This window comes from Novosphingobium sp. BL-S-34 (genome assembly GCF_056857015.1).
Genome location: NZ_CM166472.1, coordinates 512,530 through 569,016, shown reverse-complemented (window position 1 = coordinate 569,016; position 56,487 = coordinate 512,530). Strand labels below are relative to the sequence as shown.

Below are 56,487 nucleotides of genomic sequence, written 5' to 3'. Positions count from 1 at the left end.
CCGTCGCCTTCGGCATCGCCATGAGCGACGAACTGCTGGCGGACGGCTCGATTCCTTATGCGGAGGCCCCGCTGGCGCTCGCCATCGCGCCGACGCGCGAACTGGCCCAGCAGGTCAGCCGCGAGCTTGAGTGGCTCTATGCCTCGACCGGCGCCCGCATCGTTACGTGCGTCGGCGGCATGGACCCCGTGCGCGAACGCAAGCAGCTCGAACGCGGCGCCACCATCGTCGTCGGCACCCCGGGCCGTCTGCGCGATCACCTGGAACGCGGCAAGCTCGACCTCTCGGCTCTGCGCGTCGTCGTGCTCGACGAAGCGGACGAAATGCTCGACATGGGCTTCCGCGAAGACCTCGAGGAACTGCTCGACGCCGCGCCGGCCAGCCGCCGCACGCTGCTGTTCTCGGCCACCATGCCGCGTCCGATCGAAGCCCTGGCCCGCCGTTACCAGACCGACGCGCTGCGCATCTCCACCGTGACGGAGAACCGCGGCCATGGCGACATCGCCTATCAGGCCGTCACCGTTGCCCCGGCCGACGTCGAGAACGTGGTGGTCAACCTGCTGCGTCTTCACGATGCCGAAACCGCGATCCTGTTCTGCGCCACGCGCGACAACGTGAAGCACCTGCACTCGACCCTGACCGAGCGCGGCTTCTCGGCCGTGGCGCTTTCGGGCGAGCACTCGCAGAACGAGCGCAACAATGCGCTTCAGGCCCTGCGCGACAAGCGTGCCCGCGTCTGCGTCGCGACTGACGTTGCCGCGCGTGGTATCGATCTGCCCTCGCTGACGCTGGTGATCCACGTCGAGATTCCGCGCGACGCCGAAACGCTGCAGCACCGTTCGGGCCGTACCGGCCGTGCGGGCAAGAAGGGCACCGCAGTCATCGTCGTGCCGTTCCCGCGCCGCCGCCGCGTTGAAGGCATGCTGCGCGGTGCGCGCATCGAGGCGGAGTGGATTGCCGCGCCGACCCCCGAAGTCATCCGCGCTTCCGATCGCGGCCGTCTGATGGAAAAGCTGCTCGCCCCGGTCGAGGCTGACGAGGAAGATCGCGAGATCGCCCGCGAAGTCCTGGAGAAGGTGAGCGCCGAGGATCTGGCCGCCGCACTGGTTCGCGCGCACCGCGCCGCCATGCCGCAGCCCGAGGAACTCATCGGCAACAGCCCCGAAGCGCGCGAGGCGCGTCAGCGTCCGGGCTTCGACGACGTGGTGTGGTTCACCATGGACGTGGGCCGTCAGCAGAATGCCGATCCGCGCTGGATCCTGCCGCTGCTCTGCCGCCGTGGTCACGTTACCCGCAATGCCGTCGGCCAGATCCGCATCGGCGCGGACCAGACGCACTTCCAAATCCCGAAGGCGATGGCGGACCAGTTCATCCGTTCGGTCGAACGCACCTCGCATGACGAGAGCGGCGACGTGGAGAACACCATTCGCATCGAAGTGGCCACGGACACGCCGCGCGACGTCGCGCGCGACCGTCGCCGCGAAGGTCCGCAGGGACGCGCTCGCAAGCCCTATGCGCGTGACGAAGGACGCGGCGGTTTCGATGGTCCCCGGCACAAGCCCCGTCCGACCGGCGGCCCGCGCAACGATCGCGGTGGCCCGGGCGGCGGCGGCAAGCCGTTCCACAAGAAGCCGAAGAAGTCCTACTGAGGACGCCTTCAGCCTGCTGAACAACGAACACGGGGCCCGCAAAGGCCCCGTGTTTCGTTTCAGGTTCCGTGGTTCGTGCCGGCGCTGTCCTGCCGGTCCCGCGCCGCCGGGCGCGATAAGCGGGTCAGGCCATGAGTTCGAGAATCTCGATCGCTTCTTCCCGCCCGTTGAAGTCGACGAATTCTCCCGCCTCGGCACCCAGCAGGGCGCGGGCGAGCGGCGCCGTGAAAGCGAGGTCGCCCTTGGCGGGCTCGGCTTCGTCATGCCCGACGATGCGGACCTCGCGCGGCTTGCCGTTCAGCGCGAAGCGCACGCGATGGCCGAACATCGCCCTTTCTCCGCTGGGCGCAGGCTGGACTGCCGCTGTCGACAGCCGCTTCTTCCAATAGCGCAGATCGCGTTTCGCGGTGTTGAGGGCGGTTTCCTCCGCCAGCGTCGGGATCTGCGCCTCGAGCCCGGCGATCCGGGCATGGATCAGGTCCATGCCCTCACGCGTCACGAGATTGGGGCCGGGCGGGATCGGCACCTCGAACTTGGGCTCCAGGTGCTCCTCGTCGCCGTCGCGCCGGAAAGCGACGCTCACGCGTTGCCGCCCATGTATTCGTCCATGGCCTCGCTGGCTTCGAACCATCCGGCCTCCGCCACTTCCAGATCCTCTGCCGCCTGGGTGCGGCGCTTGCCGAGTTCGCCGATGTTGAACTTGGCCAGGTCGCCCTTGATCGAGGACGGATCGGCCAGGGCGGAGTCGAGCGCTTCAAGCTGCTGCTGGATGCGCTTCATGCGGGTTTCGGTCTCGGAGACCTTCTTGCGCAGCGCCTTCAGTTCCTCGCGGGCGATGGCCCCCGATTTGCGGGCGGGCTTGCCGTCGCCGCCATTCGACTTGGGCTGGTTACGGCCCAGCACGAAGTCGATGTAGTCCTCCATCGACCCGTCGTAGTTCTCCGCCGTGCCCTGGTCGACCAGCACCAGCCGGTCCGCCGCGAGTTCGACCATGTGACGGTCGTGGCTGACCAGGATGACCGCGCCTTCGAAGGCGTTCAGCGCCTGGACCAGCGCCTCGCGCGCGTCGACGTCGAGGTGGTTCGTCGGTTCGTCGAGGATGAGCATATGCGGCGCCTCGCGGGTGACCAGCGCCAGCGCGAGGCGGGCACGCTCGCCGCCCGACAGCGTGGCGATCTCGGCCGTCGCGCGGTTGCCCGAGAAGCCGAACCGGCCAAGCTGGCCGCGCACCGCTACCGGCGGCTTGTCCACCATGGCGCGGGTCATCAGTTCGAGCGGTGTCGAGCCGGAGGGCAGCTCTTCCACCTGATACTGCGTGAAATAGCCGATGCGGATCTTGGGCGAGAAACTGAGCGAGCCTTCCATCGGCTCCAGCTGACGGGCGAGCAGGCGCGCCAGCGTGGTCTTGCCGTTGCCGTTGCGGCCGAGCAGGGCGATGCGGTCCTCGGGATCGATGCGTAAGTTCAGGCGGCGCAAGATCGGCTTGTCCGCCTCGTAGCCTACGGATGCGAGATCGAGCGTCACCAGCGGCGGGCGCAGTTCGTCCGGGCTGGGGAAGTCGAAGCTGAGCGACGAATCCTCGGCCATGGCCGCGATCGGCTGCATGCGCGCCAGCATCTTGGCGCGGGACTGCGCCTGCTTCGCCGTGGAGGCGCGAGCGGAATTGCGCGCGACGTAATCGGCCAGCTTCTTGCGCTGGGCGTCCTGGTTGGCGCGGGCGGCGGCGGCCTGTGCGGCCCGCTCGGCGCGAATGCGCTCGAAGCTGTCGTACGTGCCCGGATAGAGCGTCAGCTTGCCCTGCTGCAGGTGCAGGATGTGATCGACCACGTTGTTGAGCAGGTCGCGCTCGTGGCTGATGACGATCAGGGTGCGCGGATAAGTCTGGAGGAAGTTCTCCAGCCAGAGCGTGGCTTCGAGGTCGAGGTGGTTGGACGGTTCGTCGAGCAGCAGCACGTCGGGCTGCGAGAACAGCAGCCCGGCAAGGGCGACGCGCATCTTCCAGCCGCCCGAGAAGCTGTCGAGCGGGCGGCCCTGCATTTCCTCGTCGAAGCCGAGGCCGACCAGGATGCGCGCGGCGCGGGCTTCCGCGGTATAGGCGTCGATCGCGATCAGGCGGTCGTGGAGGTCGCCAAGGCGGTTCGGGTCGGCGCAGGTTTCGGCTTCGGCCAGCAGGTCGGTACGCTCGACATCGGCGTCGAGCACGGCCTGAAGCGCGGTCCGGTTACCGGCAGGGGCTTCCTGGGCGATGTAGCCGAGGCGTGCCCGGCGCGGCATCTCCACGGCGCCGCCATCGGGCTCCAGTTCGCCGATGATGGCCTTTACCAGCGTGGACTTGCCCGCGCCGTTGCGGCCGATGAGGCCCACCTTGCCATCCTTGGGGATGGTGGCAGCGGCCTGGTCGAGGATGGTGCGCCCGCCAAGGCGGACGGTAATGTCGCGGATCGTCAGCATGGGGCAGCGCCTAGAGGATTTTGAGCGCGGTTGGAAACATCTTCCGGACTCGCGCTATTAGCTCGCGTTCGAAGCGCGTTTTCGAGGGGGCTGTGTTCACCCGTGAACGCGCCGAAAGCCTGTCCCAGAGTTATCAACACCAATATGCCCAGTATTGCGACAGCCGGCGATGAAGCGGCCTGTTCGAAAACCGGGCGAATCGGTTATCAATTTAACTTGCAACGCGGAATCACTTATGATTCTATCGCTTTTCATGAGGTCCAGCTCTCCCATCATGCGTCAGGACGCCAGCCTTGCCAAGGAACGCCTGGTCCAGGGCATTGCGCTTGCGCTGCTCCTGCTGATGGGGGCTTTCGTGATCGCGGGTCCCAGCGGCCTGATCGCCTGGACAGAGAATCAGCATCTGCTGGAAGAGCGCAACGCCAAGCTGGCCGATTTGCGCCTCACGCGCGATCACCTCAAGAACCGTGTGGGACTGCTCGACCAGAACCATGTCGACCCCGATCTTGCCGGTGAGTTGCTGCGCAGCAATCTGAACGTTGCCCGGCCCGACGAAATGGTCATGCTCATCAACAAGTGATTCCGTTCCGCGCCGGGCCAAGACCCGGTTCGCGGTGATGGAAAGCGGACGGAACCGTCCAATTGTGGCCGTTCTGTTGCGGATGGCCATAATTTTTGTGCCACTTACGGCAAATTTCCTTCATCGCGCTTTCGATTTCCGCAGGGGGTCCTATAAGCGGCCCGAAATCAATCGCACCAACGATGGGGAGCCCCGTTGCCCAAAGCCAAGACTGACGCCGGGTCCGGCGCCGAGCCAGCCGTAGTATCGGCACAGGACGAAGACTTCGCGCTGCACAGCCTCCAGGAGGCACTCGCGGCCGATCGGCGCTACACGCCGAACAAAGAAGAGCTTCTCAACCTCTACGAGCAGATGGTACTCATCCGCCGCTTCGAGGAACGCGCAGGCCAGCTTTACGGCCTGGGCCTCATCGGCGGTTTCTGTCACCTTTATATCGGCCAGGAAGCCGTAGCCGTGGGCCTTCAGTCCGCGCTCGATTCCAACCGCGACTCGGTCATCACCGGCTATCGCGATCATGGCCACATGCTTGCCTACGGTATCGACCCGAAGGTGATCATGGCCGAACTGACCGGCCGTGCTGCGGGCATTTCCCGCGGCAAGGGCGGCTCGATGCACATGTTCAGCGTGGAGCATAAGTTCTACGGCGGACACGGCATCGTCGGCGCCCAGGTCTCGCTGGGTGCAGGTCTCGCCTTCGCGCACAAGTACCGCGAAGACGGCGGCGTCGCGATGGCCTACTTCGGCGACGGCGCGGCCAACCAGGGCCAGGTCTACGAGAGCTTCAACATGGCGGCTCTCTGGAAACTGCCGATCATCTTCGTGATCGAGAACAACGGCTATGCCATGGGCACCGCCGTGAAGCGCGGCTCGGCCGAGACGCATTTCCACCGCCGCGGCACCGCGTTCCGGATTCCGGGCATGCAGGTGGACGGCATGGACGTTCTCGAAGTTCGCAAGGCTGCGGAAGTGGCGCTCGAATACGTGCGTGCCGGCAATGGTCCGGTGCTCATGGAGCTGAACACCTACCGCTATCGCGGCCACTCGATGTCCGACCCTGCCAAGTATCGTAGCCGCGAGGAAGTGCAGGACGTGCGCGAGAAGCGCGATCCGATCGAGCATGTGAAGCAGGATCTCACCGCGCTTGGCGTGGACGAAGCCGCGCTCAAGGAAATCGACAAGCGCGTCCGCGCGCAAGTCGCCGAGTCGGCGGACTTCGCGGAGAATTCTCCCGAGCCCGAACTCTCTGAACTCTATACTGACGTCCTGGTGGAGCGCTACTGATGGCGATCGAACTGAAGATGCCGGCGCTCTCTCCGACGATGGAAGAGGGCAAGCTTGCCCGCTGGCTGGTGAAGGAAGGCGACGAAGTCAAATCGGGTGACATCCTCGCCGAAATCGAGACCGACAAGGCGACGATGGAATTCGAAGCCGTCGACGAAGGTACCGTTGGCAAGATCCTCGTGGCCGAAGGCACCGAGGGCGTGAAGGTCGGCACGGTCATCGCCGTGCTGGCCGGTGAAGGCGAAGACGCATCGAGCGTCCAGGCTTCGGCTCCGCAAGCAGAAGCGGCTCCCGCCGCCGAAGCCGCTCCGGCTGCCGAATCCGGCGCGGCCAAGGCCGAGGCGCCGGCCCGTGCACCGGCCAAGCGGGATCCCGAGATCCCCCACGGCACCAACATGAAGACCTCGACCGTTCGCGAAGCGCTCCGCGACGCGATGGCTGAGGAAATGCGCCGCGATCCGCGCGTCTTCGTGATGGGCGAGGAAGTGGCCGAATACCAGGGCGCCTACAAGGTGACCCAGGGCCTGCTCGAGGAATTCGGTCCGCAGCGCGTGATCGACACCCCGATCACCGAATATGGTTTCGCCGGCATCGGTACGGGCGCCGCCATGGGCGGCCTGCGTCCGGTCATCGAGTTCATGACGTTCAACTTCGCCATGCAGGCGATCGACCACATCATCAACTCGGCCGCCAAGACCAACTACATGTCCGGTGGCCAGATGCGCTGCCCGATCGTGTTCCGTGGCCCGAACGGCGCCGCGGCCCGCGTCGGCGCGCAGCACTCGCAGAACTACGGTCCGTGGTACGCCAACGTGCCGGGTCTCGTCGTGATCGCGCCTTATGACGCCTACGACGCCAAGGGTCTGCTCAAGGCAGCGATCCGCAGCGACGATCCGGTGGTGTTCCTCGAAAACGAGCTGATCTACGGCCGCACTTTCGAGCTTCCCGAGCTTGACGAGCATGTCCTGCCGATCGGCAAGGCCCGCATCATGCGCGAAGGCAAGGACGTGACGATCGTGTCCTACTCGATCGGCGTCGGGCTCGCGCTCGAAGCTGCCGAGCAGCTGGCCGGCGAAGGCATCGATGCGGAAGTCATCGACTTGCGCACGCTGCGTCCGCTGGACAAGGAAACCGTGCTGGAAAGTCTCGCCAAGACGAACCGTATCGTCGTGGCCGAAGAAGGCTTCCCGGTCTGCTCGATCGCTTCGGAAATCTCCGCGATCTGCATGGAAGAAGGCTTCGATGACCTGGACGCCCCGGTGGTCCGCGTCTGCAACGAAGACGTTCCGCTGCCTTATGCGGCCAACCTCGAGAAGGCGGCGTTGATCGACACGCCGCGTATCGTCGAGGCGGTCCGCAAGGTCTGCTACCGCTGACAAAGATGAGGCGGCGGAGGAAACTCCGCCGCCTTTTTCCTGGATCGGTTCCTGGGCGAACCTCTTTACAAGAAATGCGCGCAGCACGCGCGCAGGCATGCAGGCTCTGCACGAAGCGGGACTTGCACCTGCCGACTGGCCGACTAGAGAGGCTCCGTGCCTGACAATTCCGCCTCACCGGCTTCCGCCAGCCAGGGTCCCGAAGACCTTCTTCTCCCCACCATCACGCAAAGCGCCCGGCTTGCGCTGTCCTACGCGACGGCGTCCTCGCGCTTGCCGACACTCGCGCTGTTCGCGCTCGACCAGCGACTGGCCGGCCTGCTGCGCCATTCGCGCGAGCCGATGCTGGCGCTCATTCGTCTGGCATGGTGGCGGGAGACCCTGGGTCGCGACGCTTCCGAGTGGCCGGAGGGCGAACCGCTGCTCAATGCCTTGAGGAGCTGGAACGGCGCGCACAAGCCGCTTGCAGCCCTTGTCGATGGCTGGGAGGCGCTGACCGGCCCGGCGCCCCTGCCGCCGGAATCGCTGCAAGCCATGGCCGAAGGGCGCGGCGCGGCGTTCGCGGCGCTGGCCGAAGCGCTCGGACGGCCCGAAGAGGCCGAGGCGGCCGGTCGGATCGGACGGCGCTGGGCGCTCGCCGATCTGGCATCGCACTTGCGCAATCCCGAAGAAAGCGTCGTGGCGCAGACCCTCGCGCGGGAAACCTCGCCCGGATCGCCGCGCCTGTCGCGCAGCCTGCGTCCGCTGCTGGTCCTGCAAGGACTGGCGCAGCATCGTCTGGCCACGGGCAGCGAGACATCGCCGGGCGCGGTCGTCAAGGCCATGCGTCTGGGCTTGTTGGGTTTCTAGGACCGCAGACCGGTCTGCTCAGGTGCCGGTGAAGATTATGTAATTTCGCGCGGCCCGGGTGCCGCGGCTAAGTGGCCGCCTCGCAAGGGGGCCGAGATGAACCGTTTTGTTCTGGGTGCTTTGGCGGCGCTGGTCATGGTGTCGGTGGGGCTGTTCTGGTGGCAGGGCCGTGCCGCCGTGGAAAGAGGCGCGCCATTGCCGCAGGCGCCTGTCAGTTCGATCGCTCCGCAGGAAATGCCGAGCGCGGACTTGTCCGAAATCGACGGGCCGGAATTGCCCGAGGCGACGGAGCAAACGCGCGAACAGCGCCGTTTCGGCCGTTACGACCGGAACCGCGACGGCAGGATCACCCGCAACGAGATGCTGTCGACACGGGTGGACGGGTTTCGCAAGCTCGACCAGGACGGCAACAACCTGCTGACGTTCGAGGAATGGGCCGTGGCGACGGTCACCAAGTTCGATGGCGCCGATGCGAATCAGGATCAGGCGCTGACACCGGAGGAATTCCGCAAGACGGCGCCGCCTCCGGCCAAGGCGAAGCCCGGGCCGAAGTGCAGCTGCAAGCCGAAATGACGCCGTAGAGAGGGATCTGCGACGAGTAGGCTGGACCCGCGAGGATCAGGCGGGGGCCAGCGCGTCCAGCCAGGGGGCGATTTCCAGCTTTGCGCGCTCGGTATAGGCTTCCTTGCGCTGCTTTTTCTTCACGTCGTGAAGCGGCGGGAACAGCCCGAAATTGACGTTCATCGGCTGATAGCTCTCCGCTTCGGCGTCGCCGGTGATGTGCGAGAGCAATGCACCCAGCGCGGTGGTGCGCGGCGGGGCCTGCCACTCGCGACCGGCGAGCTGCGTCGCCGTCATGAGGCCAGCCATCAGGCCAACGGCCGCACTTTCGACATAGCCCTCGCAACCGGTGATCTGCCCGGCAAAGCGGACATGCGGCGCGGTCTTGAGCCGAAGCTGGCGGTCAAGAAGGATCGGCGAATTGATGAAAGTGTTGCGGTGCAAGCCGCCCAGACGCGCGAACTCTGCGTTTTCGAGGCCGGGAATGGTGCGGAACAGGCGCACCTGCTCGGCGTGCTTGAGCTTGGTCTGGAAGCCGACCATGTTCCAGATCGTACCCAGCTTGTTGTCCTGGCGAAGCTGGACGACGGCATAGGGCCAGCGGCCGTTGGGGTACTCAGGCGTCGCCCAGTGCGGGTTGTCGAGACCGACCGGCTTCATCGGCCCGAAGCGCAGCGTCTCCACACCGCGTTCGGCCATGACCTCGATCGGCATGCAGCCGTCGAAATAGGGCGTGTCCGCTTCCCATTCCTTGAAAGCGGTCTTTTCGCCTTCGACCAGTCCCCGGTGGAAAGCCAGGTACTGGTCCTTGTCCATCGGGCAGTTGATGTAGTCCTTGGTCTCACCCTTGTCCCAGCGCGAGGCCATCCAGCACACGTCCATGTCGATGCTTTCGCGGTAGACGATGGGGGCGATGGCGTCGAAAAACGCGAGACTGTCGGCACCGGTCGCGCGGCCGATGCTGCCTGCGAGCGATTCGGCCGTCAACGGGCCGGTGGCGACGATGGTCGTGCCGGTATCGGGCAGGGTATCGACGCGCTCGCGGACGATCTCGACATTGGGCAGCGCCGCAAGACGCGCCTCCACTTCGGCCGAGAACAAGTCGCGGTCCACCGCGAGCGCGGTGCCGGCGGGAACTTGCGCCTTGGCCGCTGCCGACATGATCAGCGAATCGCAGCGGCGCATTTCGTGGTGCAGCAGGCCGACCGCGTTCTTTTCGTCGTCGTCCGAGCGGAAGGAGTTGGAGCAGACCAGTTCGGCAAGACCGTCGCCCTGGTGGGCCGGGCTGCGCTCGCCGGTGCCGCGCATTTCGGAAAGGCGCACGCGAAAACCGCGGCGCCCGAGCTGCCAGGCGGCTTCGCTTCCGGCGAGGCCGCCGCCGATGATGTGGACGTCTTGTGTCATGGCGCCAGCGCCTAGACCTTTGCGCGGCATCAGGGAAGGGCGCAAGGACAGGGTATGGCAATCAACCGGCGTGCCGGTGCAGCCCCGCTGGTTCAGCGGTGCCGAAAGCTCAGCCGCCCGGAAGGATCAGCTTGCCGGCGGCATCCCGTTCGGCGGGACCATGGGCGATCACGGCGGAAAGCGGCAGGTCGGCGTAGATGTGCGGGAACAGCGCGCCGCCGCGCGAAACTTCCCACTTCACCGCATCGCCCAAGACGGTGAGATCAACCGCGGCGATGCCGAGTCCGGACTGTCCGGCGAAGTGCTTGTCCAGCGTTTCTTGCGCCTGCTCGGCCGTGGACATGTGGATATAGCCGTCGGCAAGATCGATCGGGGCGCCGGTGAAGGTGCCGTCGGAGAGCAGCCGATCGAGCTGCTCTCCGGTCAGGATCTTGTAGGCGACCGTCTCCGTCACGCTTCCGTGTCCGGGGTGTCGGTATCGGGCAGGTCGCCTTCCGGCGATCCGGTTTCAGGCGCCTGGCCCGTGACGGGTGCATCACCCTCGATGGCCGCATCGACAGTGCTTTCGACGATGTCTTCCTCGGCCGGTTCGTCAAGGCGCACGGCGCTGACGACGTGCTCGTTGTTCGACACGTTGAACAGGCGCACGCCTGCCGAACCGCGGCCAATCACTCGCAGCGATTCGAGCGGCAGGCGGATCAGCTTGGCCTGGTCAGTGACGAGCATGAGCTGGTCGGCGCGGCTAGCCGGGAAGCTGGCGACGACCGGGCCGTTGCGCTCGATATTGTCGATATTGGTGATGCCCTGGCCGCCGCGGCCGGTGCGGCGATACTCGTAGGCCGAAGACATCTTGCCGTAACCGTTGGCGCAGACGGTCAGGATGAACTGCTCCTTTTCGACCAGATAGGCCAGGCGTTCGCCGTCGAGCGTGCTCTCACCGTCGCGCTCGCCCTTCCAGGGCGCGAAGCGGAGATAGGCCTCGCGCTCGTCCTGGTCCTGCACGCCGACGCGGTGCAGGATCGACAGCGAGATGACTTCGTCGCCTTCCTTCAGCGTCATGGCCTTGACGCCGGTGGAGGTGCGGCTCGCGAATTCGCGGACCAGATCGCCGGCGAAGCGGATGGCCTTGCCCTGGCGGCTCGCCAGCAGGACGTCGTCCGAATGGTTGAGCAGAGCCACGCCGATCAGGCGATCGTCGCTGTCGTCGTCGAACTTCATCGCGAACTTGCCGTTCGACGGGATGTTCGCGAAAGAGTCCATGGCGTTGCGGCGCACGTTGCCCTTGGCGGTCGCGAAGACCACCGAGAGCTTGCTCCACTCCTTCTCGTCCTCCGGCAGGGGGAGCACGGTCTGGATCGTCTCGTCCTTGTCCAGCGAGGGCAGGAGGTTGACGATGGGGCGGCCGCGCGTGGTCGGGCCGCCTTCCGGCAGCTTGTAGACCTTGAGGCGATAGACCTTGCCGGCGGTGGAGAAGAACAGCACCGGGTTGTGCGTGGACGTGACGAACATCGTGGTCACGACGTCCTCGTCCTTCGTCGCCATGCCGGCGCGGCCCTTGCCGCCGCGCGCCTGGGCGCGGAAGGTCGAGAGCGGGGTACGCTTGATGTAACCGTCCATGGTGACGGTCACGACCATTTCCTCGCGCTCGATCAGGTCCTCGTCCTCGATGCCGTCAGCGGCACCGGTGATCTGGGATACGCGCGGGGTGGCGTAAAGCTCGCGCACGGCGACCAGCTCTTCGCGCATGACGGCGTAGAGCTTGACCCGGTCGGCCAGGATCGAGAGATATTCCTCGATCGCGGCGGCCAGTTCCTTCAGTTCGTCGCCGATCTCGTCGCGGCCCAGCGCCGTCAGGCGGTGCAGGCGCAGATCGAGGATCGCTTTCACCTGAACCTCGGAGAGGCGATACGATCCGCCGTCCTGCTCGGCATTCGGCTCGATAGCCTCGACCAGACGGATATACGGCGCAATGTCCCCGATCGGCCATTCCTTGGCCATCAGGCGCGCGCGTGCCGTTGCCGGGTTCGGGGCGCTGCGGATCATGACCACGACTTCGTCGAGGTTGGACACCGCAACGACCAGGCCGAGCAAGATGTGCGCCCGGTCGCGCGCCTTGTTCAGTTCGAACTTGGTGCGGCGGGTGATGACTTCTTCGCGGAACTGGATGAAGGCCTGGAGGAAGCCGCGAAGGTTGAAGACTTCGGGGCGGCCGCCGTGGATCGCCAGCATGTTGGCGGCGAAGTTCGACTGGGCCGGGGTATTGCGCCAGATCTGGTTGAGCACGACCTCAGGCGTGGCATCGCGCTTCAAATCGACGACGACGCGCACGCCTTCGCGGTTGGATTCGTCGCGGATGTCCGAGATGCCCTCGATCCGCTTTTCCTTGGCGGCTTCGGCGATCTTCTCGACGAGGTTCGACTTGCCGACCTGGTAGGGGATCGAGGTGAGGACGATCGAACGGCGGTCGCCGCGGCCTTCCTCGATCTCGTGGCGGCAGCGCATGATGATCGAGCCGCGGCCCGTCAGATAGGCGTTGCGCGCGCCGCCCTGGCCAAGGATCAGCGGGCCGGTGGGGAAGTCGGGCGCCGGGATGATCTGGATCAGGTCCTCGACCGTGATCGCCGGATTTTCGATCATCGCCAGGCAGCCGTCGATCACTTCGCCCAGATTATGCGGCGGAATGTTCGTGGCCATGCCGACGGCGATACCGCCGGCGCCATTGACGAGGAGGTTCGGGAAGCGCGCCGGAAGCACGGTCGGCTCGCTTTCGGAGCCGTCATAGTTGTCGGCGAAATCGACGGTGTTCTTGTCGATGTCCGACAGAAGCTCGTTCGCCACTTTGTCCAGGCGCGCTTCGGTGTAACGCATGGCGGCCGGCGGATCGGGATCCATCGAGCCGAAGTTGCCCTGGCCGTCGATCAGCGGCAGGCGCATCGACCACGGCTGCGTCAGACGGGCCAGTGCATCGTAGATCGCGCTGTCGCCATGGGGGTGATACTTACCCATGACGTCGCCGACGATACGACTGGACTTGCGGTAGGGACGACCGGCAACGTAGCCCGCTTCCTGGCAGGCATAGAGAATACGGCGGTGAACCGGCTTCAGGCCGTCGCGCACGTCGGGCAGGGCGCGGCTCACGATCACGCTCATCGCGTAATCGAGATAGCTCGTCTTCATCTCATCGACGATGTCGATGCGGGTATATTCGCCTTCGGGACCGAGGTGTTCGGGGCCGTTGATGTCGGTGTCGTCGCTCACGCGCTGGATCGTTCGTTGCTGCGGGACAAAGGGTGATGGATCGCCCTAGGGCATGCGCTGGGCGAAAGCCACATGAACAGGAGGGGGCGTTCCATCCTCCGTGCTTTTTTCCACACTTATGGGCCGAAGGGAGTGGCGAGCCCGGACCGACGTCCGGCGGGAACCCCCGAGGCTGCGGCGAATTGCATTCAAACAGCGTTAAGTGGCGGCGTTCTAATTGCGCCTCTAGGTTGCCAAGCGGTCAATTCGCCGCCACACCGGCACCACCGATTTCAGGAGATTTCGCCGTCCGGCGTGTCTTCGATTTGTCTTGATGAGGAGTTGGCCTGAATGGCTCGCAAGTTCCTGATTTCCCGTATTGCCCTGGCCGTAGCCATGACCGGCGGAATGGCCATCGCGGCAGCACCGACAACGGTTGCCGCCAAGGAGAAGGAGAAGGCGCCCGCCAAGGCTACTTTCTCCAAGGAATATGCGGCGGTTGCCGCACCGGTCGACAAGGCGATCGCGGATTCCAAGGCGAATGCCGCGGTGACGGCCGCCTCGCAGAAGGCCCAGGCCGCCAAGACCGATGCTGAAAAGGCTGCGGCCCGCGCCGAAGTCGACGCCGCCATGGGCGGCGTTCTGGCCCAGCTCCAGACGGCCGAGGCACAGGCCACGCAGCCGTTCGACAAGCTGAAGCAGGGCGAAATGACCCGCAACGTCGGCGTTCTGATGAACGACCCGGCGATGCAGAACAAGGGCCTCGTCATGATGCTCGACAGCGGCCAGACCAGCCCTGAATCGCTGGGTCAGGTCCAGTATCTGGCCGGCGTCACCGCTTATCAGAGCGGTCAGTACGATGTGGCTGCACGTTATCTGCAGCAGTCGTTCGACGGCGGCTACCGCGATACGCAGAACATGATCCAGCCGCTGCTGGCGGACTCCTACAAGCGTTCGAACAACCCGCAGGCGGCGCTGGCGATGGTCCAGAAGGAGCTGGAAGCGGCCAAGGCGAACGGCACCAAGCCGAGCGAAACCTCGATCCGCAGCGCGCTTCAGGCCTCCTACGATGCCAAGCAGCTTGCACCGTCGACCGAATATGCGGCGATGCTGGCACAGTATTACCCGAGCCCGGCTTCGTGGAACATCGCGATTTCGATCGTGCGCCAGCTGGCCTCGCTCCAGAACGCCGAGAACCTCGATCTCATGCGCCTGATGAACGTCACCGGCGCGATGAAGGACAAGCGCGACTATCTGGAATATCTCCAGAATGTCGATCCGCGCGCCTTCCCGGGTGAAGCCGTCAAGATCATGGATCAGGGTCTGGCCAAGAGCCTGCTGACCCAGGCCGAAGTCGGCCAGGACCGCGCCAACAGCGCTGGCCGTGTCGCTGCGGACAAGGCCTCGCTGCCTGCCACCGAGCGTGACGCCATGAAGCCGGGCGCAACCGCAGCCCAAGTGACGGGCGCTGCCGACGTGTTCCTCAGCTATGACGAATACGCGAAGGCCGAGACGCTCTACAAGGCGGCCCTGGGCAAGTCCGGCGTCGATGCCAACAAGGCCAATCTGCGCCTTGGCATGGCGCAGGCCATGCAGGGCAAGGCGGCCGACGCGCAGGCTACCCTGGCCAAGGTCAGCGGCACGCGCGGCCCAGTGGCCAAGCTGTGGTCGGCCTACGCCGCTTCGAAGGGCACGCCGGCTTCGTAAGCCGCTGCCTCAGGCACAAAAAAGGAAAGGGCGGCGGGGAAACCCGTCGCCCTTTCCTTTTTGGCTTTGCGATTTCGCGTTTACGTGACCGGCGCGAAGTCTCCGCTCGCGTCGTCCATCATGTGCAGCTCTCCGTCCGAAATCGCGAAGAAAGCGCCGCGCAGCTTGAGTTCCCCGGCCTTCACCTTGTGGCGGACGCAAGGGAAGGTCATCAGGTTTTCGAGGCTGACCCGGACGGCCGCCTGCTCCATCTGACGCTCCGCGGGACGGCCGCTGGTGCCGAATTCGGCTGCGACCGGGCCGCGCGCCTCGTCCAGCATCGAGATCCAGTCGGCGATGAAGCCGCCCTGGCCGGGCTCGGTGCCGTGAAGTTCCTGAGTCAGCGCCGCCTTGCAGCCGCCGCACATGCCGTGGCCCATGACCACGATTTCCTTCACCTTCAGGACCTGTACCGCGAATTCCAGCGCGGCAGAAACGCCGTGGTGACCGGGCGTGGTCTCGAAGGGCGGAACGAGCGCGGCGACATTGCGGACGACGAAGATCTCGCCGGGATCGACGTCGAAGATCTGCGAGGGATCGACGCGGCTGTCCGAGCAGGCGACGATCATGACTTCGGGCTGTTGCCCTTCGCTCAGGCGTGCCCATCGCTCGCGATTGGGGCTCCACCCGCTACTGCGAAAGCGGTGGTACCCTTCTAGCAGGGTATCGAGGACGCGTTGTTGGTCGTTCGGGGCGCTGGAATCGGTCATGGGATGCCTCCATTGAAACGCACGCAATCCATAGAGCGGATATTCGCACTGGCAAGCTGGCAAGCTTGCGACTATCTGGACGGCATGAACGATCTTTCCTCCGTGCCAAGCCCTGAGCAGAAGCCCGAACGTCAACGCAAGCCCGACTGGATCCGCGTGAAAGCGCCGACCAGCAAGGGATATGGCGAGACGCGCCAGTTGATGCGGGATCTCAAGCTCAATACGGTCTGCGAGGAAGCGGCCTGCCCGAACATTGGCGAATGCTGGACCAAGAAGCACGCCACGGTGATGATTCTGGGCGACACCTGCACGCGCGCCTGTGCCTTCTGCAACGTGAAGACCGGCATGCCCGGCCGCGTCGATCCTTCCGAGCCCGAGCATGTCGCCGAACTGGCGCTGAAGACGGGCCTCGAACACATCGTCATCACCTCGGTTGACCGCGACGACCTGCCGGACGGCGGCGCGAACCAGTTCGTCAAGGTGATCCAGGCGCTGCGCGCTGCAACGCCTTCCACCACGATCGAGATCCTGACCCCGGACTTCCGCGGCAAGATGCGCCGCGCGATCGAGGCGATCGTCGCCGCCGGTCCCGACGTCTACAATCACAACCTCGAAACGGTGCCCCGGCTCTATCCGACGATCCGTCCCGGCGCGCGCTACTACGCTTCGCTGCGCCTGCTGGAGGAAGTGAAGGCCCACGATCCGAAGATCTTCACCAAGTCCGGCGTCATGCTCGGCCTGGGTGAGGAACGCCTGGAAGTGCACCAGGTCATGGACGACATGCGCTGCGCCGATATCGACTTCCTGACGATGGGCCAGTACCTGCGGCCGACGCCGAAGCATGCCGAAGTGAAGGAATTCGTCACGCCCAAGGCCTTCGACGCCTATGGCGCCATCGCCCGTGCGAAGGGCTTCCTGCAAGTGGCGTCCTCGCCGCTGACGCGATCGAGCTACCATGCCGGCAAGGACTTCGCCGAGATGCGTGCTACCCGCGAGGCGCAGCTTGCCAAGGCCGCGCTGGCAAAGACCCCGCGCTGAGCCGGAAGACGTAGCAGTGCCCGGAATTCACGAGACGCAGCGCCTTCCCTATAGCGCAGAGCAGATGTTCGACCTTGTGGCCGATGTCGGTCGCTATCAGGAGTTCCTTCCCTGGGTGGTCGCCACCCGGGTGAAGTCCGACGATGGCACGGAAATGGTCGCAGACATGCTCGTCGGCTTCAAGGCCCTGCGCGAGAAGTTCACCTCGCGCGTCGAGAAAGTCCATCCGCGCGAGATCAAGGTCCATTACGTCGACGGTCCGATGAAGGACCTTCACAACCACTGGATCTTCCATCCGGTGGATTCGCATAGCTGCGACATCGAATTCGACGTGCGCTTCAGCTTCCGCAACGCCCTGTTCGAAAAGCTGGCCGGCCAGTATTTCGACAAGGCCTTCCGCAAGATGGTGGCCGCCTTCGAAACCCGCGCGCACGAGCTATACGGCGAGCCGGTCTGACTTGAAAACGCCGTCCCGGATCCAGTCCGGGACGATGTGCCTGGCTCAGTCCGCGTAAGCCGGCAGCTCGGTACCCGGCAGCAGCAATTCCAGCGCGACTACCGCCGCGTGATGGCGGATTTCCGCGCGGTTGGCGCCTTCGATCAGCTTCTGCTCGGCATGAACTTCCTCTTCGCCGCGATGGGCGCGGGCGAAGACCACGGTGCCGACCGGCTTGAGTTCGCTGCCGCCATCCGGACCGGCAATGCCGCTGATCGCCACGGCCACATCGGCATGGCTATGCGTAATCGCGCCTTGCGCCATCGCCCATGCCGTCGCCGGCGATACGGCGCCGAGCGTATCGATGATGTCCGAGGGAACCCCCAGCATCTCCTGCTTCGATTCGTTCGAATATGTCACGAAGCCGCGATCGAGCACGGCCGAAGAGCCGGCCACTTCGGTCAGGGCGGCGCAAACGAGGCCGCCGGTGCAGCTCTCGGCCACGGACACCTTGCGTCCGATCGCCTTGTTTTCGGCAATGACGCGCTCCGCCAGGTCGTAAAGATCCTGCGGGAATAGGATGTTGCGAGACATGTCAGTCCTTGCAGAGAGTGAAGCCGCCGAGCTTCGCCTTCCCGGGCGCGACTTCATCGGCCTTGGAAGTGACTTCGATCAGCAGGGCGATCAGGCTGGCGGTATTCTCGGGCGGGAGAGGGGAAAGCAGGTCCAGCGCAAGGTCGACCTTGTCACAGGATTTCAGCGGAAGTTCCTGGGAAACAAGGCCTTCCACCGTGATGTCGACAAGCGGCCGCAGCGATTCGTCGGGCAGATTGCGCGCGAACTGGCCGACTTGCGCGTCCTTGCCTTCGCCCAGCTTGAGGAAGGCCGCCTTGGCTTCCGGCCAGTAGCGGGCCTTCTGCGCCGCGTAACGGGTGACGAGTTCGGCGCCGTGGCTGCGCAGGAAGGAATCGCTCGGAAGCACCTGGGCGCAACGCTTGCTGGTGCCGGAAATGACCTGGGGCAGGGCATAGCCGAACAGCGAGCGCGCCTCGGCCTTGGTCAGGCACGACTGCTGAGCGCTGGCCACACCGGGCGCGATCGCCAGCGCGGAGAGCAAGGCGAGCGTGCAGGTCTTGCGAAGAGTGGACATCGTCGGCTCCTTAAATCCGTACCAGGCTGACGACGGCCTGGCAGGCGATTCCTTCTGCCCTACCCGTAAAACCCAGCTTTTCGGTGGTTGTTGCCTTCACGCTGATCAACCCGGGGTGAACGACGAGAATTTCCGCGAGCCGCGCGCGCATGGCTTCGCGGTGAGGGCCTATCTTCGGCGCCTCGCAGATGATGGTGACGTCGGCATTGCCCAGCGCATAACCGGCTTCGGCGATGAGCTTTCCAGCGTGGGCAAGGAAGCGATCCGAAGCCGCGCCTTTCCACTGCGGATCGCTGGGCGGGAAGTGCTGGCCGATGTCGCCCTTGCCCACGGCGCCGAGCATGGCGTCGACCAGGGCATGGATGGCCACGTCGGCGTCGGAATGACCGGACAGGCCATGGGTATGAGCGATCTTCACGCCGCAGAGCCAGAGTTCCTCACCTTCCTCCAGGCGGTGAACGTCATAACCCGTGCCCACGCGGATAGGCGGGGCGGCTGCGGCGAAGTCCGAGGAATAAGTCAGCTTGTGCAAGGCTTCGTCTCCTTCGACGAGCGCGATTTCCATGCCGGAAGCCTGGGCGACCTGGGCATCGTCTCCGGCATTGGTAGGGCCGTCCCAGGCGCGGTGCGCACCGAGAATTCGGTCGAAACGGAAGGCCTGCGGGGTCTGGACCCGGCGCAAGTCTTCCCGCCGCGCCGGAGCGCCCATGACTTCGCCGTCTCCGGACGTTTCGGCATGGGCGAGGCTGTCGGCCACCGGCAGCACCGGAATAGCGCCCTCGTGATCGTCCAGGGCAGCCAGCAACCGGCCGATCACGGCGGCGGGAAGCAGGGGCCTTGCGGCATCATGTATGAGGACGAAATCGGGATCGCCGCCCACGAGCACTTCGAGCCCCAGCCTCACTGACTCCTGGCGTGTTTCGCCGCCGTTGGTGAACAGTATGCCCTCGATCCCCGAGAGCGCTTCCGCCGCCAGGGTTTCCGCGCCTTGCGGGATCACCACGAGAATCGGTTTCACGCCGGCGCTGGCGAGGGCTTCCACCGAATGACGGATCACCGGCTTGCCGCGCCAGGGCGCGAATTGCTTGGGGAGCGGCTGCCCGGCGCGCAGTCCCTGGCCCGCCGCCACGACGACGGCGGCAACGGTCGAGACAGGCACCGGCGTGGCGGTGCTGGGATGTTCGGCGGGACGCTGGGGCGTTTCTGACAGGTCTTGCGACATTGTCGTTGCCGGTAATCGCTTGCCGAGGCGAGGGCAATCCACTATGCGCTGCCTGTTTTTTAGGCACATCTCGTTTTTCAGGCAATTACCGGTTCACGCAATGAAGACTCTGCCCACTCCTCCGGCTGTCACGCCGATCCAGGTCGGTCCCGTCACGGTCGACTGCCCGGTCGTGCTCGCGCCGATGACCGGCGTGTCCGACCTGCCGTTCCGCAAGATGGTGCGCAAGTTCGGCTCGGGCCTGAACGTCACGGAGATGATCGCCAGCCCCGCCGCCATCCGCGAGACCCGCGTTTCGCTGCAGAAGGCGATGTGGGACCAGATCGAGGATCCGGTGTCCATGCAGCTCGTCGGCTGCGAACCGGAGCAGATGGCGGAGGCGGCCAAGCTGGTCGAGGATCGCGGCGCCGCGATCATCGACATCAACATGGGCTGTCCGGTCCGCAAGGTCGTCAACGGTGACGCCGGTTCGGCGCTGATGCGCGACGTTCCCTTGGCGACGCGCCTGATCGAAGCGACCGTCAAGGCCGTGAAGGTGCCCGTCACCGTGAAGATGCGCATGGGCTGGTGCCATGACAGTCTCAACGCGCCGGAACTCGCCCGAATCGCCGAGGACCTCGGCGCGAAGATGATCACCGTCCACGGCCGCACCCGGAACCAGATGTACAAGGGCTCGGCCGACTGGCGCTTCGTGCGCGGCGTGAAGGAGGCTGTCTCCATTCCCGTGATCGTCAACGGCGACATCTGCGGCATCGACGATGCCGCCGCTGCGCTGGAGCAGTCCGGTGCCGATGGCCTGATGATCGGCCGCGGCGCTTACGGAAAGCCCTGGATCCTCGCGCAGGTCATGCAGTGGTGGCGCGGCAACGGCCTGATGCAGGAACCCGATTTCGGCCAGCAGTACGAGATCATCCGCGAACACTATGAGGACATGCTCTCGCACTACGGCCGCGAAACCGGCGTGAAGATGGCGCGCAAGCATCTGGGCTGGTACGTCAAGGGCATCAAGGGTTCGGCCGAGTTCCGCAATCGCGTCAACTTCGTCGATGATCCTGACGAAGTCCTGCGTTCGCTCGCCGAGTTCTACGCGCCGTTCCGCGGGATGTCGGGCTGTGAAGCAGCCAGCCCTGATGGCGAGACCGGCACCGCATCGGCAGACCGTCAGGCTGCATGAACTTTACGCCGCACACGGCCCTGCATACGACTTTGCCCGCGGCGTCCCGGCTCGTTGCCAGCCTGCCGCAAGCGGTTGTCCTGCTGGAGCCGGGGCTGCGGATCGCGTCCCTCAATCCGGCTGCTGAGCAGTTCTTCGGCCAGTCCCTGCGGCTGCTGGTGGGTACGCCGCTGCAGGAAATGCTGACGTTTTCCGACCAGCTTCTGCTGGAGCGCCTGGACGATTACGAAACCCCGGTTTCGGCGCGCGAAGTGGTGGTCACGCTCAAGGGCAAGGGCGCGCGCCGCATCGACGTGAACGTCGCGCCGATCGCGGACACGCCGGGCTGGCAGGTGCTGACCATCCACGACAACACGGCAACCGAGGCGCTGGGAGACGATTCCGGCGGCCCCGACAATGCGGTGCTGCGCGGGCCGGAGATCATGGCCCACGAGATCAAGAACCCGCTGGCCGGCATTCGCGGCGCCGCGCAGCTTCTCGCCCGCAAGGTCGAGGACAAGGACCGCGCGCTGACCGATCTCATCACTCTTGAGGTCGACCGGATCGCCAACCTGATCGACCGGATGCAGAAGCTCAGCCGCCGCACCGCGCCGCCGGTAGAGCCGTGCAACCTGCACGAATCGGCGCGCCGCGCGCTCGACGTGCTGTCCGCGGCCAATGGTGCGGCGCCCGAGCGGGTCAAGCTGGTGGAAGAGTTCGATCCTTCGCTGCCCGCCGTGCTCGGCAGCCCGGACGCCCTGGTGCAGGTGATCATCAACTTGCTCGCCAATGCTTCGGAAGCCTGCGGGAACGAGGAAAACCCCCGCGTCACGATCCGCACCCGCTTCGCCAGCGGTCTCCAGCTCCATACCAGCGACTCTGGGGAGCCCGTGCGCCTTCCGGTGGAACTGCGTGTCACGGACAATGGCCCGGGTGTCGATCCGGCCATGCGCGATCATATTTTCGAGCCGTTCGTCACCACCAAGAAGTCCGGGCAGGGCCTTGGCCTGCCGCTCGTGCGCAAGCTGGTGCGCGACATGAACGGCCGCATCACGCACGAGCGCGACGAGGAGGGCGGCCTCACGCACTTCCGCGTGCATCTGCCGCTGGCGCGCGAAACTCGCAGCCGATCAAACAGAAGGAGACCGGCAGCGTGAGCGTGCTGCTCGTCGAGGACGACCTTTCGATCGCCATCGTCATCACCGCAGCGCTGGAGGCGGAAGGCTTCTGCGTGGTCCATTGCCAGTCGATCGCCGAGCGTGACCGGCTGCTGGAGGAGGGGCCTTATCAGGCGCTCGTCACGGACGTGATGCTGCCCGACGGCGACGGCATCGAGACGATCGACCGGGTTCGCGCCCTGCATCCGGCGCTGCCGATCGTCATCGTCTCGGCGCAGAACACCCTCGATACGGCCGTGCGCGCCACCGATACCGGGGCCTTCGAGTACTTCCCCAAGCCTTTCGACATCGACGAACTCGCCCGCACCGTCCGCCAGGCGGCGGGAGCGGGGCAGGGAACCGCGGTGGAAGGCGAGGAACCGCTGGGCGACGGCCTGCCGCTGGTGGGCCGCAGCACGGCGATGCAGACGGTCTTCCGCATGATTACGCGCGTGCTGCGCAACGATCTGACCGTGCTGATCCTCGGCGAATCCGGGACCGGCAAGGAGCTTGTCGCCGAAGCGGTGCACAACCTCGGGCATCGCCAGGCCGGCCCCTTCATTGCCGTGAACACAGCCGCGATTCCCGCCGAACTCATCGAGAGCGAACTGTTCGGCCACGAGAAGGGCGCCTTCACCGGCGCCGTCGCCCGGCACGTCGGCAAGTTCGAGCAGGCCGCCGGGGGCACGCTGTTCCTTGACGAAATCGGCGACATGCCGATGCAGGCCCAGACGCGGCTGTTGCGGGCGCTCCAGTCCGGCACGGTGCGCCGGGTGGGCGGACGGGAAGAAATCCGGCTCGATGTCCGCATTATCGCCGCGACCAACAAGGACCTCGAACCGGAGATCGCGGCAGGGCGATTCCGCGAGGATCTCTATTACCGCCTCAACGTGGTCCCCATCCTCATGCCGCCGCTGCGCGACCGCCGCGACGACATCGACGTTCTGGCTCGCCATTTCCTCCAGCATGCCGCGAACGAGGGACTGCCTCGCCGCCAGTTGACGAGCGAGGCGGCGGAATTGCTCAGCCGTCAGCCCTGGCGGGGCAACGTGCGTGAGCTGAAGAACTTCATCTACCGCCTGGCCCTGCTGGCGCGCGAGGATGCCATCGATCCGGAAAGCATCCAGTCCCTGCTGGCCGCGGAGACTCCGGCCGTGCCCGAGGAGGACAGCGGCGACATCGCGCAGGCCGTCACCCGCTGGCTGGCTCTGGAGAAACCCGCCAACGGCACGATCTACCAGGCCGCCGCCGCAGCCTTCGAAAGGCCTCTGTTTGCCGAAGTGCTCAAGGAAACCGGGGGAAACCAGCTGCGCGCGGCGCAGGCCCTCGGGATCAATCGCAACACTTTGCGTAAGCGCCTCAGTGAGTTGGCTCTCGATCCCGAGGAATTCGTTCGTCGCTCATGATACGACCTTGATGGATTTGCCCTTGCAAAGCAGCAACACCGGCGTTGTAACGGTGCAACGATGAACGAGACCCTGGTCCACAAACGCGCCTGGCCGCGCTGGTGGCGGCGCATGCAGGTTGCTGCCCGCCGCGCGAATTTCTTCGCGATCATGGAAGTGCTCTCGATCGCCTCCTTCCTGATCATGACCGCGACAACCTGGATCGCGCTCAATTTTCGGGACAAGGGGCAACTGCTGCCCTCCAACCTCACGGCCACTCTGCTGGTGGGGACGCTCGTCCCGGCCATGGCGATCCTCGTGCTGCTGGGGCGCCGCATTGCGCTGCGCCGCGCTGCCGAGAGCATCGGCGGAACCGGGCAGATGCACGTCCGCCTGGTGTTCATCTTCTCGCTGATCGCCGCCGTACCCACGCTGCTGGTCGTGATCTTCGCCTCCTGGCAGTTCCAGTCCGGCGTCGAGTTCTGGTTTTCCGATTCCTCGCGCGGCTTGCTGGAGAACGCCAACAAGCTGGCGCGCGGCTATTACGAGCAGACCCAGCGCGACGTCGGGAACGAGACGGCGGCGATGGCCTACGATTCCCGGAAGGTCCTGAGCGAATACCCGGTCGTCAGCGACTTTTTCCAGCGCTTCTTCGCTGGTCAGGTTTACAAGCGCAATCTCTCGGTTGCCGCGATCATCCAGGTTGCCGAAGACGGCAGCCAGCGCACCCCGATCATCGTCGATCCCGAAGGAAAGACCGAGGACAAACGGATCACGCCGGAAACGCAGGAACGGTTGAGCCGCGGCGAGCAACTCGTCGTCGCCTCGAACAACGACCGCGTCGTGGCGGTGGTGCCGATCGACAGGGAAGCGGGGGTCTATCTCTACGCGGCGCGAAGCTCGGAACTGCTGGCGCTCAGCCAGGGGCAGCGGGCCGAGAATGCCGAGAACATCGTGCGCGCCTACGAAGTTCTGACCAACCGTGCGCGGGTGCTGCAGCTGCGCTTCAACGTCGCCCTTTTCGTGGTGTCACTGGCGCTTGTCGGCCTGGCGGTCTGGTTCGCGCTGCGTTTCGCGGATCGGCAGGTCAAGCCGCTCTACGAGCTGGTCGATGCGGCGAGACGGGTGGGCAGCGGCAACTTCGCGCTCCGCATCGAGGGACGCACCGGCGCCGATGAGATCGGCCTGCTCAACCGCGCCTTCAATCGGATGACGGCGCAGATCGAAAAGCAGACCCAGGCGCTGCTTGGCGCCAACCGCCAGCTTCACGAGCGCCGCGTCTTCATCGAGGCCGTGCTGGAATCGGTGACCTCCGGCATCATCTCGCTCGATCCCGATGGACGGATCCTGCTGATGAACAGCACGGCCCAGAAGCTGCTGACCGCAAGGGCGGAACTGCCCGAGGACATGCCGCTGGCCGAACTGGCGCCGCAGATAGCAGCCCTGATCGAGCAGGGCAGCTCCGGCGGGATCGTCCAGTACAACCGCAACGGCGACCTACTGACGTTCGCCGTGAAGGTCAGTCGCGACGCCACCGGCTATGTCATCACGTTCGAGGACATTACCCGCCAGCTCTTGGACCAGCGCACGGCGGCCTGGTCCGACGTCGCCCGTCGCATCGCGCACGAGATCAAGAACCCGCTCACTCCGATCCAGCTCGCCACCGAACGCCTGAGCCGTCGCTATCGCAAGCAGATCGTCGACAATCCGGAACTGTTCGAGGACCTGACCCGCACGATCATTCGCCAGGTCGGCGAACTGCGCAAGATGGTGGACGAGTTCTCCTCCTTCGCGCGGCTGCCCAAGCCCGTGTTCCGCTCGGAAGATCCGGTGGCACTGACCCGGCAGGCCCTGTTCCTTCAGGAAGTGGCCCGGCCGGACATCGATTTCAGCTTCACCAGCGATCCCGGCGTCGGGGCCATCGATTGCGACCGGCACCAGTTCGGCCAGGCCATGACCAATGTCTTGAAGAACGCGGTCGAGGCGATCGAGGCCAAGGCCAAGGAGGCTGACGGCGACTACCGCGGTGCGATCGGCGTGGCCGTGGAAGCCCTGCCGGAGGCCATCATGGTGCGCATTGCCGACAACGGCATCGGCCTTTCGCAGGACCGCGAACGCATCATCGAACCTTACGTGACCACGCGCGAGAAGGGCACTGGCCTCGGCCTCGCCATCGTCAACAAGATCATCGAGGAACACGGCGGCGAAATGCTGTTCCTGCCCACACCGGGCGGCGGCACCACCGTCACCATGCGCTTCGCCGTCGATCCTATCGCCACAGATCCGCTCCCGGGGCACCGCAAGCAGGAGGCCGCCGAATGATGCCGGCCTGTCGCAACCTGCTTTCCCCCATCATCCCCCTCACCAAGAAGACAATGCCATGGCTCTCGAAATCCTGATCGTCGACGACGAACGCGACATCCGTGAACTGGTCGCAGGCGTCCTGAGCGACGAAGGCTACGAATGCCGCACTGCTGGAGACAGCGAGGCGGCGCTTGCCGCCATCGATGCGCGGCGCCCTTCGCTGGTGCTGCTTGACGTGTGGCTCCACGGCAGTCCGATGGACGGTCTGGAAGTGCTGGACGCCATCAAGGCGCGCGAGCCGGAACTGCCGGTGATCATCTTCTCCGGCCATGGCAATATCGATACCGCGGTTGCCGCGATCAGCCGCGGCGCGGTGGACTTCATCGAAAAGCCCTTCGAAGCGGAGAAGCTGCTCCATCTGGTCGGCCGCGCGACGGAAACCGAGCGTCTGCGCCGCGAGAATGCCCAGCTTCGCCACGACTTTTCGATCGGAGAGGAATTCACCGGTTCCAGCGGCGCGATCAATCAGGTCCGCGCGACGCTCAAGCGTGTTGCCAACACCGGAAGCCGCCTGCTCATCACCGGCGCCGCCGGATCGGGCAAGGAAGTCGCAGCGCGGCTTCTCCACGCCTGGAGCCCGCGCGCCGGCAATGCCTTCGTCAGCGTCAATTCCGCCAGGATCACCCCCGAACGCTTCGAGCAGGAACTGTTCGGCGAGGAAGCCGACGGCGCCCTGATCCGTCCGGGCCTGCTGGAGACGGCCGACAGCGGCACGCTCTATTTCGACGAAGTGGCCGATATGCCGCTTTCGACCCAGGCCCGGATCCTGCGCGTCTTGACCGACCAGGCTTTCGTGCGCGTCGGCGGAACCCGGCAGATCCGCGTCGATGTGCGCGTGGTTTCCTCCACGTCGCGCGATCTCGAAAAGGAAATTGCCGAGCGGCGTTTCCGGGAAGACCTGTTCTACCGGCTCAACGTCGTCCCGGTGTCGATTCCGGCCCTGCGCGAACGGCGGGACGATATCCCGGCGCTGGTGGACCATTTCTTCGCACGCTACGCCAACGAGCAGGGCGTCTCGCCGCCCCAGGTCAGTGCCGAGGCCATGACCGCGCTCCAGGCCTACGAGTGGCCGGGCAATGTGCGCCAGCTTCGCAACGTCGTGGAGCGCACGGTGATCATGGCACCGCGTGAGAAGCTCGCCCGGATCGAGGCGGATATGCTGCCGCCGGAAATCTTCAACAGCCGCGGAAATGGCGATGCCGGCGTCTCGGTGATGATGAGCGCGCCCTTGCGCGAAGCGCGCGAGAGCTTCGAGCGGGAGTATCTGCGCGTCCAGATCCGCCGTTTCTCGGGCAACATCTCCAAGACGGCCTCCTTCATCGGCATGGAGCGCTCGGCCCTTCACCGAAAGCTCAAGCTGCTGGGCATGGCGGACCGGCGCGAAGGCGAGCATGATGGCGACGAGCTTTAGGAACGGCGGTTATCCGGGGTTTTCGCGAGGATAGCCTCGGGATTTTCCCGGATGCCTCAAGCCCTTTTTGCGAACCTGTCACAAGAGTGCTACATTTTCGGCGTTTACTGCACTGCAGCAACTGAGTAGATTCCGATTCGAGAACGGCTTCGGGAGTTCCGAAGCCAGATCGCGGACCGCAAAGCGGCCGCCAAAAAAAAGGAGAAATGATATGGCCGGCCGTACGCTGACCGCTCGTCCGCGACCCACGCCGCCCCCCGCGGCCGAAACCGAAGCCGACCCCGCCACGGAAACCGTGGCACCGCCTCCCGTTTCCGCTGGGACTTCGGCAGGGAAGGGGCAGAACCTTCAGGACCAGTTCCTCAACCTCCTGCGCAAGAACAAGACCCCCGTGACCATGTTCCTGGTCAAGGGCGTGAAGCTGCAGGGCATTGTTACCTGGTTCGACAATTTCTCCATTCTTCTGCGCCGCGACGGCCAGTCGCAGCTCGTCTACAAGCACGCGATCTCGACGATCATGCCGTCGACCCCGGTCGATGCGCGCCAGTTCTCCAGCGGCGCGGACAATGGCAAGAAGACGCGTGTCCTTCAGGACGTGTTTCTTTCCAGCATCCGCAACGCCGGCGTTCAGGTCACGATGTTCCTGATCAACGGCGTCATGCTGCAGGGCCGCGTGGCTGCCTATGACCTGTTCTGCATGCTGCTGGAGCGTGAAGGTTACGTCCAGCTTGCGTACAAGCATGCCGTTTCGACGATTCAGCCCGTGACTCCGGTCGACCTTCAGGCGCATGAAGAAGCCGAAGACTGACAACACCGGAAGCTGAACTGATTTGAACGACGAACTCAAGGGCGAGGTCACGCGCGGCGCGCGTGCCCTCGTCGTTTATCCGCAGATGCGTGGACGAGGGGATCTCGATCCCGAAGCGCGTCTCGAAGAGGCCAGGGGCCTTGCTGCAGCGATCGGCCTTGTCGTGGCGGAAGCCATGGCCATCCCGATCCGCGAACCGCGCGCCGGAACGCTTTTCGGCGAAGGGCAGATCCAGAACATCTCCGTCGCCTGCGAGCTGAACGAGGCTGAGCTGATCATCGTCGACGGTTCGCTGTCGGCCATCCAGCAGCGCAATCTCGAAGAAAAGCTCAAGCGCAAGGTCATCGACCGCACCGGCCTGATCCTCGAAATCTTCGGCGAGCGCGCGGCAACGGCTGAGGGACGGCTTCAGGTCGAGCTCGCGCACCTGGACTACCAGGCCGGCCGCCTCGTACGCAGCTGGACTCACCTGGAACGCCAGCGCGGTGGCTTCGGCTTCCTCGGCGGTCCCGGCGAAACGCAGATCGAGGCGGATCGCCGCATGATCCGCGATCGCATGGCCAAGATCCGGCGTGAGCTGGAGCAGGTTCGCCGCACCCGAGGGTTGCACCGCGATCGCCGCGAAAAGGCCCCTTGGCCCATCGTCGCGCTCGTGGGTTATACCAATGCCGGGAAGTCTACGCTTTTCAACTACCTGACCGGCGCCGACGTGATGGCCGAAGACCTCCTCTTCGCCACGCTCGATCCCACCATGCGGGCCATCCGTTTACCGGCCGTGGAAAAGGCGATCCTGTCCGACACGGTGGGCTTCATCTCCGACCTTCCGACGCAGCTGGTCGCGGCTTTTCGCGCGACACTTGAGGAAGTGAACGCCGCAGACATCATTCTGCACGTCCGCGATATCGCCAACCCCGATACGGATTCGCAGAAAAGGCAGGTCCTCGAAGTTCTCGCCGATCTCGGCGTGATCGGCGGGGAAGGGGAGCCCGATGACGAGGAGGCCCTTGCCAGTTCCATCCCGATCATCGAGGTCTGGAACAAGTGGGACCTGCTCACCGCGACGCAGGCAGGCGAAATGCGCGAAGCCATGGCGCAGCGGCCGGAAGAGATCATCGTTCCGACTTCCGCGCGCACTGGAATGGGCTGCGACTTCCTGCTGGAAACCGTCGGTGCGGCGCTGACGGCTGACGCGAAAGTCTATTCTTTCGTCATTCCGGCGGCCGATGGCCAGCGTCTGGCTTTCCTTCACGCACGCGGCGAAGTGTTGGCGGAAGAGGATGCGGGCGAGGGGCCGGATGGTCCCCAGCTTCGCCTGCAAGTCCGCCTTGCGGAACGCGAACTAGGTCGTTTCAGCGCGCTCTGAGGCTTTCACGGCCTGCCAATAGGCCTCCTGCTCATCGAGCGGGAGGCCTTCGAAGGCCTGGCCGTCGCGCTGGGCGAAGGCTTCCATGGCGCGGAAGCGGCGCTCGAACTTGGCATTGGCAGCGCGCAGTGCGTCCTCGGGAGCGATCCCGTGGAGGCGAACCAGGTTGACGGCGGCGAACAGCAGATCGCCGGCTTCTTCCAGTTTCTCGGCGTCGCTGGCTTGCTCCAGCTCTTCCATCTCCTCATGGACCTTCGCGGCTGCGCCGCTGGGATCGGGCCAGTCGAAGCCCACGCGTGCGGCACGCTTTTGGAGCTTCTCGGCGCGCATCAGCGCTGGCAGGGAAATCGCGACGCCGTCGACGGCGCTGGTTTCACCTTTGGCGCTGCGCTCACTGGCTTTGACCTTTTCCCATCGCTCGGTCTGGGCGTCTCCGGTGCGATCGTCACCGAAGATGTGGGGGTGCCGGGCTTCCAGTTTGTTCGATATGGCGTCCGCCACGTCGCCGAAGACGAAATGTCCGTCTTCTTCGGCCATGCGCGCGTGGAATACGACCTGGAGCAGAAGGTCACCGAGTTCGTCGCGCAAAGCGGGAATATCCTGGCGCTCGATGGCATCGGCAACTTCGTAGGCTTCCTCGATCGTATAAGGCGCGATTGTAGCGAAGGTCTGCGCGAGATCCCATTCGCAACCGGAAACGGGATCGCGGAGACGCGCCATGATCGAAAGAAGACGGTCAAGCTGCTGGTGACGCTGCGGCGTCATCGAGGGGGTCATCGAAGCGTCGGTCATAGAGATCGATAATACATCTTATGTTAAATCATGGGACAAGGCAGGACGGATCATTGCCGGATCTGGAACCCGCTGACCTGGATGATTGCCACCAGACCGATGATGATCGCGGCCCAGATCAGAGCCATCTTGAGCATGGTTCCCATCGGCATTGCACGAAACCGGGAATTGCTGGTGACGAGAATGAGCGCACCGATCACGGAGATGACGGCTACGATCAATCCGGTCTGGCTCATGGTTCGATCACCATTCCATCAAATGCGACCCGGACGTTCTCGGGCACTTCGCCGCTGAGTGTCGCATAATCCATGCTCTTGTCGAGGTGTGTCAGCACGGCCTGGCCAACGCGGCAGACTTCGGTGATTTCCAGCGCCATGCCCAGATGCGCATGGGTCGGATGCGGTTCGCGGCGAAGGCAGTCCACCACGAGCAGATCGGCGCCGTAGCACAAGTCGACCATCCCGCGCGTGATCTCACTGAAGTCAGTTAGGTAACATACTGATTTTCCGTCACAATCGAATCGGAATCCGGTGGATTCCGTCGGACCATGCGGCATCTGGGTGTGATCCACCCGGTATCCTTCGCAAAGTCGCACCGTATCGAGATTATCCAACGAAATCAGTGTGGGATAACCATACTGGCCGGCGAAGACATAACCGAAGCGCTGGCGCAGTCGGCGGACGGTTTCCGAGTGAGCGAAACCGGGGATCGGTCCCGCGCGGCCGTAGCGCAAGGGGCGCAAGTCGTCGATGCCGTGGCAATGATCGGCGTGATCATGGGTCCAGAAAACGGCGTCGATCCGGTGAACTTCGTTAGCGAGTAGCTGTGCCCGCAAGTCGGTGGGCGTATCGACCAGGATGCGACTTCCGGCGTCGCTCTCCAGGATGATCGATACTCGCGTGCGCCGGTTCTTCGGCTCCTCCGGATCGCAGAGGCCCCAGTCTGCTCCGAATTCGCCGCCAAGGCGGGGAACCCCGGTGGAGGTGCCGCAGCCAAGGATCGTCACTTTCACGCAGCAGCTTTCTTGAACAGATTGAAGAAGTTGCGGGTCGTTGCTGAGCCTAGTTCTTCTATCGAAATACCGCGAAGGTCGGCAACGAACCGCGCCGTGTCGGCCGTATAGGCCGGCTCGCAGCGCTTCCCGCGATGGGGGACGGGCGCAAGAAACGGAGAATCCGTTTCGACCAGAAGCCGATCTTCCGGAATGGTCGCGACGACGCCCTGCAAGTCCTGCGCGTTCTTGAACGTGACGATCCCGGATATCGAGATCGAGAGGCCGAGGTCGAGCACTTTGCTTCCGAAATCGGCGCTTGCGGTGAAGCAGTGGATCAGGGCGGGAAAGGCGCCCTTCCCCATCTCGTCTTCGAGTATCCGGAAAGTATCGTCCTCAGCGTCGCGGGTGTGAATGATCAGCGGCAGGCCGGTCTTGCGCGAAACGGTGATGTGCGTGCGAAACAGGGCCTGCTGAACCTCGCGATCCGACTTGTCGTAATAGTAATCGAGACCGGTTTCCCCGATACCGACGACCTTGGCGTGCTGCGTCGCTTCGAGCAAGGCTGCCTCGCCGAGGTCGGCATGCTGGTCCGCCTCATGCGGGTGGATGCCCACCGATGCCCAGACATCCGGATAGCGCGCTGCGGTGCCGACCACCCTCTCCCACTCGCTGCAGCGCGTGGAAATGTTCAGGAATCCGCGAATGCCGGCCGATCGAGCCCGGTCGAGCACACCGTCCTGGTCTTCGACGAGGCCTTCGTATTCGAGGTGGCAGTGCGAATCGATCAGCATCACGCCTCCGCATCCTCCGGAAGTTCCAGACGCGGGAAGACGCCCACCGGCTTCTCGACCTTGAAGCCGCTGGCGGCCAAGGTCTCGAACCATTGCTGATCGGTCAGCGCCGCGAAATCTCGTGCGCCGGCGTTCTGGCCCATCTGGTCGAGCAGCTTGTCGATGGAGCCCGGAACGACCGGGCGAACGGCAATGGCGAGGTCACGGACGACGCGGAAGAGCATCATCAGCACCGCTTCCATACGCTCGGGGTCGGATTTGCGCAGAGCCCAGGGCGCCTGATCGTCGACATACTGGTTGCAGGCGAATACCGCCCGCATCCAGGCTTCGAGGCCTTCGCTGAACGAGAGTTCGTCGAAGCTCTTGCGCAGGCCCGCCACGCCTTCCGCGACGGCTGCGAGCAGTTGCGCATCGGCATCGGTTTGCGAATGTCCAGTCTTAAGTTCGCCATCCATGTTCTTGAATATCATGGAAAGACTGCGCTGTGCCAGGTTGCCGAAGCTGTTGGCCAGTTCGGCATTGGTACGCGTGACGATGGCTTCCGGAGACCAGGAACCGTCCTGTCCGAATGCCACTTCGCGCATCAGGAAGTAGCGGACCATGTCCACGCCGAAGGTTTCGGCCAGACCGATCGGATCGGTCACATTGCCGAGGGACTTCGATTCCTTCTGCCCGCGGTTGAGCAAAAAGCCATGGCCGAACACCTGTTTGGGCAGTTCGAGGCCGGCGCTCATCAGGAAGGCGGGCCAGTAGACCGTGTGGAAGCGGACGATGTCCTTGCCGATCAGGTGCAGGTCGGCGGGCCAGAACTTCGCGAACTCCGCGGTCTCGTCCGGGAAACCGAGGCCGGTGATGTAGTTCGTGAGGGCATCGACCCAGACGTACATCACGTGCTGCGCGCCGTCCGAACCCTCGGCGGTGGGCACCTTGATGCCCCAGTCGAAGCTGGTGCGGGAGACCGAAAGGTCCCGCAGACCGCCTTCCACGAAGCGCAGGATTTCGTTCTTGCGCGTTTCGGGGCGGATGAAATCGGTCGAATTATAAAGCTCGATCAGCTTGTCCTGATAGCGGGACAGGCGGAAGAACCACGATTCCTCGACCGTCCACTCTACAGGCGTGCCTTGCGGAGAAAGCTTCTCACCGCCCTCGCCCGCGATCAGTTCGCCTTCGTCATAATAGGCTTCGTCGCGGATCGAGTACCAGCCCTCGTAGCGGTCGAGATAGAGATCGCCATTGGCTTCCATCCGGCGCCACAATTCCTGCGTCGCGGCGTGATGGCGCGGTTCGGTGGTGCGGATGAAGACATCGTAATCGATATCAAGACCGTCACACATCTCCTTGAAGTAAGAAGACATTTCCGTCGCAAGCTCTGCCGGCGTCGTGCCAAGGTCGCGGGCTTTCTGGGCCATTTTCAGGCCGTGCTCGTCGGTTCCGGTCTGGAACCGGACATCGAAGCCCTCCGCCTTCTTGAAGCGCGCGATGACGTCGGCGGCGATCGCTTCGTAGGCGTGGCCGATGTGCGGCTTGCCGTTGGGATAGCTGATCGCGGTGGTGATGTAATAGGGCTCGCCCATGCGGCGTCGGGCTTTCTTTTGCAGGAGTTTCTTAGCGAGCCGTCTCTCTAGGCATCGCCGTCGATGCCAGCAACCCGCCAATTTCCATTATCAGGAGACCGGCATCGAAATTGTAGGTCGGGGCCTGGTTCGACAGGACGGTCAAGACACTGTGGGCTTCGATCAGGCGGCGCTGCCTGGCCGTAGAGGCTTGCGGCAACTCGTGAGCGAGCACCGTGCGGGCAAGCTCCAGCGTGGCCAGTTGCCGGTCGCGCGCGGGCCTGCCGCCCATTTCCTCGGCCAGACTGCCGCGCAGATCGTATTCGGCGTCGCCTTCGCGCAGGATCTGCATCATCAGACGGTGAATGCTTCCAAGATCGTGCTCGACGAAGCTCAGGGCGATCCCCGGCGAACCCTGTGCGGCATCGATGGCGGCGCGGCGTGTGTCCGCATCCGCTTCAGGGATGTCGCGCCGGATCACTGCATCGAGTTCGTGCTCGTCCAGGGCCGCAAAGCGCAGGATGCGGCAGCGTGAACGAATGGTTGGAAGCAAGCGCCCAGGCTGGTGGGCCAGGAGCAGGAAATACGTACCGGCGGGCGGCTCTTCCAGGGCCTTGAGCAGCGCATTGACCGCGCCCTTTTCCATGTCATCCGCCGGATCGATGATGATCGCGCGGCGGTCGCCCATGGTCGGCTTGGTGGCGAGACGACGGATCATCTCGCGCACCTGATCGACGGAGATGTTGCGCTTGGTCTGGTAGGGCTTGCCCTCGGCCTTCTTCTTGGCCTCGTCATCGTTGGCGGGAAGATGCTCGAGGATGTAGATGTCCGGGTGCATCCTCGGGTCTGGCCGAGGCTCGCCGGGAGCACGCACGAGTTCTGCTGCCGCGGTGCGCGCGAAGGCGGCTTTGCCGAGCCCCTTCCCGCCGGCCAGCAGCCAGGCGTGATGCATCCGCTCGGACCCGATTGCGGCGAGCCACTCCTCCCATGCCGCCTTCTGCCCGATGAACGGCAGGTCTTCGTTCATCGCAGGTCGCCGAGTGCGGCAATTATGGCGGCGCAGGTCTGCTCGGGCGTGCCGTCGCCGTCGATGCGGACGAAACGCTTCGGCTCGGCATCGGCGAAGCTGGCAAAGGCCTGGGCGACACGGGCATGGTAAGCCGCGTCGCGGCCGCCGATGCGGTCCGTGCCGTCAATGTCGCGCAAGGCCAGTCGCCCTGCGGCGACTTCGGGCGAGACTTCGATCAGCACGGTGACGTCCGGCAGCATGTCCTCGCTGCCAATGGCGTGGAGCGTACGCAAGTCGTTATCGGACAAGCCGCCACCGCCGCCTTGATAGGCCCGGCTCGAGTCCAGGAAACGGTCGCAGATCACCCAGGCGCCGCGCTCCAATGCCGGGCGGATCAGCTTCTCGACATGGTCCGATCGTGCGGCCGCGAACAGCAGGGCTTCGGCGCGGGGACCCCAGCCACCTGCGTCACTGCCATTCTCGTCTCCGACGCCATGGAGCAGGAGCGCGCGGATCGCTTCGGCCCCGACCGTGCCGCCAGGCTCGCGGGTGGTCACGACGTCAATGCCGCGGCTGCGCAGGTCTTCTGCCAGAAGGCGCGACTGGGTGGACTTTCCTGCCCCCTCGCCGCCTTCCAGCGCAATGAATCGTCCTCGGGTCATGAGAAGAAGCTGATAAGCCCGTTCATCAGTCTGTCCAGCGGTCCAGCGACGCCAACGTCTTTACCCGCGTAAAGCGGGACGTGCCCCGGGGCGAGACCTTCGACCCTGATTTCCAGTTCTCCCACCTGATCGCCCTTGCGGATCGGCGCGACCAGCGGTCCCTTGTAATGGACCGCGAGCGAAACCTTCTCGTGCCCGCCCTTGGGCAGCGTGGCATGAACTTCCCGATTGGCCACCAGCGGAACCGAGCGGGCGTCTCCGCCCTGCACCCGGGCCTGACTTACGGGCTGACCCTGGTCAAAGAGATGCCGTGCATCCCAGGCGGAGAAGCCCCATTCCAGCAGGGCCTTGGCAGCGTCATCGCGGACCTTGGGCTTGGGCGATGCCGCAAGCATCATCACGAGCCGGCGCCCGCCGCGTTCGGCCGTGCCGAGGAAGTTATAGCCCGCCTCGCGGGTGTAGCCGGTCTTGATGCCGTCGGCGCCGGGGACCACGCCCACCGTCGGATCGTGGCTGTGCATGGCGACATCGCGCCACATGTAATGCTTCACGCCCGAGAACTCGTGGTAGAGCTGCGGGTGGCGGGTGATCATGGCGTCGGCCAGCTTCACCATGTCGCTGGCGGTGATGTAGGTATGGCCGTCGTCCATCCAGCCGTTGGGCGTGTTGTAATGGCTGCCGGTCATGCCGATGCGGCGCGCTGCTGCGTTCATCATCGCCGCCCAGGCGGGAACGCTGCCGGCGTAGCCCTGTGCAAGCACGATGGCGCCGTCGTTCGACGATGCCGTCATGACGCCATGAAGCAAGTCGCGAACGGTGGGATGATCCTTTTCCGTCAGGTACATGGACGTACCTTTGGCGAACCATTCCTTGGCCGTTTCGGGGCGCACCGACATCTGCCGGTCCAGGCTGAGACGGCCGGCATCGATCTCTTCGAAGGCGACGAAGGCGGTCATGACCTTGGTGACCGATGCCGGCAGGAACGGCACGTCCGGACGGCGCTGGACGAGCACCTGGCCCGAACCGATATCGACCAGGATGCTGACCGGGATCGGCGCCAGCTCGGCCGGCGGCGTGGGGATCGCGGCATTCGCTGCCGTAGCGACGGGACCGGAAACAAGGCTCGCCGAAGTGGCAAGCAGGAGGGCAGACTTCAGGAAGGATTTCAAGGCGCGACTTCTCCCCGCGCGCCCAGGACGGGCGCGGTGGCGTGCGCGAAACGACCCTTTATCAATCCGCGCGCTGGATTCGTGCGTCGCTATACCCTGCTGCCTTGGCCTTCTCCAGCGCTGCGGCAGCTTGTGCACGGTTTGCGAAGGGCCCCATCTGGACGCGCCAGAACTTGCCGCCCTTGGTCACGCTGGCGCCAAGTTGGCTGGCGGACTTGCGGGCATTCGCCTCGACGGAGAAAGCCCCCACCTGGACCACTTCGCTGCCCTTTCGAGCCGGCTTGTCGGTTGTGGTCACGGCTTTTGCAGGAGGTGCGGAAACGGCAGGTGTTGGGCGCGAAGCTGGTGCGCTTGGCCGGGGCTTCGGGGCAGGCACGGGGGCCACGAAAGGCGCAGGAAACGCCGGAGCGGCTTTGCGCGGCGGCAGCTTCGATTCCGCGCCAGCCACCTGCGGGGCGGCGGGAGCAGCCTGCTCCGCTGGGGTCAGCGCTTTTGGATTTGGTGCTTTCGGCATCGTCGGCGGCGATGAAGGCGGCGGCAGCAGCGGCGATTGCTCCGCCAGCTTGCGGCGGAGAACCTTGAGCAGGCCTTCCGGGGTCTCCATGCGTGCGGGAACCGGGGTACCGCTACGCAGGGCGGCCCGCTCGACTTCCGGCGGATTGACCCTGCGGACGCGGACGGCAGAACGCGCGCCGGACGCCAGCCCGAGTTGCGCGGCCGCCTCGGGCGCCAGTTCCAGCAGCGCGTCGTTGGTCATGGGACCGCGGCGTTCGAGCCGGACGAGGATGGTCCGGCCGCTGCCCAGCGCGGTCACTTCCACATAGCTGGGCAGAGGCAGCGTCTTGTGCGCCGCGGTAACCCCCGTGCCGTCGCCGGCTTGTGCATAGCCTACCGCGTCGTAATTCAGCTGGTCGACGGGCGTCCAGGTGACGGCGCCGATGGTGAACGGCTCGCCCACGACGACGGGGTAATCCGCAGCGGGTCCGGTTATCCCCGCCGGTGCGCTGCCACTGCCCTGCGCCGGTGCGGCCAGGGAAGCGGTCAGAAACAGCGCGGCGAGCGGCAGGGCATGGTTAACGGGCAATCTCATCTGCAAGCAACCCCACGGACAGTGCGTAGTAGTTCGAGCAGTTGTACTGGAGGATCACCCGATAATTACCGGTTAACAGATAGGCCGGCGTACCGGGACCGTCGGGCTGGAACAGCGAGGTCAGCACCGAATCTCCGATCGGTCGCTGCGCAGTTACGCCCAGGGCGCGCCATTCGGAAACGGTCTTCCATTGGCCGTGACGGGCATGGACCCGGTCGCACGTCGGCGCGGCGAGCTTGCTGGCGTAGGCGTTGGCGTTGAAGCCCGAAGGCAGGGAGGCCGGAACGCCCCAAGGCTGCCCGGGACGCCAGCCGGAATCGCGGAAATAGTTGGCAATCGAGGCGATCGTATCGGCCGGGCTGGTGAAGATGTCGCGCGTGCCGTTGCCGTCACCGTCCACGGCCAGGCGCAAGTAGACGCTTGGGAGGAACTGGGGATAGCCGAAGGCCCCTGCCCAGCTTCCCTTGAGGCGATACGGGGGCACGCCCTGGTCCACCATCTTCAGCAGCGCGACCAGTTCGCCTTCGAACAGCCCGCGGCGGCGGCCTTCCCAGGCAAGTGTCGCCAGCGATCTTGCCAGGTCGAAGTCACCGACATAGCTGCCGTAATTGGTTTCATGCCCCCAGATCGCGAAGAGCACCGGTGCCGGTACGCCGTAACGCCGCTCTATGCTGGGGAGGATGCCGGAAAGCTCCGCATAGCGGGAACGCCCGCGGGCAATGATGCTGGAGCCGACATGTTGCGCGATATAGGGCGCGACAGGAGGCGGCGTGGTGGAGCGGCTCGGCTGCGCCGAATCGAGTTCGATAACCCGTTGATTCGGAACCAGTCCGGTAAGAACCCTCGAAATCGTCGCATCGCTGACACCCTCGCGGCGAGCCCGCGCGCCAACCGTTTGCAGGTAGGCCTGGAAGGTCTGGCCCGCCACGGTCTGCGGCGCGGCGCTTTGATAGGCGCTTTGGCCGATGTCCTGCACGACGGGCTGCGCATCCACCGAAGCGGTCGGCAACATGGCCAGAGCGACGACAAGAAGAGGATGGCGCAAGGGACGTAGCTTCAGGGAGACAGTCATCCCCGCAAATCTTGCACAATGCGGCGGCGTTGCAAATGGCTGGCGTGCATCCCCCGTGGACAGTCACCGCAAGCGAGCAGCCTTCCGTCTTGATCGCGTGCCTTGTCGCACCGGAAACGGATTGGCCGGACCGCTGCAGTCGACACTTGCAAGCCGCTCCGATTGCTCTATGCGCTCTCGCGGTAAGGACAGGTGGCCGAGTGGTTTAAGGCAGCGGTCTTGAAAACCGCCGTGGGTGCAAGCTCACCGTGGGTTCGAATCCCACCCTGTCCGCCATCACCCCCCAAGACTGCCGCCCACCAGGCGCCGCGCCAGCGTGACGCGGGTATCCCTCGTTCCCGAACGACGCTGATACCGCTCGGGCGTTGAAGACCCTCCTCGAACCTGGCGCGATCTCCCTTATGAGGAAGGCAAAGGCGCAATGCAGTGTTCCGCGCCGGCAGCTTGGGAGAACGCCAATGCCTTCGCTTGGACGGATCGGCGTATGGTCCATGGAATTGCGGTTCGGCGACGCTGGCCAGGCCGCCCACGCGGCGGCGGAACTCGACGAAATGAGCTATGGAACCTTGTGGATCCCGGGCGGCATCGGCGGGGATGTCACGGGCGATATCGAACGGCTGCTCGATGCCACGCGGCATGCGACGATAGCCACCGGCATTCTCAATATCTGGAAGCACGATCCCGAGGAGATCGCTGCCTGGTGGAACGGGCTGGCGGATGGGCGGAAAGAGCGGGTGTTTCTCGGGCTCGGCGTAAGCCATTCGCATATCGTGGGCGAGGCCTACGCACGGCCGCTGACGGTGATGTCCTCCTATCTAGACCGTCTGGATGACGCGGGCCTGCCTGAAGAAGTGCGCTGTCTGGCAGCGCTGGGTCCGAAGATGCAGGCCCTGGCACGCGATCGATCCGCGGGCAGCCACCCTTACCTCGTCTCGCCAGAGCATACCCGTTCGGCCCGGGAAGCGCTCGGTCCGGGGCGCATTCTGGCGCCTGAACAAGGTGTGGTTCTGGACGAGGATCCGGCAAGCGCCCGCGAAAAGGCGCGTGGCGCGCTTTCGCAATATGTGCAGTACCCCAATTATCGCAACAGCTGGCAGAGGCTCGGGTTCAGCGTGGCGGAGATCGATGCGCTGGACGATCGTCTGGTGGACAGTCTGTTCGCATGGGGCGACGTGGCCACGATCAAGGCGCGGCTCGATGACCATTGGGCCGCGGGTGCGGACCATGTCTGCATTCAGGCCGTGACTGGAAAAGGTCTCGATATCGAAGCGTCGATGGAAGTCTGGAGGGCTGTCGCAGCCGGGTGACGTGCCATCTTTCCTGATGCGCCCCGCGGCCAGTCATAATATCATGGCAGCCTTCCTCGCGGATCAGGAGAGACGCGGTGCCATCCAGACTTGCGATAGTATTGAGCGGCGGCGGCGCGAAGGGAGCGTTTCAGGTCGGCGTTCTCGATGCCTTGATGACGAAGCATGGCGTTAAACCTGCCATCGTGGTGGGCACCTCCACCGGCGCAATTCAGGCCCTTGCCGCTGCGCAGGACGATATTCCGGGGCTGCTCGACGTATGGCTCGGGCTGCGCGGCGATCAGGATATCTTCAGGAAGCGCGGCGGCGTGGCGGGCGCGGTCCTGTTCGGAGAGAAGGCAATCTACGACGCGGCGCCTCTCCGGCGCCTTCTCAAGCAGTTCGCCGATCCTGCGAAGCTTGCCGCGTCCGGTGTCGACCTGCGGCTCGGGGTGGTGAACCTTCAGAGCGGGGAGTTCAGGACGATCGACAAGACCGTCCCGAACATCGAAAACTGGGTCTATGCCAGTTGCGCGATGCCGGTGTTTTTCGATCCGCTCCAGACCAGCGACAAACAACAATGGGTCGACGGGGGCGTAAGAGACGTCACCCCGCTGGGAGCGGCGCTCGAACTCAACCCCACGGGCGTCATCGTCATTCGGGCCTCGCCTGCCAGCGGCTCCCCTTCGACAAGGAAATACGGCGGCCTGATCGACATCGGGCTGCGCGCCGTGAACCTCTTGCAGTCCGAGGTCTCCCGGAACGACCTCATGAACACGTCGCTGATCAACGATATCCTCGCGGCGCGTGACCAGATGTTCACCGCGCTGGAGGCCAGCGGAACGCCTGCCAACGAAGCGGCCCGGTTGCTGCTTCCGTTGGACAACCAGATATCCCGATACCGCTTCGCACAAGTGCGGGTGATCGAGCCCCGCGAAGAGTTCTCCGACACGCTGGAGTTCGATCCCGCCAAGATCCGCCGCGCGATCGAGGCGGGCCGTGCCGCCGTCGAGGAGCAATGGCCGGCCATTCAGGCTCTGGTCAGTTGAAGTTGCCCTGTTTCAAGCCGGCGGAAGGTACTGTCCGATCAAAATTTCACATTCGATCGAAAGTGCCGGAACCCGGGGGATTTTAGAGGTTTGATCCTTCTCGCAGTCACGAAGGCTGCCTGAGAACCGGAAACACGAAGATGAAGAAAATAATCATTGCCATTATCGCGGGAAGCGTCGTGATGTCTGTGGCTGCCTGCAATACCGTCAAAGGCGCTGGCCGCGATGTGCAGTCCGTGGGTCAGGCTGGTGAAGACGCTATCAAGTAAAAATTGGGATGAAATAAGGATGGGCATGACAATGCGCCGATGTCCTGATTTCATCTCGAATTACAAGTCTGATTCATGCGTCGTGAACGATCAGGGGCAACAACGCTCCTGATCGTTAACCGCGGAATAGACTGGCCTCTTGAAGTAAAGACCGTGCCGCGTTGTTTCCAGGAACGTTCAGCCTGTAGACTGGTCCGAGGCCTGCGCTGCGTATCTCCGGCCACCGGTTTCGCGCGCGCGTTCGCCCGGTTATCCGAGAAGGATGGCAGGAAACTGGCGCAAGTGTCATGCAACCGTCATTTCCTTGGCCAACTAGCCCCGTGAGAGCCGGCGTCGTCGGCAAACAGCCTCATGAGCGGACCGTGATCCTCTGGAGATGGGCCGAGGTCGGCCCTGCTGCCGCCCTGCCCCATGCCTGACGTCACACGGCCGGGCCGCTGCGCCGCTATTTCCGGAGCCATCGAACCATGCCATCCATGCCCCGCCCCTGCCTTGCTACCGCACTGGCGCTTTGTATCGCACAGCCCGTCATGGGCCAATCTCCGGCGGTACAGTCTGGATCTCCATCCGCGCAGCAGGCGGTTCCGCGCTCGGCAGGCACGCCCTATGCCTCGCGCAATCTGCCCGATCGGATCATGTTGACCCCCGCAGCCGACCCCAGCACCGGCATGGCCGTGGCCTGGCGCACTGACGTCGCGCAGACCGCCAGCGAGGCGCAGATCGCTATCGCCGTGGACGGGCCGACGCTGGGAGAGAAAGCGGTTCTTGTGATCGGCACGCCGGGTGTGGCCAAGGACAGCGCTAATGGTCCGGCGCTCTACCACCAACTCCGCTTCGAGAAACTGACGCCCGACACCGTCTATGCCTACCGCCTCAAAGGCAGCGCCGGCTGGACGGAATGGATGCAGTTCCGCACCGCCTCCGCAGAGGCGAAGCCGTTCCGGTTCCTCTATCTCGGCGATATCCAGAACGGCATCCTGACGTACGCCAGCCGGGTGATCCGCCAGGCGTTCCATGCCAATGGCGGGATCGAACTGGTGCTCCACGCAGGAGACCTCGCCGCCCAACGCGACGATCTCGATCATGACGATGAGTGGGGCGAATTCAATCAGGCCGGCGGCTACAACTGGAGCATCGTTCCCCAGTTGCCCGCCACCGGCAACCACGAATATGTCGACGTGGCACTGCCCAACGGGGCGGAGAGCCGCAAGCTCGGCCCTTATTGGCCGCTGCAGTTCGCGCTGCCTGCGAATGGCGCGCCTGGCGTGAAGGCCACGACCTACTTCGTCGATTATCAGGGTGTGCGCTTCATCGTGCTGGACGGCACGTCCGCGATCGATCTGGGCACCATGGCGCAGCAGACCCGCTGGCTGGACGAGACCCTCGCCTCCAGCAAGGCGAAGTGGAATGTCGTACTGTTTCACCAGCCGGTCTTCACTTGCGCTCGCCCGCAGGACACCTCGGAGATCAAGCAGGCCTGGAAGCCGGTATTCGACAGCCGCAAGGTCGACCTCGTCCTGCAGGGCCACGACCATTGCTACAGCCGCCTGACCTCAGCAGCAGGGCGAGAGGCGTCCGCAGCCATGCGCAAGGACGGCAAAGTCCAGGGGCCGGTCTATCTGGTGTCGGTAACGGGCGCCAAGATGTACGGCCTGAACGATCGCGCCCGCACGCAGCCCGACAAGACGGCCGAAGCGACCGAACTCTATCAGGTCGTGGATGTTTCAGGCGACACCTTGAAGTTCCGCACCTTCACGGCTTCGGGCAAGCTCTATGACGGATTCGACCTTCAACGCCGGACGGACGGCAATCACCTGATCGACATCGCAGAGCCCACGATCGCCGTGCGGACTTGCCTGGGCAACGTCGGCCCCGACGGCGGCAAGTGCGTGGCACGCGGCAAGTAAGTGCCAGTGAAGCCGGGACATCGGTTCACTTCGATGTTCCGGCTGACCGAGCCACCCTCTCGACGCACAGGCATCCCGCAAGAGCGGCGCAATATGGCCTGATCTCCATAACGCGGCCAGATCGCGATGTAGCGGCCGATTGCCGTCGGCGCCGCGCCGCAACAGACTTCCCGGCAAGAGAAGTGGCGCAAAACGCCATGGTCCGGTCGATGCGACTATCCGGCGACCGGTGCCCGAAGCAATGGGAGAGCTTGGATGACACTGGCCGAAACGATCGTCTCCGGCGCGCGCGAGCGCTCGGGGAACACCACTTGGGACGACGCCGAAATCCGCGAGGCGCTGCGGATCCTGACCGAAGCGATCGAGGGCGAGGCGAACCTGACGGACATGGGCCTTGCCGTGTTCACCCGCAATGCCACCGAATACCTCGCCAATCGCATGCGGGTGGAGGACTGGCTGGCCCGCCATCCCGAGATCCTGGACGCCCCGGTTGAAAAGCCCACGTTCGTATTCGGCCTGCCCCGCACCGGGACGACCCTGACGATCAACCTGCTCAACGAAGACTCGGCGCGCCGCTGTTTCCTGCGGTGGGAGGCCTTCGCCTCGACCCCGCCGCCAAGGCCGGAGGAGTTCCACGCTGGGCCGCGCTATGAGGCGGCGCAGGCGCAGATCGACCATTCGCTGAAAGTCATGCCGCACATTTCGGCGATTCATCACGAGGATGGCGACAGTCCGTGCGAGTGCCAGTTCTCAATGGCGCCGAGCTTCGTCTCGCAAGTCTTTGATTCCCAGTATAACATTCCCAGCTATCATCGTTGGTTTCTGGATGAGGCGGACTACCTGCCCGCCTTCCGCCACCAGAAGCGCCTGCTGCAACTTCTCCAATCCCAGGCGCCCGGCCGCTGGACACTGAAGAACCCGTGGCATCCGCTCTATCTGGACGCGCTGACCGAAGTCTATCCAGACGCCCGTCTGGTGATGACGCACCGGGACCCGGTGGAAGTGGTGGGCTCCGCCTGCAGCCTGGTGTGGAACGTGCGGCGCATGTTCAGCGAGAGCGTGGACCGCGCGGCGATCGGCCGCGACATGGTGGAGACGTTCGTGGTCATGATCGCCCGGCAGAACGATTTCCGCAGGCGCCATGGCCGCAACGCGATCCATGACGTGCTCTACACCGAACAGCTTCGCGACCCGCTGGGCACGATGCGCCGCCTCTACGCGCATTTCGGCGAGGAACTGAGCGGCGAAGCGGCCGCAAACATGCAGCGCTACCTGGACGACAAGCCCAAGGACCGCTTCGGCAAGCACAGTTACGATCTGGCCGACTACGGCCTCACCGCTGGAGAAATCCGGGAGCGCTTCGCCGACTACTGCGCCGATTTCGACGTGGCGATGAGCCCCGCCTGAAAGGCAGCCCTGCGCCTCCGGCCTGGCTTCGCCGGCGGCGCAGGGCGGCCTTCAGCGGCGCCTAGCCCGGTTGCGGCTCGACCCACTGCCGCCAGACGAGCAGCAGCGCGGCCATGATGACGGGGCCGATGAAGAGCCCGACCAGCCCAAGTTCGGCCAGTCCACCGAAAGCGCCGATCATGGCGAGCAGGAAAGGCAGCTTTACCGCGCTGCCGATCACGGCCGGTTGCACGACGTTGTCGCCAACGGTCATCACCGTCACTCCGAAGCCGAACAGCAGGCACCCGGCCAGAACATGGCTGGTGCCGATCAATATGAGACTGGCCAGACCGAAAGCGGCCCAGGCGCCGAAAGGCACCAGCGCCAGCGCAATCGTGAAAGTCCCGAACAGCAGCGGCTGCGGCACGCCGGCCACGGCGTAGGCGATCCCCAGGATGCCGCCTTCCAGCACCGAGACGAGGACCGTGCCGTTCACGGTCGCCCGAACGGCTCCGACCATCCGCTCCAGGAAGTCGCCCCCGAAAACGCCGAACATCCGTATCGACACCTCGCGGGCCTGTCGGCCGATCAGCATGCCGCGGGAAAGCAGGGAGACCAGGGCGAACAAGGTGACCAGGAACAACGCGGATTCCCGGGCCACTTCGCTGCCGATCGACCGCGTCCAGGTGAGGATCGAGCTTGCGCTGAAAGAGCCGAGCAAGGCGTTTGCAGCCTGGGGATTGCCGATATGCTGCTGCCAGTAGAGCGCGGCACGGTTTCCGATCAACGGCAACGATGGCAGCCACGCCGGCATCGGAATGCCGGTTTGCTGGACCTCTTGGAGCCAGTGCATCGCCGCCTGGCTTTCCTGCATCAGCGTGACCGCAGCCAGCGAAAGCGGCCCTATGACGACCAGTGCGGTTACGACCGCAAAGCCTGTCGCAAGCCACCCAGGGTGATTCGGGAACCGCTGAAGCGCGCGCCGGTAAAGTGGCCATTCGGCCATGGCGATAACCGCCGCCCAGGCAAGAGGCGTCAGGAATTCACGCGCCATCCAGATCGCCAGCACGGCGATCAGGGCCGTCAGGCAAAGCTGCCGCGTCCTGACGCCGGCAGGTTCTGTCATGGAAGCGGGCGCGTCCTGAGCAGGCGGATGTTCGGATAGTGCCTCGCTCATGACATCGCCTTATCCTCGCAGGCACCCCGGACCATTGTCTCTCCCGGCGCAGCGACAGCCGAACCGTGAGGCCTGCCGGTCGATCTGGACAATCAGGCCAGATACGACCCGGCCCTTCCGATATCCGCCATCGGCGGCCTGGCGAGAGGCCTAGCCGTTTTCAGCGGGCTTCATGCTGCCGATAGCGGCATCGATCATGACCTGCCACGCGTCATGCGCGTCGCTGTTCCCTACCGAGTGCCCGCGCTCGTGTTCCAGCAGCTTGTGGCCAGCCTCGCACATCACGGGGGTGGGGACGCGAAGCGCCCGAATGACGGTGCGGACGTTCTCTCTCAATTGTTCCTGTGCATCCGGCGTGAGACGGTGGAATTCGTCACCGTCATGCTGCGCCTTGGCCAGCGCTTGTGCGGCTCGTTCGATCAGCGGCATCCAGCTCTCCCTTTCTTGCAATTTCGAGACAGGCTATCACGGCCCGCGGTTCGCACAACAGGGTTTGCGACGGGCGCCACGATGAAATTTCGCGCAAGGGAAAGCCTAGCAAGCAAGGCGGGGGCGCCCTGCTCAGCGGCGCATGAAACCCATCCAGCGCAGCAGCAGATAAGTGGCGATGGCCGCTCCGCCGGCGATGAGCGTGGCGTGGATGGTGCCATAAGGGCCGTTCGCGAAGGGAAGGCCGCCGGTGTTCATGCCGAAGATCCCGGTCACAAGCGTCGCCGGAAGCATCAGCGCGGTGATGATCGAGAGAATATAAAGGTTCTGGTTGGTCCGCTGCGATTCCTGGATGTCGAGTTCCTCGCGCAGCAGGCGCAGCTGCGACTGGACGCCGAGCACATCCCCGTCGAGCGACTGGATGCGCTGGGCGATCTTCTCGACGGTCGGTAGCAGCACCTCGGGAAGGTCTTCGTCCTTTTCGAGACGCTGGAACACGCCGCGCATGCCCGAGATGATCCGCTGGATCTGTGCCAGGCGGCGGCGGATGCCGATGAGGTCGCGCGCCTTGGGCGGATCGCGGGCGTCGAGAAACATATCCTCGACATGCTGCACTTCGGCGCTGAGCGCGCGGCAGATGTCGGCGATGTTCTCGCTGATGGCGCCCACCAGCATTTCCAGCGCCTGGGATTCTCCGAAGCCCCCCACCCAGCGCGACAGGCGATTGCGCACGATGTCTGCCGAGCGGATTGGATGGAGCCGGGCCGTAATCATCAGCCCGGGCATCAGCGCCATGCGCAGCCCGCCGACGCGCGCCGTGTCTGCCACGTCGAAGTCCCGCTCGAAATCATGCAGTACGCAGGCCACGGTTTCGCCCTCGACTAGGGCGCGCTGGTGCGTGTCAGCGGAAAGGAGCAGCTCCCGGGCGGCCGGCGCCAGGGTGTCGAACTGCTCGATCCAACGCCGCGTGCGCTGATGCGCGAGATTGAGGTGAAGCCAGCGAAACCGCCCCTCTGGCGGGACCTCGCAGTCGGTAATGGCAAAAGCGCCGTCGGGGGTGGCATCCATGCCCCAGATCAGGCCGGGCCCCATGCCACCATGCGCCGGTTCCACCGGGATCAGTCCCGGCGCCTCTTTCGCCATGCAGTCTCTCCGTCTTTACGGATCGGAAGACTATCAGAATATCTGCGCAAAGATCATGTAGAGAACGCCGGCCATCACGATCGAGACCGGAAGCGTGAGAACCCAGGCCATGAGCAGGTTGCGGATCGTGCTCATCTGCAAGCCCGAGCGGTTCGCCGCCATCGTGCCCGCGACGCCCGATGACAGGACGTGCGTGGTGGAGACCGGCAGGCCGAGGTGGTCCGCGCCGAGAATGGTGCCCATGGCGACCAGTTCGGCGGCCGCGCCCTGCGCGTAAGTCAGGTGCGTCTTGCCGATCTTCTCGCCCACGGTGACGACGATGCGGCGCCAGCCCACCATCGTTCCCAGGCCCAGCGCAAAGGCGACGGCAATCTTCACCCAGGTCGGGATGAAGCGGGTGCCCGCGTCCAGCGAGGTCTTGTAGGTGGCGAGCGTCTTCTGCGCGCCTTCCGAAAGCGCCTCGGGCTTCTGCTTGCCCAGCCCCTTGATGGCTTCGGAAGCGAGATACATGTCATTGCGGATGTTGCTGACCGCGGCCGCCGGAACCTTGGCCAGCGAGCCGTACTGGCCGACTTGCGCATCCACGTCGTGGACCAGGACCGAAAGTGCGGGAAGCGTGGCCGGCGTGAACGTCTTTTCGGCGATGTAAGTCGTCACCTGACGGCGCGCCTCGGCCGGATTGACGCCCTGCGCCTCGACGCTGCCGTTGCTGCTGCCGACCAGGGCGGTTTCGGCGGCGATCGACTGGGAGTGGAACTCCGCCATGTAGCGTTCCGGCACCGCGCGGTTCAGGGCATAGGCAGTGGGAACCGTGCCGATCAGGATCAGCATGATCAGGCCCATGCCCTTCTGGCCGTCGTTCGAGCCATGCGCGAAGCTGACGCCCGTGCAGGTGAAGATCAGCAATGCCCGGATCCAGAGCGGCGGCGGCAGGCCGTCCTTGGGTTCTTCATAGAGTTCGCGCTTGCGGATGAGCACGCGCATGGCGAGGAACAGCAGCGCTGCCACGCCGAAGCCGATCAGCGGCGAGAACAGCAGCGCCTGGCCGATTTCGGCCGCCTTGCTCCAGTCCACGCCGGCCGTTCCGCTCTTGCCGTGCATCATGGCATTGGCCACACCGACACCGATGATCGAGCCGATCAGCGTGTGCGAACTGGACGAAGGAATGCCGAGCCACCAAGTCGCGAGGTTCCACAGGATCGCCGCCAGCAGCAGCGCGAAGACCATGGCGAAACCCGCGCTGGAGCCCACTTGCAGGATCAGTTCGACCGGCAGCAGCGATACGATGCCGAAGGCGACGGCGCCCGTGGAAACGAGCACGCCCAGGAAGTTGAAGAAGCCCGACCATACCACCGCGACATTGGCAGGCATGGCATTGGTGTAGATCACCGTGGCCACGGCATTGGCGGTATCGTGGAAGCCGTTCACGAACTCGAAGCCGAGGGCGATCAGCAGGGCGATGAACAGCAGCACGAACGGCAGATAAGTGGTCGGCTCCACGCCGACGGCCGCCGCATCCGTGTAGACGCTGTAGGCGACATAGCCGATGGCGGCGACGATGGCGGCACCGAAGCCGATCTTTCCTGCGGCGCCCAGTCCTTTCTCGAGATCGGGTCGGGTACTGGCCGGGGTTGCCGCTAGGGTCGCGTTCATGGATTCGCCTCAGTTACGTGAGGGAAACCTTACGTACCTTCCATGACACAAATGCTGCGCGCCGCTTCGACGCGGCCAGGATTTCCCCGCGTGCCTGCCGATTGTCCAGTTGCGGCGCTGTCAGGGCCGCATGTTGGGTCCTGACAGCGCCTAGGAGCAGCACTTGCCCGTCAGGCCGTCGCGGGTTGCGGGCGGTTGGCGATCAGATTGTCGACGACGGAGGGATCCGCCAGGGTCGAGGTATCGCCCAGGTTCGAGAAATCGTTCTCGCCGATCTTGCGCAGGATACGGCGCATGATCTTGCCGGAACGGGTCTTGGGCAATCCGGGCGCGAACTGGATCACGTCGGGCGTGGCGATCGGACCGATCTCGTGGCGAACCCATTTGATCAGTTCGCGGCGGAGATCCTCGTCGGGCTCGATTTCGGCATTGCACGTGACGAACGCGTAGATGCCCTGCCCCTTGATCTCATGGGGCATGCCGACGACCGCGGCTTCGGCCACGGCCGGATGGGCGACGAGCGCGGATTCGACTTCCGCCGTGCCCATGCGGTGCCCCGATACGTTGATGACGTCATCGATCCGGCCGGTGATCCAGTAGTAGCCGTCCTCGTCCCGGCGGCAGCCGTCGCCGGTGAAATAAGTGCCGGGGAACGTAGAGAAATAAGTCTGGAAGAAGCGTTCATGATCGCCCCAGACGGTGCGCATCTGGCCGGGCCAGCTATCGGCGATGACGAGGCAGCCATCAGCCGCCCCTTCCAGAACGCCGCCCTCGTTGTCGAGCAGGACCGGCTTGACCCCGAACAGCGGCTTGCTGGCCGAACCCGGCTTGAGCGCGGTTGCGCCCGGCAGCGGGGTGATCATGGCGCCGCCGGTTTCCGTCTGCCACCAGGTGTCGACGATGGGGCAGCGCCCCTCACCCACGACGTCGTGATACCAGGACCAGGCCTCGGGATTGATCGGTTCGCCGACGGAGCCGAGCAGTCTCAGGCTCTGGCGCGAGGTTTGCTTCACCCAGTCGTCACCCTCGCGCATCAGAGCCCGCAGTGCGGTGGGCGCGCCGTAGAATATCTCGACCTGGAACTTGTCGACCACCTGCCAGAAGCGGCTCGGATCGGGGAAGTTGGGCACGCCCTCGAACATCACCGTGGTCGCGCCGTTCATCAGCGGCCCATAGACGACGTAGGAGTGGCCGGTGACCCAGCCGATGTCCGCCGCGCACCAGTAGATCTGGCCGGGTCGATAGTCGAAGACGTATTCGTGCGTCATCGAAGCCCAGACCGAATAGCCACCGGTCGTGTGCAGCACGCCCTTGGGCTTGCCGGTGGAACCGGACGTGTAGAGGATGAACAGCGGATCCTCGGCATTCATCTCTTCAGGCGGGCAATCGGCCGACTGCTCCGCCACGGCCGAGGCCCAGTCGATGTCGCGTCCCTCGACCATCGGCACGTCGGCGCCGGTGTGGCTGAGGACGATGACCGTCTCCACGCCCGGGCAGGCCTTGAGCGCCTCGTCGACATTGGCCTTGAGTGCGATCTTCTTGCCGCCGCGCAGCCCCTCGTCGGATGTGAGGACGATGCGGCTGTCGCAGTCCTGGATACGGCCGCCCAGCGCGTCGGGCGAGAAGCCGGCGAAGACGATGGAATGGATCGCGCCGATCCGCGCACAGGCCAGCATGGCGACCGCGGCCTCGGGCACCATCGGCAGGTAGATGGTCACGCGGTCTCCGCGCTCGACTCCGCGGGCCTTCAGCAGGTTGGCGAAGCGGCAGACGGACTCGTGAAGTTCACGGTAGGTGATGCGGCGTTCCGGGTTCTTCGGATCGTCCGGTTCCCAGAGGATAGCCACGGCGTCGCCGCGCTCGGCAAGGTGACGGTCTAGGCAGTTCGCGGAGAGATTGAGCGTACCGTCGGTGAACCACGAGATGCCGAAGTCCGCTTCGTGGAAGCTGGTCTGCTTGACCACGCTGAACGGCTTGATCCAGTCGATCCGCTGCGCTTCCTCCCGCCAGAAGCCTTCGGGATCTTCCAGCGAACGGGCGTACATGTCCTGGTAGCGCGCCTCGTCGATCAGGGCGTTCTTGGCCCACTCGGTGGGCACGGGATAGATGGCCTCGGCCATGATGTCCTTCTCCTCTTGCCGGTATCCTCTCCGGCAGACTTCGTTCCCGGCGGGCCTGGAAGCCGCCGTTTCCCCGCCACATTAACCGATGTTCGCCGGAGCGCCACTGTCTTCCGGCCACTTGTCTCGGCAGCGGGACATAAGGGGCACGCTGTGTTAGCCTTGGCGCGTCTACCGGGCGGCGCGATGATCTCGATCAAGGCCGTGCGTGCTAGAAAGACTTAGAAATCCGACACGAACCACCCCCGATGCAGCCGGAGTTCTCGATCCATGTCCCTCAATGACGCCATCACCCTGCCCACCCGATCCGGGATCGCCCTCGACGTTCGCCCGGCGCGGGAAAGCGATGCCGAGGCACTGGCACAGTTCTTCGAGCAGGTGACCGAAGACGATCGCCGCTTCCGGTTCTTCGCGGCCGCGGACCGGGTGAGCCCGCAGCAGATCGCGCCGATCGTCAAGGCGGATCACTACCAGACCGAATCGTGGCTGGGCTTCTCCGACCAGGGGCAGATCGTGGCTTCGGGCGTGCTGGCTTATGACGACCAGGGCGACACCGGCGAAGTGGCGATCTCGGTGCGCGGCGACCACAAGGGCAAGGGCGTGGGCTGGGCGATGCTCGATTTCCTGGGCAACCAGGCGGAGAAGCGCGGGTGCAAGCGGGTGATCGCCATCGAAAGCCGCGAGAACAGCGCCGCGATCGAAGTGGAACGCGACAAGGGCTTTCTTCCGGAACCGTTTTTCGGCGATCCGACGCTGGTGCTGCTGTCGAAGTCTTACGATTGAGGGAGGCGCAGCTTTTCGCTGCGGCTTATCGCCAAGTTCCCGCTCGCATTGAAATCTCGTGATGCCCGCGAAGGCGGCGACCGCGCTTTTCTTTAGAGCACGCAAAGACGTGGAGGCGTAGAGAAGTGGAGGCGTAGAGAAGTGGCGCCCCGTCCCCCTTCGTCATTGCGAGCGTAGCGAAGCAATCCAGAGCGGCTCTGCGCGACTCTGGATTGCTTCGCTACGCTTGCAATGACGAAAATGGTTTGAAAGTGTGAATCTCCCTGCGTTTGAACTGGAAGCACGCACAAAAAAGGGCGGGCCCGCAAGGACCCGCCCTTCTCTTTTCACATGAGCCGAAGGCTCAGATGTGGATGGCGCGTCCGTAAGCGGCCAGTACCGACTCGTGCATCGCTTCCGAGATCGTCGGATGCGGGAACACGGTCTGCATGAGTTCCGCCTCGGTGGTCTCCAGCGTCTTGCCGACGACGTAGCCCTGGATCATCTCGGTCACTTCCGCGCCGATCATGTGGGCGCCGAGCAGTTCGCCGGTCTTGGCGTCGAACACGGTCTTCACGAAGCCTTCCGGCTCGCCCAGCGCGATCGCCTTGCCGTTGCCGATGAACGGGAACGTGCCGGCCTTCACGGTGTAGCCCGCTTCCTTGGCCTTCTCCTCGGTCATGCCTACCGACGCGATCTGCGGGTGGCAGTAGGTGCAGCCCGGGATGTTGTTCCGGTCGAGGCCGTGCGGGTGCACGTCCTTGTTGCCGAGTTCCTTGGCGATCGATTCGGCAGCGGTCACGCCTTCATGGCTGGCCTTGTGGGCGAGCCAGGGTCCGGGCGTGCAGTCGCCGATGGCCCAGATGCCGGCGGCATTGGTGCGGCCGTAGTCGTCGATCTGGATGAAGCCGCGGTCGGCCTTGATGCCGAGCGCTTCCAGACCGATTTCCTCGGTGTTGGGCACGATGCCCACGGCCGAGATGACATGGCTGAAGTCGTGCTCGGCGACTTTGCCGTCCTTGCCCTTGATCTTGGCCTTCACGCCCTTGTCGGTGGCGGTGATCGCCTCGACGCCGGCGCCGGTCAGGATCTTCATGCCCTGCTTGGTGAGGGCCTTTTCGAGGAACGCGGAGACGTCCTTGTCCTCTACAGGCACGATCCGGTCGAGCATCTCCACGACGGTGACGTCAACGCCCATGTCGTTGTAGAAGCTCGCGAATTCGATGCCGATGGCGCCCGAACCCATGACCAGCAGCTTGGTCGGCATCTCGGACGGGGTCATCGCGTGGCGATAGGTCCAGATGCGCTTGCCGTCGGCCTTGGCGAAGGGCAGTTCGCGGGCACGCGCGCCGGTGGCGACGATGATGTGCTTGGCGGAGACTTCGGCAGTCTTGCCATCCTTGTCGGTTACCGCCAGCTTGCCCTTGGCCACCAGCTTGCCGGTGCCCATGTGGACGGTGATCTTGTTCTTCTTCATCAGGTGCGTGACACCGGCGTTGAGCTGGGCTGCAACGCCGCGCGAACGCTTGACGATGGCGGCGAGGTCGGCGGTGATGTTGTCCGCGGCCAGGCCGTAGTTCTTGGCATGCTGCATCTGGTGGAACACCTCGGCCGAGCGCAGCAGCGCCTTGGTCGGGATGCAGCCCCAGTTGAGGCAGATGCCGCCGAGCAGCTCGCGCTCGACGATGGCGGTCTTCAGGCCCAGCTGGGCGGCGCGGATGGCCGCGACATAGCCGCCGGGGCCCGAACCGAGGACGATGACGTCGTAGGTATCAGCCACTGTCTTACTTCTCCTGATCGATGGCGCGCGGTTGACCGAATTCGTTCACCGCGACGAAAGTGAACACGGCCTGCGTCACTTTCACTTCTTCCTCTTCGTGCCGATGCCGGCGCCAGGCTTCGATGGCGATGGTCAACGAAGTCCGGCCCACGCGCTGGATCTCGCCGTAGACCGAGACTTCGTCACCTACCTTTACGGGCAGGTGGAACTGCATCCCGTCCATCGCCACCGTCACCGCGCGTCCGCGCGAGCGACGGGCGGCGACGAGGCCGGCACCCATGTCCATCTGGCTCATCAGCCAGCCGCCGAAGATGTCTCCGTAGGCATTGGCGTCGGCCGGCATGGCAGTGACCCGGATCACCGGGTCACGTCGTGTCTCGGTCACTTAGGCGACCATGCCCAGCGGCGTTTCGATGTATTCGCGGAATGCGGCCATCAGGCGGGCGCCGTCGGCACCGTCCACCGCGCGGTGGTCGAAGCTGCCGGTCGCGCTCATGACGGTGGCGACGCCCAGCGAATCGTCGGGCATGACCCACGGACGCTTCTCGCCCGCGCCCACGGCGATGATCGTCGCCTGCGGCGGGTTGATCACGGCGGTGAACTGCTTGATGCCCATCATGCCCATGTTCGAGATCGAGGCGGTGCCGCCCTGATACTCGCCCGGCTGCAGCTTGCCTTCCTTGGCGCGCTTGCCGAGATCCTTGGTCGCCTTGGCGATTTCGGAGAACGACTTGCCGTTGGCGTTCTGGACGATCGGGGTGATCAGGCCGCCCGGGATCGAGACGGCGACCGAAACGTCGGCGCGCGCATACTTGATCAGCTCGTTTCCGGCGAAGGTCACGTTGCATTCCGGCACGTCGATCAGAGCGCGGCCGAGCGCCTTGATCAGCATGTCGTTGACCGAGACCTTCACGCCCTGCTTTTCGAGCATGGAGTTGATCTCGGCGCGCAGGGCCATGAGCTTGTCGAGGCGCACGTCCACGGTGAGGTAGATGTGCGGCGCTTCCTGCATCGACTGCGTCAGGCGGCGCGCGATGACCTTGCGCATGCCCGAAAGCTTCTCGACCGAGTGCGGGATGCGGTCGTCGAGCAAGGCGCGGGTTTCCGCCGCCATCTCGACAGCCGGGGCCTTGGCTTCGGCCGAACCGGCGGCAGGAGCAGGTGCTGCGGCGGCAGGCTTGGCCGGCGCGGACTTGGCGCCTTCCACGTCGGCGCGCACGATACGACCGTTGGGGCCGGAGCCCTTCACGGCAGCGAGGTCGACGCCCTTGTCTGCGGCGATCCGCTTGGCGAGCGGCGAGGCGGCGATACGGCCTTCCTTCGAAGCGGCAGGCGCAGGAGCGGAGGCGGCAGGCGCCGGTGCGGCAGCCTTCGGCGCTTCGGCCTTGGCTTCCGTGGGCGCCTTGGCAGGAGCGGAAGCAGCAGCTGGTGCAGCCGAAACGGCGCTGGCGTCTTCGCCGTCACCGGCGAGAATGGCGATCACGGTTCCGACCTTCACGCCGTCGGTACCTTCGGCAATCAGGATCTTGCCGATCGTGCCTTCGTCGACGGCTTCGAACTCCATCGTGGCCTTGTCGGTCTCGATCTCGGCCATGATATCGCCGGAGCTGACGGTGTCGCCTTCCTTAACCAGCCATTTTGCCAGTTTTCCCTCTTCCATAGTGGGGGACAGGGCGGGCATCTTGATGTCGATTGGCATGGAAGCTTGTGTGTCCCTTGTTTTCCTTGGGGAGGTATGCGGGGTCCGCCTTTCCTTGGACAAGTTGGCGCGCGCGCACAAGCGCCTTCACGATCCTTTTTTCGCATTCGTGATGGCTTGCACCATGACCTGAATAGCCCGATAAGCCCGCATCGAGAGGAAACCCATGCGCATCTACCTGGTCATCGTGGACGAAACGGAAGAGGCGCTGGTGGCCTTGCAATTCGCCGCGCGCCGCGCCGCGAAGACCGACGGTGCGCTGCATCTTCTCGCCGTGGTCCCCCCCCAGCCCTTCAATGCTTTCGGAGGGGTCCAGGCAACCATTGAGGAAGAGGCCCGCGCCCGCGCCGAGACGCTGGTGACGGCCGCTGCCGGAAACCTTTTATCACAAGGCGCTAAGATGCCGGTCATCTCCGTTCGCATGGGAGAAGACATCAAGATCGTGCGCGAATACCTGAAAGAGCACGGAGAGGTTTCGGCCCTCGTGCTCGGCGCTGCCAAGGAGGGCGGACCGGGGCCGCTCGTCACGCACTTCACCGGCGCCGGACTGGGGCAGATGCCCTGCCCGGTCTTCGTGATCCCCGGTACCCTCGACGCCGAAGCGATCGAGCGCCTGAGCTGATACCGCGAAGCCTATCGTTCGCCTGAGAAGGCCGCCGTCCCGGATCGGGTCCGGGACGATCAAGCCTTGAATCGCTACTTCTTCTTGCGCCCCTGATGCCGGATATTCCCTGGTCGGCCGCGGGGCGAGACGAAGTGCTTGCCCTTCTTCTTCAGGGGCTGCGGCCGGCCGCGCGGTTCGATGCGGCCGCCGCCTTCTTCCAGTTCGAACTTGAGCGCACCGGTCAGCGGATTGGCTTCCGCCAGTCGCAGCCGCAGGATCTGGCCCATGGCATAGGCGGTGCCGCTGCTCTCGCCTTCCAGGACTTGCGCCTTTTCGTCATAGCCGAAGCGCTCGTCGCCCAGGGTCGAAACCGGCACGAGGCCGTCGCCGCCCAGGCCGATGATCGTGGCGAAGAAGCCAAACTTCCGCACGCCGGTGATGCGCGTGTCGAACACTTGGCCCACGCGGCCCGAGAGCCAGGCCGCGACATAGCGGTCGATGGTTTCGCGCTCGGCTTCCATCGCCCGGCGTTCGGCCTGGCTGATGGCATCGCTGACCCGGCCCAGATCGTCACGGTCGCGTTCGGAAAGGCCCGAGGTGGCCGGGATGTCGCCCTGCGGTCGGGGCTGCTCCAGCCCATAGGCATCGACCAGCGCGCGGTGCACGAGAAGGTCGGCATAGCGGCGGATCGGCGAGGTGAAATGCGCGTAGGAAGCGAGCGCGAGGCCGAAGTGCCCTTCGTTGCGCGGACCGTAATAGG

The 56,487-nt window shown here is 64.7% G+C and carries 51 protein-coding genes and 1 tRNA gene (2 of these 52 cut by a window edge); 24 read left to right on the top strand and 28 right to left on the bottom strand.

The window, feature by feature from the left end; genetic code table 11:
• A protein-coding gene (locus tag AC1VV3_RS02665; RefSeq protein ID WP_134092922.1) for a DEAD/DEAH box helicase crosses the window boundary here: on the top strand, window positions 1–1,649 show its 3' portion. The gene continues 148 nt to the left of window position 1, outside the view; only the last 1,649 of its 1,797 coding nucleotides appear in the window; the start codon falls outside the window, past its left edge; its stop codon occupies window positions 1,647–1,649.
• A gap of 124 nt (window positions 1,650–1,773) precedes the next feature.
• On the opposite strand, the gene AC1VV3_RS02660 is transcribed toward AC1VV3_RS02665, so the two are convergent.
• Both AC1VV3_RS02660 and AC1VV3_RS02655 read right to left on the bottom strand, forming a co-directional pair.
• Entirely contained in the window at window positions 1,774–2,232 is a 459-nt protein-coding gene (locus AC1VV3_RS02660) for a GreA/GreB family elongation factor (protein ID WP_431568577.1), read from the bottom strand.
• A complete protein-coding gene (locus AC1VV3_RS02655; protein WP_314465325.1) occupies window positions 2,229–4,100 on the bottom strand; it encodes an ATP-binding cassette domain-containing protein in 1,872 nt (623 codons plus the stop codon). The genes AC1VV3_RS02660 and AC1VV3_RS02655 overlap by 4 nt, the downstream gene beginning before the upstream one ends.
• Before the next feature lie 253 nt (window positions 4,101–4,353).
• On the opposite strand from AC1VV3_RS02655, the gene AC1VV3_RS02650 reads away from it, so the two are divergent.
• From AC1VV3_RS02650 to AC1VV3_RS02630, 5 genes are all read left to right on the top strand, one after another.
• Entirely contained in the window at window positions 4,354–4,680 is a 327-nt protein-coding gene (locus AC1VV3_RS02650; RefSeq protein WP_132262830.1) for an FtsB family cell division protein, read from the top strand.
• 195 nt (window positions 4,681–4,875) lie between these two features.
• Entirely contained in the window at window positions 4,876–5,961 is a 1,086-nt protein-coding gene (pdhA, locus tag AC1VV3_RS02645) for a pyruvate dehydrogenase (acetyl-transferring) E1 component subunit alpha (protein WP_431568578.1), read from the top strand.
• Window positions 5,961–7,337, top strand: coding sequence for a pyruvate dehydrogenase complex E1 component subunit beta (locus AC1VV3_RS02640; RefSeq protein WP_132262826.1), 1,377 nt, complete (start codon window positions 5,961–5,963; stop codon window positions 7,335–7,337). The genes pdhA and AC1VV3_RS02640 overlap by 1 nt, the downstream gene beginning before the upstream one ends.
• A 156-nt stretch (window positions 7,338–7,493) precedes the next feature.
• A complete protein-coding gene (locus AC1VV3_RS02635) occupies window positions 7,494–8,186 on the top strand; it encodes a hypothetical protein (RefSeq protein ID WP_132262824.1) in 693 nt (230 codons plus the stop codon).
• Window positions 8,187–8,282: 96 nt separating this feature from the next.
• On the top strand, window positions 8,283–8,759 hold the full coding sequence (locus AC1VV3_RS02630) for an EF-hand domain-containing protein (RefSeq protein WP_314465320.1): 477 nt from the start codon (window positions 8,283–8,285) through the stop codon (window positions 8,757–8,759).
• A 45-nt stretch (window positions 8,760–8,804) separates the two neighbouring features.
• Here the strand turns inward: AC1VV3_RS02630 and trmFO are convergent, their stop codons facing one another.
• The 3 genes from trmFO to gyrA all read right to left on the bottom strand — a co-directional run bounded on the left by trmFO (window position 8,805) and on the right by gyrA (window position 13,409).
• Window positions 8,805–10,151, bottom strand: a complete 1,347-nt coding sequence (trmFO, locus tag AC1VV3_RS02625) for a methylenetetrahydrofolate--tRNA-(uracil(54)-C(5))-methyltransferase (FADH(2)-oxidizing) TrmFO (RefSeq protein WP_431568579.1) — start codon at window positions 10,149–10,151, stop codon at window positions 8,805–8,807.
• Between the two features lie 109 nt (window positions 10,152–10,260).
• Window positions 10,261–10,605, bottom strand: a complete 345-nt coding sequence (locus tag AC1VV3_RS02620) for a DUF952 domain-containing protein (protein WP_431568580.1) — start codon at window positions 10,603–10,605, stop codon at window positions 10,261–10,263.
• Window positions 10,602–13,409: a DNA gyrase subunit A gene (gene gyrA, locus AC1VV3_RS02615; protein ID WP_431568581.1), complete on the bottom strand. Its 2,808-nt coding sequence runs from the start codon at window positions 13,407–13,409 to the stop codon at window positions 10,602–10,604. The genes AC1VV3_RS02620 and gyrA overlap by 4 nt, the downstream gene beginning before the upstream one ends.
• A 330-nt stretch (window positions 13,410–13,739) precedes the next feature.
• Here gyrA and AC1VV3_RS02610 point away from each other — a divergent pair, with 330 nt between their 5' ends.
• Window positions 13,740–15,095, top strand: a complete 1,356-nt coding sequence (locus tag AC1VV3_RS02610) for a hypothetical protein (protein ID WP_431568582.1) — start codon at window positions 13,740–13,742, stop codon at window positions 15,093–15,095.
• A gap of 80 nt (window positions 15,096–15,175) precedes the next feature.
• On the opposite strand, the gene AC1VV3_RS02605 is transcribed toward AC1VV3_RS02610, so the two are convergent.
• Complete coding sequence (locus AC1VV3_RS02605) at window positions 15,176–15,844, bottom strand: carbonic anhydrase (RefSeq protein ID WP_132262812.1); 669 nt, start codon at window positions 15,842–15,844, stop codon at window positions 15,176–15,178.
• Window positions 15,845–15,928: 84 nt separating this feature from the next.
• On the opposite strand from AC1VV3_RS02605, the gene lipA reads away from it, so the two are divergent.
• Complete coding sequence (gene lipA, locus AC1VV3_RS02600) at window positions 15,929–16,882, top strand: lipoyl synthase (RefSeq protein ID WP_132262810.1); 954 nt, start codon at window positions 15,929–15,931, stop codon at window positions 16,880–16,882.
• A gap of 16 nt (window positions 16,883–16,898) precedes the next feature.
• On the top strand, window positions 16,899–17,339 hold the full coding sequence (locus AC1VV3_RS02595; RefSeq protein ID WP_132262808.1) for a type II toxin-antitoxin system RatA family toxin: 441 nt from the start codon (window positions 16,899–16,901) through the stop codon (window positions 17,337–17,339).
• Between the two features lie 45 nt (window positions 17,340–17,384).
• Here the strand turns inward: AC1VV3_RS02595 and AC1VV3_RS02590 are convergent, their stop codons facing one another.
• From AC1VV3_RS02590 to AC1VV3_RS02580, 3 genes are read right to left on the bottom strand one after another with little or no spacing between them, the layout of a single operon-like run.
• Complete coding sequence (locus tag AC1VV3_RS02590) at window positions 17,385–17,912, bottom strand: CinA family protein (protein ID WP_132262806.1); 528 nt, start codon at window positions 17,910–17,912, stop codon at window positions 17,385–17,387.
• A 1-nt stretch (window position 17,913) separates the two neighbouring features.
• On the bottom strand, window positions 17,914–18,468 hold the full coding sequence (locus tag AC1VV3_RS02585; RefSeq protein WP_165921326.1) for a hypothetical protein: 555 nt from the start codon (window positions 18,466–18,468) through the stop codon (window positions 17,914–17,916).
• A gap of 10 nt (window positions 18,469–18,478) precedes the next feature.
• On the bottom strand, window positions 18,479–19,690 hold the full coding sequence (locus AC1VV3_RS02580; RefSeq protein ID WP_431568583.1) for a bifunctional 2-C-methyl-D-erythritol 4-phosphate cytidylyltransferase/2-C-methyl-D-erythritol 2,4-cyclodiphosphate synthase: 1,212 nt from the start codon (window positions 19,688–19,690) through the stop codon (window positions 18,479–18,481).
• A gap of 100 nt (window positions 19,691–19,790) precedes the next feature.
• Between AC1VV3_RS02580 and dusB the strand changes: the two genes are divergently transcribed.
• The 7 genes from dusB to hflX all read left to right on the top strand — a co-directional run bounded on the left by dusB (window position 19,791) and on the right by hflX (window position 29,331).
• Complete coding sequence (dusB, locus tag AC1VV3_RS02575; RefSeq protein WP_431568584.1) at window positions 19,791–20,864, top strand: tRNA dihydrouridine synthase DusB; 1,074 nt, start codon at window positions 19,791–19,793, stop codon at window positions 20,862–20,864.
• Window positions 20,861–22,000, top strand: coding sequence for a two-component system sensor histidine kinase NtrB (locus AC1VV3_RS02570; protein WP_132262800.1), 1,140 nt, complete (start codon window positions 20,861–20,863; stop codon window positions 21,998–22,000). Before dusB ends, AC1VV3_RS02570 begins: the two co-directional genes overlap by 4 nt.
• Window positions 21,997–23,406 carry a sigma-54-dependent transcriptional regulator gene (locus tag AC1VV3_RS02565; protein WP_431568585.1) on the top strand — a complete coding sequence of 470 codons (1,410 nt, stop codon included), beginning with the start codon at window positions 21,997–21,999 and terminating at the stop codon, window positions 23,404–23,406. Before AC1VV3_RS02570 ends, AC1VV3_RS02565 begins: the two co-directional genes overlap by 4 nt.
• Before the next feature lie 111 nt (window positions 23,407–23,517).
• Window positions 23,518–25,707, top strand: coding sequence for a sensor histidine kinase (locus AC1VV3_RS02560; protein ID WP_132264107.1), 2,190 nt, complete (start codon window positions 23,518–23,520; stop codon window positions 25,705–25,707).
• A gap of 58 nt (window positions 25,708–25,765) precedes the next feature.
• A complete protein-coding gene (gene ntrX / locus AC1VV3_RS02555) occupies window positions 25,766–27,160 on the top strand; it encodes a nitrogen assimilation response regulator NtrX (protein ID WP_132262796.1) in 1,395 nt (464 codons plus the stop codon).
• Between the two features lie 211 nt (window positions 27,161–27,371).
• Window positions 27,372–27,968, top strand: a complete 597-nt coding sequence (hfq, locus tag AC1VV3_RS02550; protein WP_134092910.1) for an RNA chaperone Hfq — start codon at window positions 27,372–27,374, stop codon at window positions 27,966–27,968.
• Between the two features lie 22 nt (window positions 27,969–27,990).
• Window positions 27,991–29,331, top strand: a complete 1,341-nt coding sequence (gene hflX, locus AC1VV3_RS02545; protein ID WP_431568586.1) for a GTPase HflX — start codon at window positions 27,991–27,993, stop codon at window positions 29,329–29,331.
• Here the strand turns inward: hflX and mazG are convergent.
• The 10 genes from mazG to AC1VV3_RS02495 all read right to left on the bottom strand — a co-directional run bounded on the left by mazG (window position 29,308) and on the right by AC1VV3_RS02495 (window position 38,463).
• Window positions 29,308–30,096 carry a nucleoside triphosphate pyrophosphohydrolase gene (gene mazG / locus AC1VV3_RS02540; protein ID WP_431568627.1) on the bottom strand — a complete coding sequence of 263 codons (789 nt, stop codon included), beginning with the start codon at window positions 30,094–30,096 and terminating at the stop codon, window positions 29,308–29,310. The genes hflX and mazG overlap by 24 nt on opposite strands.
• A gap of 77 nt (window positions 30,097–30,173) precedes the next feature.
• On the bottom strand, window positions 30,174–30,359 hold the full coding sequence (locus tag AC1VV3_RS02535) for a hypothetical protein (RefSeq protein ID WP_132262790.1): 186 nt from the start codon (window positions 30,357–30,359) through the stop codon (window positions 30,174–30,176).
• The gene (locus AC1VV3_RS02530; protein ID WP_132262788.1) at window positions 30,356–31,135 is read right to left on the bottom strand and encodes an MBL fold metallo-hydrolase; all 780 of its coding nucleotides are present in this window, start codon (window positions 31,133–31,135) and stop codon (window positions 30,356–30,358) included. The genes AC1VV3_RS02535 and AC1VV3_RS02530 overlap by 4 nt, the downstream gene beginning before the upstream one ends.
• The gene (locus AC1VV3_RS02525; RefSeq protein WP_431568587.1) at window positions 31,132–31,908 is read right to left on the bottom strand and encodes a TatD family hydrolase; all 777 of its coding nucleotides are present in this window, start codon (window positions 31,906–31,908) and stop codon (window positions 31,132–31,134) included. The genes AC1VV3_RS02530 and AC1VV3_RS02525 overlap by 4 nt, the downstream gene beginning before the upstream one ends.
• A complete protein-coding gene (gene metG / locus AC1VV3_RS02520) occupies window positions 31,908–33,482 on the bottom strand; it encodes a methionine--tRNA ligase (protein WP_431568588.1) in 1,575 nt (524 codons plus the stop codon). The genes AC1VV3_RS02525 and metG overlap by 1 nt, the downstream gene beginning before the upstream one ends.
• A gap of 31 nt (window positions 33,483–33,513) precedes the next feature.
• Window positions 33,514–34,488 (bottom strand): DNA polymerase III subunit delta', encoded by a 975-nt coding sequence (locus AC1VV3_RS02515; protein ID WP_431568589.1) that lies wholly within the window; start codon window positions 34,486–34,488, stop codon window positions 33,514–33,516.
• Window positions 34,485–35,132, bottom strand: coding sequence for a dTMP kinase (gene tmk / locus AC1VV3_RS02510; protein ID WP_431568590.1), 648 nt, complete (start codon window positions 35,130–35,132; stop codon window positions 34,485–34,487). Before tmk ends, AC1VV3_RS02515 begins: the two co-directional genes overlap by 4 nt.
• The gene (locus AC1VV3_RS02505; RefSeq protein ID WP_482961947.1) at window positions 35,129–36,301 is read right to left on the bottom strand and encodes a D-alanyl-D-alanine carboxypeptidase family protein; all 1,173 of its coding nucleotides are present in this window, start codon (window positions 36,299–36,301) and stop codon (window positions 35,129–35,131) included. The genes tmk and AC1VV3_RS02505 overlap by 4 nt, the downstream gene beginning before the upstream one ends.
• Before the next feature lie 61 nt (window positions 36,302–36,362).
• A complete protein-coding gene (locus AC1VV3_RS02500; protein ID WP_431568591.1) occupies window positions 36,363–37,391 on the bottom strand; it encodes an SPOR domain-containing protein in 1,029 nt (342 codons plus the stop codon).
• A complete protein-coding gene (locus AC1VV3_RS02495) occupies window positions 37,375–38,463 on the bottom strand; it encodes a lytic murein transglycosylase (RefSeq protein WP_132262777.1) in 1,089 nt (362 codons plus the stop codon). The genes AC1VV3_RS02500 and AC1VV3_RS02495 overlap by 17 nt, the downstream gene beginning before the upstream one ends.
• 186 nt (window positions 38,464–38,649) lie before the next feature.
• Here AC1VV3_RS02495 and AC1VV3_RS02490 point away from each other — a divergent pair.
• The 6 genes from AC1VV3_RS02490 (at window position 38,650) to AC1VV3_RS02465 (ending at window position 44,381) form a co-directional block, all read left to right on the top strand.
• Window positions 38,650–38,739 (top strand) — tRNA-Ser (locus tag AC1VV3_RS02490).
• Between the two features lie 182 nt (window positions 38,740–38,921).
• Window positions 38,922–39,770, top strand: a complete 849-nt coding sequence (locus AC1VV3_RS02485; protein WP_482961946.1) for a TIGR03620 family F420-dependent LLM class oxidoreductase — start codon at window positions 38,922–38,924, stop codon at window positions 39,768–39,770.
• 101 nt (window positions 39,771–39,871) lie between these two features.
• Window positions 39,872–40,798, top strand: coding sequence for a patatin-like phospholipase family protein (locus tag AC1VV3_RS02480; protein WP_165921325.1), 927 nt, complete (start codon window positions 39,872–39,874; stop codon window positions 40,796–40,798).
• 140 nt (window positions 40,799–40,938) lie between these two features.
• Window positions 40,939–41,067, top strand: a complete 129-nt coding sequence (locus AC1VV3_RS02475; RefSeq protein WP_132264101.1) for an entericidin A/B family lipoprotein — start codon at window positions 40,939–40,941, stop codon at window positions 41,065–41,067.
• 530 nt (window positions 41,068–41,597) lie between these two features.
• The gene (locus tag AC1VV3_RS02470) at window positions 41,598–42,974 is read left to right on the top strand and encodes a purple acid phosphatase family protein (protein WP_431568594.1); all 1,377 of its coding nucleotides are present in this window, start codon (window positions 41,598–41,600) and stop codon (window positions 42,972–42,974) included.
• A gap of 255 nt (window positions 42,975–43,229) precedes the next feature.
• A complete protein-coding gene (locus AC1VV3_RS02465; protein WP_431568595.1) occupies window positions 43,230–44,381 on the top strand; it encodes a sulfotransferase family protein in 1,152 nt (383 codons plus the stop codon).
• Window positions 44,382–44,442: 61 nt separating this feature from the next.
• On the opposite strand, the gene AC1VV3_RS02460 is transcribed toward AC1VV3_RS02465, so the two are convergent.
• The 5 genes from AC1VV3_RS02460 to acs form a co-directional block, all read right to left on the bottom strand.
• Window positions 44,443–45,486 carry an AI-2E family transporter gene (locus tag AC1VV3_RS02460; RefSeq protein WP_431568596.1) on the bottom strand — a complete coding sequence of 348 codons (1,044 nt, stop codon included), beginning with the start codon at window positions 45,484–45,486 and terminating at the stop codon, window positions 44,443–44,445.
• A gap of 201 nt (window positions 45,487–45,687) precedes the next feature.
• A complete protein-coding gene (locus tag AC1VV3_RS02455) occupies window positions 45,688–45,966 on the bottom strand; it encodes a hypothetical protein (protein ID WP_431568597.1) in 279 nt (92 codons plus the stop codon).
• 132 nt (window positions 45,967–46,098) lie between these two features.
• Window positions 46,099–47,109, bottom strand: coding sequence for a transporter (locus AC1VV3_RS02450; protein WP_243840832.1), 1,011 nt, complete (start codon window positions 47,107–47,109; stop codon window positions 46,099–46,101).
• A gap of 33 nt (window positions 47,110–47,142) precedes the next feature.
• Window positions 47,143–48,762: an inorganic phosphate transporter gene (locus AC1VV3_RS02445; RefSeq protein ID WP_431568598.1), complete on the bottom strand. Its 1,620-nt coding sequence runs from the start codon at window positions 48,760–48,762 to the stop codon at window positions 47,143–47,145.
• Between the two features lie 170 nt (window positions 48,763–48,932).
• Entirely contained in the window at window positions 48,933–50,882 is a 1,950-nt protein-coding gene (gene acs / locus AC1VV3_RS02440) for an acetate--CoA ligase (protein ID WP_431568599.1), read from the bottom strand.
• Window positions 50,883–51,152: 270 nt separating this feature from the next.
• Between acs and AC1VV3_RS02435 the strand changes: the two genes are divergently transcribed.
• Entirely contained in the window at window positions 51,153–51,665 is a 513-nt protein-coding gene (locus AC1VV3_RS02435; RefSeq protein WP_132262763.1) for a GNAT family N-acetyltransferase, read from the top strand.
• 343 nt (window positions 51,666–52,008) lie between these two features.
• Here the strand turns inward: AC1VV3_RS02435 and lpdA are convergent, their stop codons facing one another.
• Genes lpdA through AC1VV3_RS02420 form a run of 3 tightly spaced genes read right to left on the bottom strand, consistent with a single transcriptional unit; the run spans window position 52,009 to window position 55,123 of the window.
• Window positions 52,009–53,424 (bottom strand): dihydrolipoyl dehydrogenase, encoded by a 1,416-nt coding sequence (lpdA, locus tag AC1VV3_RS02430; protein WP_431568600.1) that lies wholly within the window; start codon window positions 53,422–53,424, stop codon window positions 52,009–52,011.
• 4 nt (window positions 53,425–53,428) lie between these two features.
• Window positions 53,429–53,767: an acyl-CoA thioesterase gene (locus tag AC1VV3_RS02425; RefSeq protein WP_132264097.1), complete on the bottom strand. Its 339-nt coding sequence runs from the start codon at window positions 53,765–53,767 to the stop codon at window positions 53,429–53,431.
• Window positions 53,768–53,809: 42 nt separating this feature from the next.
• Window positions 53,810–55,123, bottom strand: a complete 1,314-nt coding sequence (locus AC1VV3_RS02420) for a pyruvate dehydrogenase complex dihydrolipoamide acetyltransferase (protein WP_431568601.1) — start codon at window positions 55,121–55,123, stop codon at window positions 53,810–53,812.
• A gap of 166 nt (window positions 55,124–55,289) precedes the next feature.
• Here AC1VV3_RS02420 and AC1VV3_RS02415 point away from each other — a divergent pair, with 166 nt between their 5' ends.
• Window positions 55,290–55,745: a universal stress protein gene (locus tag AC1VV3_RS02415; RefSeq protein ID WP_086490535.1), complete on the top strand. Its 456-nt coding sequence runs from the start codon at window positions 55,290–55,292 to the stop codon at window positions 55,743–55,745.
• 74 nt (window positions 55,746–55,819) lie between these two features.
• Here the strand turns inward: AC1VV3_RS02415 and rnr are convergent, their stop codons facing one another.
• A protein-coding gene (gene rnr / locus AC1VV3_RS02410; RefSeq protein ID WP_431568602.1) for a ribonuclease R crosses the window boundary here: on the bottom strand, window positions 55,820–56,487 show its final stretch. Its footprint extends 1,585 nt past the window's final position; the window shows 668 of its 2,253 coding nt (coding positions 1,586–2,253); its start codon lies beyond the right edge, outside the window; it ends in the stop codon at window positions 55,820–55,822.

What these genes read in the sequence shown, in the direction of transcription:
- AC1VV3_RS02655 (WP_314465325.1), bottom strand. Translation starts at nt 4,100, where the DNA reads ATGCTGACGATCCGCGACATTACCGTCCGCCTTGGCGGGCGCACCATC.
- AC1VV3_RS02650 (WP_132262830.1), top strand. Translation starts at nt 4,354, where the DNA reads ATGAGGTCCAGCTCTCCCATCATGCGTCAGGACGCCAGCCTTGCCAAG.
- AC1VV3_RS02640 (WP_132262826.1), top strand. Translation starts at nt 5,961, where the DNA reads ATGGCGATCGAACTGAAGATGCCGGCGCTCTCTCCGACGATGGAAGAG.
- AC1VV3_RS02630 (WP_314465320.1), top strand. Translation starts at nt 8,283, where the DNA reads ATGAACCGTTTTGTTCTGGGTGCTTTGGCGGCGCTGGTCATGGTGTCG.
- trmFO (WP_431568579.1), bottom strand. Translation starts at nt 10,151, where the DNA reads ATGACACAAGACGTCCACATCATCGGCGGCGGCCTCGCCGGAAGCGAA.
- AC1VV3_RS02610 (WP_431568582.1), top strand. Translation starts at nt 13,740, where the DNA reads ATGGCTCGCAAGTTCCTGATTTCCCGTATTGCCCTGGCCGTAGCCATG.
- AC1VV3_RS02605 (WP_132262812.1), bottom strand. Translation starts at nt 15,844, where the DNA reads ATGACCGATTCCAGCGCCCCGAACGACCAACAACGCGTCCTCGATACC.
- lipA (WP_132262810.1), top strand. Translation starts at nt 15,929, where the DNA reads ATGAACGATCTTTCCTCCGTGCCAAGCCCTGAGCAGAAGCCCGAACGT.
- AC1VV3_RS02590 (WP_132262806.1), bottom strand. Translation starts at nt 17,912, where the DNA reads ATGTCTCGCAACATCCTATTCCCGCAGGATCTTTACGACCTGGCGGAG.
- AC1VV3_RS02585 (WP_165921326.1), bottom strand. Translation starts at nt 18,468, where the DNA reads ATGTCCACTCTTCGCAAGACCTGCACGCTCGCCTTGCTCTCCGCGCTG.
- AC1VV3_RS02580 (WP_431568583.1), bottom strand. Translation starts at nt 19,690, where the DNA reads ATGTCGCAAGACCTGTCAGAAACGCCCCAGCGTCCCGCCGAACATCCC.
- dusB (WP_431568584.1), top strand. Translation starts at nt 19,791, where the DNA reads ATGAAGACTCTGCCCACTCCTCCGGCTGTCACGCCGATCCAGGTCGGT.
- AC1VV3_RS02570 (WP_132262800.1), top strand. Translation starts at nt 20,861, where the DNA reads ATGAACTTTACGCCGCACACGGCCCTGCATACGACTTTGCCCGCGGCG.
- AC1VV3_RS02560 (WP_132264107.1), top strand. Translation starts at nt 23,518, where the DNA reads ATGCAGGTTGCTGCCCGCCGCGCGAATTTCTTCGCGATCATGGAAGTG.
- ntrX (WP_132262796.1), top strand. Translation starts at nt 25,766, where the DNA reads ATGGCTCTCGAAATCCTGATCGTCGACGACGAACGCGACATCCGTGAA.
- hfq (WP_134092910.1), top strand. Translation starts at nt 27,372, where the DNA reads ATGGCCGGCCGTACGCTGACCGCTCGTCCGCGACCCACGCCGCCCCCC.
- mazG (WP_431568627.1), bottom strand. Translation starts at nt 30,096, where the DNA reads ATGACGCCGCAGCGTCACCAGCAGCTTGACCGTCTTCTTTCGATCATG.
- AC1VV3_RS02535 (WP_132262790.1), bottom strand. Translation starts at nt 30,359, where the DNA reads ATGAGCCAGACCGGATTGATCGTAGCCGTCATCTCCGTGATCGGTGCG.
- AC1VV3_RS02525 (WP_431568587.1), bottom strand. Translation starts at nt 31,908, where the DNA reads ATGCTGATCGATTCGCACTGCCACCTCGAATACGAAGGCCTCGTCGAA.
- metG (WP_431568588.1), bottom strand. Translation starts at nt 33,482, where the DNA reads ATGGGCGAGCCCTATTACATCACCACCGCGATCAGCTATCCCAACGGC.
- AC1VV3_RS02515 (WP_431568589.1), bottom strand. Translation starts at nt 34,488, where the DNA reads ATGAACGAAGACCTGCCGTTCATCGGGCAGAAGGCGGCATGGGAGGAG.
- tmk (WP_431568590.1), bottom strand. Translation starts at nt 35,132, where the DNA reads ATGACCCGAGGACGATTCATTGCGCTGGAAGGCGGCGAGGGGGCAGGA.
- AC1VV3_RS02500 (WP_431568591.1), bottom strand. Translation starts at nt 37,391, where the DNA reads ATGAGATTGCCCGTTAACCATGCCCTGCCGCTCGCCGCGCTGTTTCTG.
- AC1VV3_RS02495 (WP_132262777.1), bottom strand. Translation starts at nt 38,463, where the DNA reads ATGACTGTCTCCCTGAAGCTACGTCCCTTGCGCCATCCTCTTCTTGTC.
- AC1VV3_RS02485 (WP_482961946.1), top strand. Translation starts at nt 38,922, where the DNA reads ATGCCTTCGCTTGGACGGATCGGCGTATGGTCCATGGAATTGCGGTTC.
- AC1VV3_RS02475 (WP_132264101.1), top strand. Translation starts at nt 40,939, where the DNA reads ATGAAGAAAATAATCATTGCCATTATCGCGGGAAGCGTCGTGATGTCT.
- AC1VV3_RS02470 (WP_431568594.1), top strand. Translation starts at nt 41,598, where the DNA reads ATGGGCCAATCTCCGGCGGTACAGTCTGGATCTCCATCCGCGCAGCAG.
- AC1VV3_RS02465 (WP_431568595.1), top strand. Translation starts at nt 43,230, where the DNA reads ATGACACTGGCCGAAACGATCGTCTCCGGCGCGCGCGAGCGCTCGGGG.
- AC1VV3_RS02460 (WP_431568596.1), bottom strand. Translation starts at nt 45,486, where the DNA reads ATGACAGAACCTGCCGGCGTCAGGACGCGGCAGCTTTGCCTGACGGCC.
- AC1VV3_RS02455 (WP_431568597.1), bottom strand. Translation starts at nt 45,966, where the DNA reads ATGCCGCTGATCGAACGAGCCGCACAAGCGCTGGCCAAGGCGCAGCAT.
- AC1VV3_RS02450 (WP_243840832.1), bottom strand. Translation starts at nt 47,109, where the DNA reads ATGGCGAAAGAGGCGCCGGGACTGATCCCGGTGGAACCGGCGCATGGT.
- AC1VV3_RS02445 (WP_431568598.1), bottom strand. Translation starts at nt 48,762, where the DNA reads ATGAACGCGACCCTAGCGGCAACCCCGGCCAGTACCCGACCCGATCTC.
- acs (WP_431568599.1), bottom strand. Translation starts at nt 50,882, where the DNA reads ATGGCCGAGGCCATCTATCCCGTGCCCACCGAGTGGGCCAAGAACGCC.
- AC1VV3_RS02435 (WP_132262763.1), top strand. Translation starts at nt 51,153, where the DNA reads ATGTCCCTCAATGACGCCATCACCCTGCCCACCCGATCCGGGATCGCC.
- AC1VV3_RS02425 (WP_132264097.1), bottom strand. Translation starts at nt 53,767, where the DNA reads ATGCCGGCCGACGCCAATGCCTACGGAGACATCTTCGGCGGCTGGCTG.
- AC1VV3_RS02420 (WP_431568601.1), bottom strand. Translation starts at nt 55,123, where the DNA reads ATGCCAATCGACATCAAGATGCCCGCCCTGTCCCCCACTATGGAAGAG.
- AC1VV3_RS02415 (WP_086490535.1), top strand. Translation starts at nt 55,290, where the DNA reads ATGCGCATCTACCTGGTCATCGTGGACGAAACGGAAGAGGCGCTGGTG.